Genomic DNA, 54853 nt, shown 5'->3' on the forward strand with positions numbered 1-54853 from the left:
CCTGGACCAAGACCGCCGACGAGATCCTCAAGTCCCTCGCCGACTACCTCGCCAAGATCAACCCAGTCGTCCAGGCATCACGGTAATTACTACCCTCATGATTTGTGGCGCATCACACTAGTGCTGCGACCGGGATGGTTCGCCGCGTTTGGGGCGTCCCTCCGTCTGCCCGCGGTAGGTCTGATCACTCGGCCACCGCCGCCTGCCATGTCCATGAGTTGCGGCGGGGATGGCCGTCCAGGTCGCCCCGGCCGGTGCACCAGAGGAGGACATGAGCCGGGTCACCGGGTGGGGCATCAGGGAAGAGCCGGTGGAGCACTGCCGCACAGAGCGGCGCCGGGGGCAGCCACGGCACGCCCAGCCCCTGCGTGATGTCGTGGGTGTGCAGGAGAACCTCGGCGACACCCATTGCCGCGAAACCTGACGGGTCGCAGGGACCCCAGTGCCAGGCCCGGACCTCCGGGCTGGCGGTGGCCAGTGCACTGCCGAGTAGCCCTGCGCAGGCGGTGACCACCTGGAGCACCTCGCGCGGGGAGCTGTCCGAGCGGACGGAGAGATCGAAGGGCAGGTAGGCGTCCGTAGGGCGTGCGGCGATCTGCCCGGCGTAGGCCAGCAGGTCATGGGCGATGTGGGCGGCCGTCGTCCAGCAGCTCCATTCCAGCGGACCTGCTGGTACCGACCAGTCCTCCGCGTCGTGCGGGCCGAGTACCCGCATCATCTCGGTCACGGCCTCGTTGACGTCTCGGTTGTCGATGTAGCGCATCAGGCGATGCTATGGCTGCGGTCAGGAGGGTTCATCCGTCCAGGGTCATGCTGCCGCGTTTGCGAGGGGGCGTCCGCCCCAGCGGAGTCCCTTCTCGCTGCGGATGCGGGCGCGTTCACGGCGTTGGGCGGCCAGGACGTCGGGGTGGCGGGCGTTGGCGTTGCGCCAACGGAGGTATCGGTGCAGTTCACGGGTCTGGGCGGTGTGGTTGGGGTGGTTGGAGTTGGCGAGGGTGAACTGCCGCAGCGGTCCGAAGTGCGCCTCGATGGGGTTGGCCCAGGAGGCGCTGGTCGGGGTGAAGCACAGCTCCACCTTGTTCTTCCGGGCCCATTGGCGGATCTTGGCGCCCTTGTGGGCGGAGAGGTTGTCCATGATCACGTAGATCGGGGCGCCGTCGGGGCGGGCGGCGCGGATCGACCTGAGCGCGGCCAGGCTGTTGGCGGTGCCCTTGCGGCGGCGGTTGACGCCTCAGAGGGTGTCGTCGCCGACGGAGTAGCAGCCGTGGAAGTAGGTCACGCCGTGGGTGCGGTGGTAGGTCGCCGCGACCCGGTCCGGTCGGCCCTGCTTGGCCCAGCAGGATCCGCCGGTGGGGCGGATGCCGAGCGGCCCGAACTCGTCGAACGCGAGAACGCGGTCGGGGAAGTGCTCCAGGACGTGCTCGATCCGATCGAGTTTGGCGTCGCGGTCGGGGTCGGTGGACTCCTTCCAGGTCTTGGTTCGTTGGAAGGTGACGCCGCGTCGGGCGAGCAGGCAGCGCAGGGCCTCGCGGCCGATGCGGATCACCCGGCCGTGAACCCTGCGGAGGTAGGCGGCGAGCTTGCGGATGGACCAGCGGGTGAAGGGCTGGGCGAGCTTGGTCGGGCGGGTGGTGGCCGTCTTGACGACGAAGTTCTCGTCGTCAAGACTGAGTTGGCGGGGACGGCCTCCCGCCCACTGAGGGTCCAGACAGGCCAAGCCGATCTCGTTGAAGCGGTGAACGACGTCACGCACCGTGTCCTCGTCAGCCGCCACGGCGAGGAGGCCGTGACCAACACTTCGCAGCAGACCCCGGCTCTCCCCCTCGTTCGCCGAACGCCGCGCACGACCTCCCCGGTCGGCGCGGCGTTCCGCTTCACGGATCCACTGTCGCAACAGGTCCCGACTCGGCGGGAGGTCGACCGTCGACCACGCGAGGTCTCCGGAGAGAGGCGGGGCCATTGCCGCTGCACGGGCTGCGCCAGGGCAACCATTCGGCCCCGGGGGCCGTCATTTCACGGATGTCGGGGTACGACCGCCTCGCCTCAAGGACACCGGGAGCTGGTCTCGTTGCAGCGGAAGAAGCCGTACTTGCAGCCGTACTGGTGGCGGCTGCTGTTCCGTGCGAACGGCACGGCGGCGTGGGAGGCGATGGGCCGGGGACCGCTCATCCCCGTCCCGAACGCCGCACTGACGAGGGCGCCCCTTGAGGTGTGGGCCGATGCCTTGCTGGAGGAGGCGCCGTACGAACTCGAAGACCTGCACGGCGATCTGCTCCTTGAGTGCTACGCGGAGCCCGCCGTCACGGACGGCACTCCGCCGGTGTACTCACGCCAGGTGCGGCTGCCCGGGAAGTGAGTCCGGGGTCGGTTCGGCGCGGGAAGTCGGTGGGGCCGACTTCCCATGCCGTATTCAGCGGACGGGGGCTGGGGTTGGGGTCGGAATCGGGTGGGGGTGGTGGACGGTCGGGTGACCGGCGGTGAGGGGGTAGATCCAGGCGAGGAGGGCGAGCAGGAGGGCGAACGGGAGGAGGGTGTAGGCGGTCGCGGCGCCCCAGGTCACGTCAGGACGCATCGAGGGCGACGGGGAGATCGAGTTCGGCCCAGACGGTCTTGGCGTTGGGGTGGCGGGGGATGGTGCCCCAGCGGTCGGCGAGGGCGTCGATGAGGGTGAGGCCGCGCCCTGACTGGGAGTTGGGGGCGAGGACGGCGGGCAGGGCGGGGAAACGGTCGCCCCGGCAGTCCGAGATCTCGATGCGCAGGGTGGTGCCCCGGCGCACGGTGGTGGTGAGGCAGAGGTGAAGCTCGAAGCCGCGCCCCGGAACGCGGCCATGGGTCGTCGCGTTGGCGGCGAGCTCCGCGACGATCAGGAGAGCCGAGTAGTACGGCTCTGTGTGGGACAAGTTCACCCCCCAGGTGGTCAGTTGACGCCTGGCGATGCGCCGGCAGATCGCGGCGCCCTTGGGGGTGGCGGCGAGGGTGATGGTGTGGCGGCGGGGACTGTCGAGGGGGATGTCGGTCGTCATGGAAAAAATCGTGACGGTGCGGACGTACGCTGACCATGCATCTGGGGGGTACGGAGAGTGCTTGTCCAGCTGCGGACAGCTTTTGTTCGTGTGACCGAATCACAAGCGGGGTGATCGCGGTGGGTGCAGCGCGGAACATCGAGTCAAGCGACGACGTTCGTACGGAACTGCCGGAGGACCTGGGAGAGGTGTCGGACTTCTTCCGCGCCATCGGGAAGCAGATCAAGCTGCTCCGGGAGCGGGCCGGGATGACGCAGAAGGAACTCGGCGAACGCGTCGGCTACGGGGAGCACCTGATCGGCGCGGTGGAGCGCGGAAAGCGCACCCCGCAGCCGGAGTTCCTGGTGGCGGCGGACAAAGTCCTCAACGCCGGCGGCCTGTTGGCCATCACGAAGGACGACGTGATGCGGGCGCGGGCCAAGGCGCGGCTGCGACACCCGGCCTGGTTCCGTGGGTACGCAACCCTGGAGGTCGACTCAATCGAGTCCCATGACTTCGCCACGCTCGACATCCCCGGGTTGCTCCAGACCGAGGAGCACGCCCGAGCTGTCTACGCGATGAGGCAGCCCCCCTTGTCAGAGGAGGTGATCGAGATGCGGGTCGCCGCGCGAATGGCGCGCCAGGAGGTACTGACCCGGTGGCCCCGGGGGATGTTCAGCTGGGTGATCGACGAGAGCGTACTACGCAGACCCCTGGGAGGGTGGGACGTGCATGCAGCCCAGCTCCGCCGGCTCCTGGAGGTCGGGCGGACCCGCGGCATGGTCATCCAGGTGCTGCCCCTGGACAGAGCTGAGCACGCCGGAATGGGCGGGCCGTTCATTCTGATCGCACCAAAGGGTCGGCCTCAGCACGCCTACATCGAGGTACAGACGAGCAGTAGGCTGATCGCCGACCCGGAGGAAGTCCGGATCATGAACGCGCGCTACAACATCCTCAGGGCGCAGGCCCTTGGTCCCGAGGAGTCCCTGGCCTTGATCGAGAAGATCCTGGGAGAACGATGAGCACCGAGCTGGCATGGTTCAAGAGCAGCTACAGCGGCAACGAGGGTGGCGCTTGCGTCGAGGTGGCAGAGACCCCCGGCGTCGTCCACGTGCGTGACTCCAAGGACAAGAGCGGCCCGCAGCTGGCGTTCGAGCCGGCCACGTGGCAGGCGTTCGTGGCGTTCGCCGCGACCGCCGAGGTCTGAGCACTGTCCCGACGGCCCACCGCTAGGCAGCGGTGGGCCGTCGGCGTACCGTCAGAAAGCATGGAACCCGCATGGTTCAAGAGCAGCCACAGCAGCAACGAAGACGCCGCCTGCGTCGAGATCGCCGAGACGACCGCCGCCGTCCACGTCCGTGACTCCAAGGACAAGGACGGCCCCCAGCTCACCTTCTCCCCCGCCGCCTGGCAAGCCTTCGTCGACTTCGCCCCGACCGCCGCCACCTGAAGGCCCGAGGCTGCCGTCTCCATCCGGGTCTGGAGGCCGAAGTCCTTCACGCAGCGGACGGTGACGAGCGGCGGGCATCCGGCATGACCGTCGCCTCGATGCGGGCGGGCCGCCTCCGTGGCGCCGGGACCCTTTCTTCCGTCCGTGCCGGTCAGGGGCTGGTGAAGGTCACCTCGGGGAAGTCCCGGCTGGGGCCGTTGAGCAACGGCTCGCAGGTTCCCCTGAGTTGGCGTTCGAAGAAGGCGCCGACATAGCTGGTGGTGATCGCGATCGACCGGGGGGCGTTCGGGATGGGCAGCACGCCGCTCTCGTTGACCAGGTAGTCCAGGTCGGTGAAGGTGTAGTGGTCGGCGCCGGCGACGGTGAGCCAGCGCTTCCATCCGTCCAGGTTCGGCCAACTGCTCTTCCAGGACGGCACGATGTCCGGGCCGCTCGGGTCCGCGGCCGCGATCAGCAGGACCGGGCGGCCGTCGATGCCGGTCGCGGGAACCGGTGGGGTGATGGCGCCGTCGAGGTCGACACCGGCCAGCACGCGTCGGTCCGCGCCCATGGCGGCCAGGGTCGCATCGCCGCCGACGGAGTGTCCGGCCATGCCGATCCTCGCCGGATCGATGAGCGTGGAGTACCGCCACACCGGGCGCGGACCGGTGAGCTCGGTGAGCAGGAAGGACACGTCCCGGGCGCGGCCTGCGGCGATCTGTTCCTGGGTGGCGGCGCCGGAGTTGTACTCGTCGCACGCCGTACAGGGCAGGATGCCGTCCGGAAAGCGGGTGGCCGCCGATTCGTGGGCGTGGTCGACGGTCGCCACCACGAATCCCCGGCTGCTCAGTTCCTCGGCCAGCGCGGTGAGGGTGTAGCGGGGCACCGTGAAACCGGGGGACAGCACGACGAGCGGGTAGCGGCCCCGCGCCGGTGCCGCGTCGGCCCGGGCCCAGGTACGGGTGTCGGCGAGGCGAGCCGGTTCGAGGGCCCCCGACAGACCGGCATAGGTGATCAGCGCCGACGCTTCGGCGGTGCTCATGTACGCGGCAGGCGTGCCGCTGTTGGTGCGGGCAGGGTAGTAGAGGTCGACCATCAACTGTCGCGGTCCCGACTGCGGTGCCCACGGATCGGCGCGCCGATCGTCGACGAGGTGCAGGGTGTCACGACCGACCGCGTACGACCCGGTCGGCCTCGGCAACGACAACGCACTCGTCGTCCGGGCCGTCGGCGCACTGGACGCCGCCAGCGGTGTCGCGGCGGGTGCCGCGACAGCTGGGGCCGACACGCTCAGGGGGATGATCGCCATGGCGGTGGCACAGCTGACCGCGTATCTGGTTGCCCGCCGGATTGTCTTCATGGCGGCGATTCTTTCCACTCGCGCGGGGGTGCAGCATCCGGGTGGCCCCCCGACAAGTCCCCGATTTCGGCGTCGACATTCCCTACGGGCCATCATGACGGCGTCGGAGGGCTCGAATTGTCGACGTCGATCCGATCGCCGATGCGTGGGCGGTGGCAGCCCGGGGTGAAGGAGGTGGCCGGCCGGCAGCGGCGCGGCTAGCGTGACCGCATGGATCGAGATCAACGCTCACTCCACGCCTCGTCGTTCGGCGCGGCGGCGATCGCGTACGCCGAGCACCGCCCGGACTACGCGCAGGACGCGGCGCGTTGGGCGCTCGAACCCGCTCCCGGCCCGCGCGTGCTCGACCTCGGCGCCGGAACCGGCAAGCTGACCGGCGTGCTGGCCGCGCTGGGTGCCGAGGTCATCGCGGTCGAGCCCGACCCGGCGATGCTGGCCGAGTTGCGCCGTTCGCTGCCGGAGGTCCGTGCCCTGTCGGGGAGCGCGGAGGCGATTCCGCTGCCGGACGCTTCCGTCGACGCCGTGGTCGCCGGCAACGCCATGCACTGGTTCGACATGGCCGCCGCAGGGCCCGAGATCGCCCGGGTCCTCGCCCCCGGTGGCGTCCTGGCCGGCCTGTGGAACGTGCTGGACGACCAGGTCGCCTGGGTCGACGGGCTCGCGCAGATCAGCGGGGGCGAGGCCATCGGCCCGCGTGACACGCCCGCCGGGTGGCGCGCCGAGACGACCGGCATGCACCTTCCGAAGACCGGCGCGGCCGCCCGGTTCGGCTCGCCGGAACAGGAGGAGTTCCCGCACGGGCAGCTCCGCACCGCCGACTCCCTCGTCGCGACCCTCGCGACCCGCGCGGGCATGCTCGTCATGCCCGAACAGGAGCGGGAGGCCAGGCTCGGCCGGATCCGCGCGTTCCTCGCGGACAGGCCGGAGACCGCCCACGGCGAGTTCGCCCTCCCGATGCTGACCGCCGTGCTGCGCGTCCGGCGGCTGACTCCCGCCCCGGATCCGCGAGCTTAGAGACCCGCCTCCCAGAGCGCGCGCCGCACCGTGTGCAGGGCGGTGGCGGACTGTTCCCAGCCGTGCCACCAGAACAGGCCGCCGCCGTGGCTCGCCTCGGCGGCCAGCGCCGTCAGGTGTGCCCACGGCCCGGCCGGGAGGCCGAACTGCGGTCGGGCGGCCAGGCGTTCGGCCTCCCCGGCGGCGACCGGCACCATGCCGACCACCGGCAGCGGTAGGCCGTCGAGCGCGCGGCCGGTGCCGGTGCCGGTGTCGGTGCCGGTGTCGGTGTCGGTGCCGGTGTCGGTGTCGGTGAGGATCGGGCCGCCAGGAGCGCGGCCGGTGCCGGTGAGCATCGGGTGCAGGGTGATCGGGTCGAGCAGCAGGGTCAGTTCGGCGGACGGCAGCGGTGCGGGGCCGTCGCGCCAGGTGAGGCGCTTGCCGGTGAACTCCGCGTGGCGGATCGGCTGTTCGTCGAGGGCGACGCCGTCCTCGGCCACCCGCAGCTGCGCGCCGCGGCCACCCGGCAGCTGCACCCGGTAGCAGCCGTACAGATACGGCGGCACGGCCGGTGCCGCCACGGCCTGGGCGTAGGGGACGGCGACGCCGTCCACCTCGAAGCCCGCCGGGCCGACCACGACGGCGGCCGCCGTGGGCACGCCGTCGACCGTGACGCGGACCCGCAGCGTCGGGCCGTCCCCGCCCGGGCCGACGGAGACGACCAGTTCGCGCCCGGCCTCGTCCGCCGCCCGATAGTCGCCGACCAGGTCGGCGAGCGGAGGCACGTCCGGCAGGACGTACTCGGCGAGCTGCACCGAGAACTCCGCCGCCGCCACCCGCCCGGCGGGCCACACCGCGCCGACCAGCCGGCGCCGCCCGTCCCGGCCGACCTCGGTGCGCAGTTCGCCGCCGCAGTCGTTGCCGTCCTCGACCCGCCAGCGCAGCACGCCGTGGGCGTAGCGCGGGCCGGTGATCCGCCGCCCGTTGACGTGGATCCGGTGCCGGGGCGGGTCGGTGGCGCGGCCCAGGACGTAGACGTCGAGGTCGCCGTCCGGCGTGCCGTAGAGGCCCGTCCACGGGTACAGAGCCTCGGCGAGGACAGTGTCCAGGTCCCGCCGAATGTTGCTCCCATCGACTCCAAGACCACCCCCGGGCCCGCCGTCGCGCACCGACCGGAGCAGCGCGCGCGCCTCCGACTTGCGGGTGAGCAGGGCACGCAGCCGCCGCGCCGCCTCCGGGGTCGGCCGCCGGTAGCGGCCCTTGGCGGCGGCCTGCATGGCCGCGTCCTCGCGGCGGGCCAGCAGGGCGCGTTCGGCGTCGGCGAGATCCGGCGGCGCCCAGGACGCCACCGCCGCCTCGGGCTCCCGGACGAAGCGTTCGCGCAGGGCGCCGTCCTCCCCCAGGGCGAGGACGAAGCGGGCGGCGGGCGTGTCCTCCTGCCAGTGGTAGCCGCCGGGGACGTGGAAGTCCGTGAAGCCGTCGAGGGCGGCGAGTTCGCGCGGCCCGTAGTCGTCGACCGTCCGGACCGGGCCGGTGGGCGGCCGCACGGTCTGGCCGGGCCGGATCAGGCCCAGCCGTTCGAGCATCCGCGGATCGGCCGGGGCGGCGACGGCCGGCGGGAGGTACCAGGTGGAGGCGCTGGTGACGGTCCGCTGCACGGCCCGGTCCCGGAGCCCGGCGACGGTGTGCCGGTCGGTGACGGGGGCGGTGCCCCGGTAGCGGGCGCCGATGTAGTTGACCACGGCGTGGTCCGGGCCGTAGACCTCCTCCAGCCGGTCGACCAGGACGGGCAGCCGGTGGTTGAAGAACCCGGTCCGCTGGTAGCCGAGTTCGCCGACCAGCCCGACCTGCCAGAGCACCAGGTGCAGGCCCGGGTCGATCCGCCGGCCGCGGATCAGCAGGTCCGAGGCCTCGAAGGTCTGCATGCCGGGGCTGCTCGGGTCCACGCCGAGGTCGGCGCACAGGACGTCCAGCGCGCTGATCCCCGGCCGCATCACGGCCGCGTGGCCCTCGCGGCGGGCGATCCGGACGGCGCGGTGGCTGGAGAGGACGAACACGCCCGGGTGGCCGTAGAAGACCGCCGCCACCCGCCGTCCGGCCCGGACGAAGTGCAGGATCGCCTCGGACATCTGCACGTACGTCAGATAGCGGTCCTTGGCGTCGTCGTAGAGGACGCCGAGGTCGTAGGAGTCGGGCCGCCAGGCCTTGATCCGCACCACCGTCACCGGGTCGGCGACGCAGTGGAAGACGTGGTCCGCCTCGCGCAGCAGCCGCTCGTCGGCGCGGGTGAACCCGGCCGCCTCGATGCCGGAGCCGAGCACGGTCAACTCGCCCTTGGGCGTGGCTGGTTCGGCGCGCCCGCCGTCCAGCTCGGGGCGGTCCGGCCCGGGGGCGGCGGCGATGGCCCGGGCCAGCTCCGCCCAGCGGTCCTCGTGCTCGCGGCGGGTCGGGAAGCGGTCGAAGGGGCGGCCGTACGGGCGGTTCGGGTCCATCGGGCGGCGTCAGTCGGTGTCGGCGGCGTCAGGCGATATCGACGGCGAAGTCCATCTGGACGACCTGCGGCGGGGGATCCATCAGGCCCGGGGCGTCCACCTCGAAGTCCATCTGGGTGATCTGCGGCGCGGGCTCCGTCAGGATCGGGCTGTCCAGGTCGAAGTCCGTCCGGCCGACCTGGCGGAAGGGCCGGTCCTCGGCGGTGTCGGGGCCCAGCGTGAGATCGGCGTCCACGTCGATGTCGACGACGTCGAAGGCCAGGCTGCTTGCGGTCACGGTAGGCACTCGACAGTCACTCGTCCCCTCGGAGCCACGGGCGTTGGCGACTTCATGCTACTGAACACCAGTTCGTGCCGACAGCCCTCACGGGCGCCTCCGGTGCGCCAGCCGGCCGAGGCCCTGGTCGGGCGCGGTCAGCGGTCAGCGGGCCGACGACCGGGCCGCCCCGGCCGCGCGCTGGGCCCGCTGGGCCCGCTGGGCCCGCTGAGCCCGCTGAGCCCGCTGAGCCCGCTGAGCCCGCTGAGCCCGCTGAGCGAAGACGTCCTCCCGTCGGTCGGCGGTCTGGCGCAGGACGCGCTTACGGTCCCGGCCGGACAGCCGGTCGATGTACAGCTGCCCGTTCAGGTGATCGGTCTCGTGCTGGAGACAGCGGGCGAAGTAGCCGGTCCCCTCGATGGTGACGGCGGCGCCGTACTGGTCGAAGCCGTACACCACCACCTCGGCCGGGCGGGCGAGTTCGGTGCTGGCGCCGGGGACGGAGAGGCAGCCTTCGGTGTCCTCGATCAGCCGGCGGCCGGGCTCGCGGGGCTCGATGACCGGGTTGAGCACGTGGCCGACGCGCCGGACGCCCTGGTCGTCGCGGCAGTCGTAGACGAAGAGGCTCAGGTCCACGTCCACCTGGTTGGCCGCGAGCCCGCAGCCGTCGGCGACCTGCATGGTGGCGAACATGTCCTCGATGAGGCGGGCCAGCCGTTCGCTGCCGTAGTCCTCCCCGGTCGCCGGGCGGCAGGTGCGGCGGAGGATGTCCTCTCCCACCTCGGTGATCCGCAGGACGGTCGGGCGTTCACGCGGTTCGGACATCGGCGCTCCCTCGTCGACACCGTCGACACGACGGCGAGGATGACGGCTTGTCATCGACTTTGCAAAGTAGCAGACTTTGCAAAGTGACCGAAGATGCCAGAGGCACCGAAGACACCGAAGACCTCACCGCGCCCGCCACCGGCGCCCTCCCCCAGCACCCCGTGCGCACCGCGCTCCTCGGCCTCCTCGCCGAGAAGGCCGCCCTCACCTCCACCGAGGCCGCCACCGCCACCGGGTACAGCTCCGGCCTGTGCTCCTTCCACCTCCGGCAGCTGGCCCGCCACGGCCTCATCGAGGAGGCTCCCGCCACCGACGGCCGCGCCCGCCCCTGGCGGCTCCCGCAGCAGCCCCACCAGCCCGCCACAGCCGACGAGTTCGGTGACCTCGCGCGCGGCCTGGAGGACGAGAGCTACCAACGTTGGCTCGCCCGCCGCGACACGGCCCCGGCCGACTGGCGGCAGGACGAGGCGTTCAGCACCGTCCTCTACCTGACCCCCGCCGAACTGGCCGCCGTCGGCGAGGCCGTCCGCCAGGTGCTGGCCCGCTACCGCGACCGCGAGGCCGACCCGGCCGGCCGCCCTGCCGACGCCCGCCCGGTCGCCGCCGTGGCCCGCCTCTTCCCGCTCCTCCCGGACGAGCGCTGACGAGCGCTGACGAGCAGGGCCACCTACAGACGGAGCAGGAAGTCGGCCGGACCGACTTCCTGCTCCGCGACCGTCAACTATCACGGGGAGTTCAAGGCCAGGCCGCCCGGCCGGCGGCCTGCCGCTCCCGCGCGCCTACCCGGCTCAGGCCCAGATGGAGAGGCGGGCCGTGTTCGGGGCGACATCACAGAAGTAGCTGACAGCCTCGCCCCGGGCCACGTAGGCCCGGCCCGCGGCGTCGCACGCGGCGCCGCTCGGGTACATGCCGACATAGACGTATCCGGTCGTCACGCTCGTGGATGCCTGAGCAGCCGGGGCGGCCATCAGCCCGCCCGCGGCCAGCAGTCCAGCAAGGGCCATGGTGGAAACCGCTTTGCGCATTGCCATGCCGGTGCCTTCTTCCCTCCAAGAGGAGCGCCGGAGTCCGCCCCCCGGCGCTTCGCGGTGATCCTCCTCCACTCCCGAACCCAAAGCAATGGTCAAGACCAAATGGTCGAGACCAATTTGGCAGTGCGTCAGCGGCGGCGTCCGGGCGGCGCCCGGGCGGCGTCCGGGCGAGGGAAAAACCCGCTGGCGCACCGGCCCCACCGGCCTGCAAGCTGGCCCGATGCGCGTCAACGGCCCCCTCTGCACCCGCCAGTCCCTCGCCGCCGAGCTGCGTGCCGCCGGGGTCGAACCCGGCGGCACGCTGCTCGCGCACTCCTCGCTGCGCTCCCTCGGCTGGGTCTCCGGCGGGCCGGTCACCGTCGTCCAGGCCCTGCTCGACGCCCTCGGACCGACCGGCACCCTCGTCGTCCCCACCCACACCGGGGACAACTCCGACCCCGCCGGCTGGTCCAACCCGCCGGTGCCGGAGGCCTGGTGGCCCGACATCCGGGCGTCCTGGCCCGCGTACGACCCGCAGGTGAGCCCCACCCTGGGAATGGGCGCCATCCCCGAGACCGTCCGGACCTGGCCCGGCGCCCGGCGCAGCGCCCACCCGCAGACCTCCTTCGCCGCCCTCGGCCCGGGCGCGGCCGAGACCACCGACGGACACGCCCTCGACTGCCTGCTCGGCGAGTCCAGCCCGCTCGCCCGGCTGGAGGACCGCGACGCCCAGGTCCTGCTGCTGGGCGTCGACTTCGGCTCCTGCACCTGCTTCCACCTCGCCGAATACCGCGTCCCGGGCCCGAGCGAGGACATCTCCTTCGCCGCCCTCACCCCCGAAGGCCGCCAACGGCTCACCGTCCGCGACCGGGCCATCTGCGCCGACGACTTCGCCGAACTCGGCACCGCCTTCGAGGCCGACCGCCCGAAGGCCGTCCGCCACGCCACGGTCGGCGCCGCCACCACCCGCCTCTTCCGCCTCCGCGACGCCGTCGCCTACGCGCAGCACTGGCTGCCCGAGCACCGGGCGTAGGACAGGACGTGTCCGATTTCAGGTCCGGGGCGTCTTCTCCCCGTGGACGGCGGTGTACTCGGCCGCCAACCACGGCCCGAGGTCCTCGGTGAGCACCTTGAGGACGGTCGGGTCCGCCGTCGGCGTACGGGCCACGGTCGCCGCCAGACGCATCTGCTCGGCGCGCTCCGGGTAGTAACGGGCGAACGCCCCGGCGGACTCGGTGAGATCGCTGGTCCAACCACCCCACCGCGGCATCACCAGGGTGAAGCCCGTCCGCACGATCCGGCGGGCGACAGCGCGGCTGAGCGCCCGGCGCTCGGCGGGCGTACCGGCCGAGCCCGCCCGCTCGCGCCAGCGCGGGAGGGCAAGGGCGAGATCACCGTTGGTCTCGCGGGCGAGCGTGGAGGTGGGGCGGTAGCGGGGCAGTCCGGCGGCGAGGTCGTCACCGAGCAAAGGGGTGCACAGGCAGGCCACGAACCAGCCCAGATCGTGACGTTCGAGCTCGCTCAGCAGCGTGTCGGCGCTGAACAGGAGGATTCCGACACCGTTGACCTGCGGGAAGGAGGCATCGAGCCGGGCTTCGAGCGCACCGGCATCAGCCCGGTCGGCGGCGGAGGGCTCCTGCCTCAGCGCGAGCAGGAGATCGAGATCGGAGACCTCGGGGATCGCGGTGCCGCGCGGGATGCTGCCGTAGAGGTAGGCACTGTGCAGCCGGGGTCGGTCGAAGACCTCGGCGATCAGCGTGCGGGCGGCGACGACCACGGGTGCGAACGCCCGGGGCACCCGGCCCAATGAGCCCTCCCGTGCGATGAAGCCGTCGTCGTCCAGTCCCGCGCTCGTCATGGGGGTACTCTGCCGGTTCCCGCGCCCCCCGGGCGAGCCGATTTCGGACGCCGGGCATGGCCAATCGTCAACTCTCCGGCGATTACCGGGCATCATTCCAGGCACGGACGCGAGGGGAACGGCGTTGGACCCAGGGAACACCTCGCGCCACCGTCGCCGCACTCCGACGAGCACGCTCCCCGGAACGACGAGCCGCAGGACGGGGAGCAGGGCCGCGCACCGCGCGCGGGCCCGCGGAGGGGCGGCGCCCGTATGCGGCCTGCCCTCCGGAGGATGATCCCCATGCAGCCCGACCCTCAGACCACCTCGCAGCCCACCTCGCAGCCCGCCCCGCAAGCCGCCCCGCAAGCCGCCCCGCAGGCCGTCAAGATCGGCCTCGGTCTGCCCCTCCAGGACCCCGTCCTGCTGTTCGAGTGGGCCCGGCGGGCCGACGCCGGCCCGTTCAGCACGCTGGGCCTGGCGGACCGGGTGGTGTTCGACAACCCCGAGCCGCTGGTGACGCTGGCCGCCCTGGCCGGCGCCACGTCCCGCGTCCGCCTGCAGACCGAGGTGCTGCTCGCGCCGCACCACGTCCCCGCGCTGCTCGCCAAGCAGACCGCCACCCTGGACCTGCTCTCCGGCGGGCGGTTCACGCTCGGCCTCGGCGTCGGCGGCCGGGAGGACGACTTCCTGGCCGCCGGCATCGACCCGCGCCGCCGGGGCCGGCTCCTGGACGAGCGGATGGCGGTGCTGCGCCGCCTCTGGGCCGGTGAGTCGTTCGGCGACGGGGTCGGCCCGGTCGGGCCCGCGCCGGTGACGCCGGGCGGCCCCGAGGTGCTGTTCGGCGGCTTCGCCCCGGCCGCGCTGGACCGGGTCGGCCGGTTCGGGGACGGCTTCCTCGGCGCGGGGGTGCCGCCGGAGGCGATGGCCGGGCTGTTCCAGGACGTCGAGAAGTCCTGGCAGCGGCACGGCCGCGACGGCCGGCCCCGGCTGGTCGCCCAGGCGAACGCCGTCCTCGGCTCGGCGGAGACGGTCGAGCAGGCCCGGCGCAACATCCGTGCGTACTACGAGTCCAGCGGCCGTGCCGACCGGATGGAGGAGGGCCTGCTCACCACGCCGGAGGCGATCCGGACCGCCGTGGCCGGCTTCACGGCCATCGGCGCGGACGAGGTGATGCTGTACTGCTGGTCCCCCGAGGTGGACCAGGTGGACCGCTTCGCCGAACTGCTGTTCCGGTAGCGGTCGCAGAGCCGGAGATCAGTGCGGGATGCCGGAGATCAGTGCGAGATGCCGGAGATCAGTGCGGGATGCCCGCGATCAGCTCCTGTGCGCCCTGCCGCTTGAGTGCCAGCGCCGTGGAGGTGCCGAGGTCCTCGGGGCTGAGCGCGCCGGCCCACTCGTGGGCGTCCAGCACCTGCTTGCCGTCCGGGCTGAAGACCCGGCCGCGCATCGACAGCCGGCCGTCCGGTTCGGCCTTGGCGTAGCCGGCGATCGGGCTGTTGCAGTGGCCCTGGAGGACGTGCAGGAACATCCGCTCGGCCGCCGCCTCGCGCCAGGTGTCGCGGTGGCCGAGCGCGGCGACCGCGTCGACGGTGACGACGTCGTCCTCGCGGCACTGCAGGACGAGGATGCCGGCGCCGATCGGCGGGCACATCGCGTCGAAGTCCAGGATCTCGGTGATCCGCGCCTGTTCGCCGATCCGCTCCAGCCCGGAGACGGCGAGCAGCAGCGCGTCGGCCTCCCCGGCGGCCAGCTTGGCCAGCCGGCTGTTGGCGTTGCCGCGGATCGGCACGCACACCAGGTGCGGGTGGGAGGCGGCGAGTTGGGCGACCCGGCGAACGGAGGAGGTGCCGATCCGGGTGCCGGGCGGCAGTTCGGCGAGGGTCAGGCCGCCGGGGTGGACGAGGGCGTCGCGGATGTCGTCGCGGCGCAGGTAGGCGGCGAAGACGGTGCCGGCGGGCAGCGGGCGGTCGGCGGGCACGTCCTTGAGGCAGTGCACGGCGACGTCGGCCTCCCCGGCGAGCAGCGCGGCGTCGACCTCCTTGGTGAACGCGCCCTTGCCGCCGAGCCGGGCGAGGTCGCCCATCCAGCGGTCGCCGGAGGTGGTGACCGGCACCACCTCGGTGCGCAGGCCCGGGTACAGGGCGGCGAGTTCGGCGCGGACCCGCTCGACCTGGGCGAGCGCCATGGGCGAGGAGCGGGAGACGATGCGGATCAGCTCAGCGGTGGCCATGGCGCGATGATAGGCGCTCGACCGCCGGTCCTTGACCCGGCGTCAGCCATGCGGCCGAAGGCCCGCCGGACGGCACCCGGACGGCCGGGCGACGAACCGCCCGGCCGGCCGTGCGCTGCCCGCGGGCCGACCGCGCGCCGCCCCCGCTCACTCGTTGTGCAGCACCTCGGCGATCGGCAGCCGGGCCGCCGAGCGGGCCGGGACGAGGGCGCCGAGGACGGCGATCGCGACGCCCGCCAGTGCGAGCCCGGCGAGCAACGGGGCGCCCCAGACGTCGATCATGTGCTCCGGGAAGGCCAGGATCCGGACGTTCTCGGCGATCAGCCGGTGCACCACGATCCCGACCGGGATGCCGATGACGCCGCTGAGCGCGCCCTGCCAGGCCACCGAGGTGACCGTCATCGCGACGACCTGGCGGGGCGTCATGCCGATGGACTTCAGCATGCCGATGTCCCGGCGGCGCTCGCGGATGGTGAGCAGCAGGGTGTTGAAGACGCCGAGCGAGGCGACCACCGACAACAGGACGGTGAAGACCGTGCTGAAGGTCTGGATCGCGACGACGGGCCCCACCGAACTCGCGGTGACCACCGAGGGCGTCAGGCTCGGGTCGGCGTCCGTGACCGCCTTCCGGTAGGCCGCGGTGTCGGCGCCGTCGGCGAGCCGCACGTCGTACTCGACCGTGTGCGGGTCGGGGGTGAGCTCGGCCCGGGTGGCGTCGTTGGAGGTGATCGCGTTCGCGTTGCCCTGGATCTCCTCGCCGACGATGGTGACGGCCAGCTGTCGGCCCTCCAGGGTCAGGGTGATCCGGTCGCCGAGCTTGAGCCCGCGCTGGTCGAGGAAGGCCGGCCCGGCCTGGACCTCGTCCGGCCCGGTCGCCGGGCGGCCCTTGACCACCCGCAGCCACCTGGTGGCCGCGATGTCGTCGCCGCCGTAGAAGTCCATGAAGACGGGCTGGGTGTGGCCGACCACGCCCACCCGGACCAGCCCCCGGGTGACGACCTGCGCGGCTCCGGGGGTGGCGCGCAGCATCGCCTCGGTCTGGGCCGGGGTCAGCCGCGGCTCGGTCGGGTTGCTCTGGAAGTGGCCGGTCTGCACGTTGACGTGGGTCTTGTCGTCGGCCGGGGCCATGCTCCTGGCCAGGGTGCTGCTCAGGCCGGTGGTGACCGTCACGGTCACCACGCCGAGCACGATCGCCGCCATGGTCAGCGCCGTCCGGCCCGGGCGGGCGAAGGGCTGGCCGAGGCCGAGGCTGACGGCGCGCGGCAGCCGGGTGCCGCTCAGCCGGCGCTGGACCTTCAGCCCGCGCCCGGTGCGCGGCGCGCTGCCGGCCGAGATCGCCTGGGCGGCGGAGAGCCGGTGGGCGCGCGAGGCCGGGACGAACGCGGCGGCGACGACCAGCAGCGGGACGCCGACCAGGGTGGCGGCGGGCAGCCAGCCGGCCGGCTCGATCACGGCGGTGCCGGTCGAGATGCCGCTGAAGGCGGTCTCCAGGATCGGGTACGCCCCCGCCCAGCCGGCCGCCGTCCCGAGGACCGTGCCGGCGACCGCGGGCACCGAGACCATGGTCAGGTAGACCGTGACCACCTGGCGCGGGGTGAAGCCGATCGACTTCAGCACGCCGATGTGCCGGTAGCCGGAGACCACCGCGCCGCTCACCACGTTGCCGACGATCAGCGCGGCGACGACCAGGCCGAGCACGCCGAAGACCGTCATCAGCGGGAGGTAGGCGTCGGCGCCGGCGGAGAAGGCCTGCTTGAGCACCAGGTACGACTGCGCGCTGGCGAGCGCGTCCTCGGGCAGGCCCTCGGTGGCCGCGCCGAGGGAGGCGGTCAGCTGCTGCTCGGTGTCCGCGTCGGCGAAGCGGTAGAGCATCTGGCGGCCGGTGGGGTGCAGGGCGGCCGCCTGCTCGGGGACGACCCAGCCGCCGGCGGACTGGCTCATGCTGCCGGCGAAGCCGACGATGGTGAGCTTCAGCCCGGTGGCGGTGGTGAGCGAGGTGCCGAGGAACGTCGTCGCGGCGCCGCCGCCCGGTTGCTGGATGACCACCTCGCCGGGCGCCGTGGCCCAGCGGCCGCCGAGCAGCCGCACCCGGTCCACCGGCCCGGCCGGATCGGCCCGGCCGACCAGGGTCAGCGGGCCCGGCGGGCGACCGACCCAGTCGGTGGGGATCTCCACCACGGCTTGGTCGAACGGCCCGGCGGCGGCCTCCACGCCCGGCCGGTGGGCGGTGGCGGCCAGTTGCTCCGCCGAGGCCCTGGCCGGGTCGAAGGCCGCGACGACGTGGGCGCCGCGCTCGGCGGCGAAGGCGTCGTCGAAGGGCGCCCGGGCGGCGCTGATCACCGCGAGGGCGAGCAGCACGGTCGTGGTGGAGCAGAAGACGACCAGGCCGATCACGAAGGTCTGCACCCGGCGGCGCTTCACGGCCGCCCGGGACGCCCGCCACACGGCGCCGGTCATGCGGACGCCTCCAGGGCCCGCTCGCGCGCCACCTTGCCGTCCGCGACCTCGACCAGGCGGCTGGCGCAGCGGGTGGCCAGGTCGGGGTCGTGGGTGACGATCAGCAGGGTCTGGCCGATCTGGTTGAGGTCGATCAGCAGGTCCATCACCTGCTCGCCGGAGCGGCTGTCCAGTGCGCCGGTCGGCTCGTCCGCGAGCAGCAGCGCCGGGCGGTTCATCAGGGCCCGGGCCACCGCGACCCGCTGGCGCTCGCCGCCGCTGAGTGCGGCCGGGTAGGTGTCCTTGCGGTGCGCGACGCCGAGTTCGTCCAGCAGTTCCAGGGCGCGGCGGCGCGCCTGGCGGGCCGTGGTGCCGGTCAGCTGGGCGGCCAGGGCGACGTTGTCGAGGGCGGGCAGGTCGTCGATCAGGTTGAAGAACTGGAAGATCATGCCGATGTGGCGGCGGCGGAACAGGGCCAGGCCGGTCTCGTTCAGCCGCCCGAGGTCCTGGCCGTGCACCCGGACGGTGCCGGAGGTCGGCCGGTCCAGCCCGGCGACCATGTTCAGCAGGGTGGACTTGCCGCACCCGGAGGGGCCCATCACGGCGACCGCCTCGCCCGCCCGGATCCGCAGGTCGACGCCGTCGAGCGCCTTGGCGTCGCCGAACTCCTTGTGGACCCCGGACAGCTCGACGACGGTCTGCGCGTCGTCCGGCGGGGTGGTCCCGTCGTGGTCGTTGCTCATGGTGGACGACGGTAGGCGCGGGCCCCCGGGCCCGGCGTCCCACCCGGGGTGTAGCCGGGGCGGCCGTAGTACCCGGGATGTACGCGGGCGGCACCCCCGGATGATGTCGATCATGGCCTGGACTGGGAAACTGGCGGCGTGTGGGGAACGGGGACGAACTGGGCCGCCGTAGCGGTGGCGAGTGCGGCGGTGGCGGGTACGGCGGTCGCGGCGGCCGGCTGGCTGGGCGTCGCGCTCGCCCGGGCGCGGCGGCTGCACCGGGCGGCCATCGGCGAGCGCGGCTGGCTGCTGGAACGGGAGCGGGAGAGCGCCGCCCGTACCGCCGTGGAAGCCGAACGGGCGCGCATCGCAGCCGAGTTGCACGACATCGTCAGCCACAACGTGAGTCTGATGGTGGTCCAGGCCGGGGCCGCGCGCGAGGTGATCGCCACCATGCCCGGGGAGGCGGCGGCGGCGATGGGCGCCGTCGAGGCCGCCGGGCGCGACGCGATGACCGAGCTGCGGCACCTGCTCGGACTGCTCGCCCCGGCCGCCGACGGCACCGGGGAGGAGGCGGACGGTTTCGCGCCGCAGCCCAGCCTGAGCCGCCTCGGGCCGCTGATCGACCGGTTCGCCTTCGCCGGGCTGCCGGTGGAGGTGCGGATCTCGGGCGAGCCGAGACCGCTGCCCGGCGGCGTCGACGTGACGGCGTACCGGATCATCCAGGAGGCGCTGACCAACGCGCTCAAACACGGGGACGGGGTGACGGCCGAGGTGACGGTGCGCTACGCGGACCACTACCTGCGGGTGGAAGTGCTCAACAGCGGGCCGAGCGTGCTGGCGGGCGCCCACGCCGCGCCCGCGCGGCCCGCCGATGCCGCGCCCGCGCAGCCCGCCCGGCCGGCCGACGGCGCCGGGCGCGGGCTGCTCGGCCTGCGCGAGCGCGTCGCCGTGTACGGCGGCGACCTCGACGCCCGGCGCCGGCTCGGCGGCGGCTACCGGGTCCGCGCCCGCATCCCGCTGGACCGGCCGTGACCGGGGCCGAGGCGGAGCGGGGGCCGGAGCAGCAGCCGGAGCGGGAGCGCCGCCCCCGGGTGGTGATCGCCGACGACCAGGAGCTCGTCCGCACCGGCTTCCGGATGATCCTCACCGCGCGCGGCATCGACGTGGTCGCCGAGGCCGCCGACGGCGCCGAGGCGGTGGCAGCCGCCGTCGCGCACCGGCCGGACGTCGCGCTGCTGGACATCCGGATGCCCGGCATGGACGGCCTGGAGGCCGCCCGCCGGATCCTCGCCCGGGCGCCCGGCTGCCGGGTGATCATGCTGACCACCTTCGACCTCGACCACTACGTCTACGCCGCCCTCGCCGCCGGGGCCAGCGGCTTCCTGCTGAAGGACGTCACCTCCGCCCATCTCGCCGCCGCCGTGCGCCTGGTGGACACCGGGGACGCCCTGCTCGCCCCCTCGATCACCCGGCGGCTGGTCGAACGCTTCGCGGCCGGCGCCCCGCGTCCCGCCCCCGGCACCGACGGCCCGCCGCTGCACCGAAACCTCGCCCCGCTCACCCCGCGCGAGGCGGAGGTGCTGGCGCTGCTCGGACGCGGGCTGTCCAACACCGAGTTGGCGGCCGAACTGACGCTCAGCGAGTCGACGGTGAAGACGCACGTCGCCCGGATCTTCGCCAAGCTCGACCTGCGCGACCGGGCCCAGGCGGTCGTCCTCGCGTACGAGACCGGGTTGGTCTCGCCGGGGGGAGGTTCCAATTGATGCTCAGTCAACTCCTTTGATTCGCATGACAATCAGCTATCTAACTCGTTAGAGCTAACTCCCGGTCTGATTCACATTTTTGCCAGTTCATGGGGGAACATCTCTCTGTCCGCGCCCGAACGAGAAATGACCGTTCGGGCGGCATTTCCAAGACATTTGGACAGGCCCGTGACTACCTCCGCCCCCGTGTGGGACTGCCCCTTCAACCACACCGACGGCCTGGAGTTCGACCCGCTCCTCAAGCGGCTGCTCACCGAGGCCCCGATCGCCAGGATCCGACTGCCGCACGGCGAGGGCGAGGCCTGGCTGGCCACCCGCTACGAGGACGTCCGGATCGTCACCACCGACCGGCGGTTCAGCCGCGCCGCCGGCATCGGGCGCGACCTGCCCCGGATGACGCCCGCCCCGATCGCCCAGGCCGAGGCGATCAACCTGATGGACCCGCCGGCCCACAACCGGCTGCGCCGCCTCGTCGCCCAGGGCTTCACCAACCGCCAGGTCGAGCGGATGCGCCCGGCCACCCAGCGGATCGTCGACGGCTACCTCGACGAGATGGCCGAACACGGCTCCCCCGCCGACCTGGTGCACTTCCTCTCCAGCCGGCTCCCGCTCACCACCATCTGCGAGCTGCTGGACATCCCCGAGCAGGACCGCGCCGAACTGCGCGGCCACGCCGTCGCCATGATGACGATGGGCCCCGGCAGCCGGGCCGGCCAGGAAGCCGCCAAGGCCGCGCTGCGCGGCTACTTCACCGAGCTGACCGCCGCCCGCCGCGCCCACCCCGGCGAGGACCTGATCAGCTCCCTCGCCACCGCCCGCGACGGCGACGAACTGCTGGACGACCAGGAGCTGGCCGTCATGGCGATGGTCCTGCTGGTCACCGGCCACGACACCAGCACCTACCAGCTCAGCAACATCACCTACACCCTGCTCACCCACCCCGAACAGCTCGCCAAGCTGCGCGCCCAGCCCGAACTGCTGCCGCGCGGGCTGGAGGAGCTGCTGCGCTTCATCCCGTTCCGCCAGGGCGTCGGCATCGCCCGGGTCGCCACCGAGGACGTCGAGCTGGGCGGCGCGCTGATCCGGGCCGGCGAGGCCGTCCACGTCTCCTACCTCACCGCCAACCGCGACCCGGCGATGTACGAGCGCCCCGACGAACTCGACCTCGACCGCGGCGCCCCCACCCACATGGCCTTCGGCCACGGCCAGCACCACTGCCTCGGCGCGCACCTGGCCCGGATGGAGCTCCAGGTCGCCATCGGCACCCTGCTGCGGCGATTCCCCGGCCTGCGGCTCGCCGTCCCGCCGTCCGAACTCGACTGGCACACCGGGTCGATCTGGCGCTACCCCCGCACCCTGCCGCTCGCCTGGTGACCTCCTCCCCGCGCCGCCGCCTCCGCCACGGAGCACCGCACGGCGCCCGTCCGACGCATCCGTAGGCCGCCTGCCCGGGCCGCTCGCCAGCCCGCCCGGCCAGGCCACCCAGGGGAGACCCGCACCATGGCAACACTCTGCCGCCCTGCCGTCGCCGTACCCGAGAACGTCATCACCCTCGACCAGACCCTCGACCTGGCCCGCAGCCTGCACGCCGGCCACCCGCAACTCGGCCTCGCCCTGCGGCTGATCGAGAACACCGGGGTGCGGACCAGGCACCTGGTCCAGCCGATCGAGCAGACCCTCACCCACCCGGGCTTCACCGCCCGCAACGCGGTCTACGAGCGGGAGGCCAAGCTCCGCGTCCCCGAGGTGGTCGAACGGGCTTTGGGGCACGCCGAGTTGGGCGCCCGGGACATCGACCTGATCATCTACGTGTCCTGCACCGGCTTCATGATGCCGTCGCTGACCGCCTGGCTGATCAACGCCCTGGGCTTCCGCTCCGACACCCGCCAGATGCCGATCGCCCAGCTCGGCTGCGCGGCCGGCGGCGCCGCCGTCAACCGCGCGCACGACTTCTGCCGCGCCTACCCGGGCGCCAACGTGCTGATCGTCTCCTGCGAGTTCTGCTCGCTCTGCTACCAGCCGACCGACCTCGGCGTCGGCTCGCTGCTCTCCAACGGCCTGTTCGGGGACGCCGTCGCCGCTGTGGTGATGCGCGGACACGGCGGCACCGGCGTGCACGTCGAGCGCAACGGCTCGCACCTCGTCCCGGACACCGAGAACTGGATCTCCTACGGGGTCAAGGACACCGGCTTCCACTTCCAGCTGGACAAGCGGGTGCCCGGCACCATGGAGATGCTCGCCCCGGCGCTGCGCGGCCTGGCCGTCGAACACGGCTGGGACGTCTCCGGGTTGGGCTTCTACATCGTGCACGCCGGCGGCCCGCGCATCCTCGACGACCTCTGCCACTTCCTCAACCTGGAGCCGGCCACCTTCCGGTACAGCCGCGCGACGCTGACCGAGCGCGGCAACATCGCCAGCGCCGTCGTCTTCGACGCGCTCGCCCGGCTGTTCGCCGACGGCGGCGTGGCCGACGGCACCACCGGCCTGATCGCCGGTTTCGGGCCGGGCATCACCGCCGAGATCTCGCTGGGGAGTTGGGTCGGCGAGCCGGTCGAGGCCGCCCGCCGCCGGCCGCGGGCCATCTCCACCTCGGACATCACACTCGTCCATCCGAGCGCCCCCCGGCGTTTCCCGGCCGGCACTACGATCACCGAATGACTGACACCACGCACCAGGCGGACACCGACGACAGATCCGCCGAACTCGCCACCCTCTTCCCCGCGTTGCACGCCCCGCAGTACTGGACCTGGGGCCGGTACGACGCGCTGTTCTCCACCGTGCTGCCGCCGGACGAGCTGGTGACCAACATCCACCTGGTGGGCTTCGCGGACGACAAGGTGGTCCTCTGCCGGGACGACCGGGACCACTGGTTCCTGCCCGGCGGCACCCGGGAGCAGGACGAGAGCATCGCCACCTGCCTGGCGCGCGAGCTGCGCGAGGAGGCCGGCGCCCGGCTGCTCGGCGAGCCGGACTGGCTCGGCGCGCACCGCTGCCGCACCGAGGACCCGACGCCGTACCGGCCGTGGCAGCCACACCCGGAGAAGGCGTGGCTGTGGGGCTGGGCGGAGGTCGCGGTGGACTCGACGCCGACCAACCCGGCGGACGGCGAGCAGGTGGTCGAGGTGCGGGCAGTGTCGGCGGACGAGGCGCAGCGGCTGCTGCTGGCCGGGCACGACGCCTGGTGGGGCGAGCTGATCGGGCTGGCCGTGGAGCTGCGGCGGCGGGCCGGGCGGGGCTGATCCCCCGCCCCTCCGAGCCCCCGCTCCGAGATATTCCCGCCGGGCCGGAAGACCACCGGAACGGCCGAACAGCAGAGAGCATTGTCCGTTTTGCGATGATATGACTCGGCCATGGACACCAACATGCTGGCCGTGGACTACCCGGTGCTCAACATCTTCTGGACGATGCTGGAGCTGTTCCTCTGGATCCTCTGGTTCTTCCTGCTGTTCAAGATCATCACGGACATCTTCCGCAGCCACGACCTGGGCGGCTGGGCCAAGGCCGGCTGGCTGCTCCTGGTGATCGTGCTGCCGCTGATCGGTGTACTGGCCTACGTGATCGCCCGCGGGAAGTCGATGAGCGAGCGGGACGCCGCCCAGGTCCGGCAGAGCGAGGCCGCCGTCAAGGCCTACATCCGGGAGGCGGCCGGAACCGGCACACCCGGGGGCGGCGGCAGCCACGTCGACGACCTGGCGAGACTGGCGGACCTGAAGGAGAAGGGCGCCATCTCCGAGGAGGAGTACCAGAAGGCCAAGGACAAGCTCCTGGCCTGACCCGGCCCAGCCCAGCCCGACCCGCACGGCGGCCGGGGCCGGCGGACGCGCAGACGTCCCCCGGCCCCGGCCGCGGCGATAAGCCGCTCAGCACCTCAGTACCTCAACCGCTCAGCCGCTCAGCCGCTCAGCGCCTCAACCGCTCAGCGCCGCCCGGAGCGGCGGTCACCCGAGGCGTCGCCGCCGGTCAGGCCCGCCCGGCGCAGCGCGTCCGCCATCGCGCTGTTCGCCAGCGGCGCGCCGCCGCCCGAACCGCCCGAACCGCCGGAGCCGCCGCCCTGGCCGCGCCGGTCCTGGCCGCCGCCCCGGCGCTCCTGGCGCGGCGGGCGGGCCTGCCGGTCGCCGCGCTCGCCGCCCCGGCCACGGTCGCCACCACGCTCGCCGCGCTCGCCCCGGTCACCGCGGTCGCCGCCCCGGTCGCGACCGACCTCGTCGTCCAGCCGCAGGGTCAGCCCGATGCGCTTGCGCGGCACGTCCACCGAGACGACCCGGACCTTCACGATGTCGCCCGGCTTGACCACCTCGCGCGGATCCTTGACGAAGGTCCTCGACAGCGCCGAGACGTGCACCAGCCCGTCCTGGTGGACGCCCACGTCGACGAAGGCGCCGAACGCGGCCACATTGGTGACCACGCCCTCCAGCACCATCCCGACCTCCAGGTCGCCGATCTTGTCGACGCCCTCCTTGAAGGTCGCGGTGCGGAACGCCGGGCGCGGGTCGCGGCCGGGCTTGTCCAGCTCGCCGAGGATGTCGGTGACGGTCGGGATGCCGAAGACCTCGTCGGCGAAGTCGCCCGGTCGCAGGGCCCGCAGCCGTTCGCCGTTGCCGATCAGCCCGCTCAGCTCCCCGCCGGTGGACGCCAGGATCCGGCGCACCACCGGGTACGCCTCGGGGTGCACGCTGGAGGCGTCCAGCGGGTCGTCGCCGTCGGGGATGCGCAGGAAGCCCGCGCACTGCTCGAAGGCCTTCGGGCCCAGCCGGGAGACATCCTTGAGCTGCCGGCGGGTGCGGAACGGGCCGTTGGCGTCGCGGTGGGCCACGATGTTGTCGGCGAGCGTGCCGGTGATGCCGGAGACCCGGGTCAGCAGCGGCGCCGAGGCGGTGTTGACGTCCACGCCCACGGCGTTGACGCAGTCCTCGACCACCGCGTCCAGCGAGCGGGAGAGCTTCACCTCGCTCAGGTCGTGCTGGTACTGGCCGACCCCGATCGACTTCGGGTCGATCTTGACCAGTTCGGCCAGCGGGTCCTGGAGGCGGCGGGCGATCGAGACCGCGCCGCGGATCGACACGTCCAGCTCCGGCAGCTCCTGCGAGGCGAAGGCGGAGGCCGAGTAGACCGAGGCGCCCGCCTCGCTGACCATCGCCTTGGTGAGCTTCAGCTCGGGGTGGCGCTTGAGCAGGTCCTCGGCGAGCTTGTCCGTCTCCCGGGAGGCGGTGCCGTTGCCGATCGCCACCAGGTCGACGTCGTGCTTCTTCGCCAGCGCGGCCAGCGAGGCGAGCGCGGCGTCCCACTTGTTGGCGGGCTGGTGCGGGTAGATCGTGTCGTACGCGAGGACCTTGCCGGTGGCGTCCACCACCGCGACCTTCACCCCCGTCCGGAAGCCCGGGTCCAGGCCCATGGTGGCGCGGGTGCCGGCCGGCGCGGCCAGCAGCAGATCGCGCAGGTTGGCGGCAAAGACGCGCACCGCCTCCTCCTCCGCCTCGGCCCGCAGCCGCGACCGCAGGTCGATGCCGAGCCGGACCAGGACGCGGGTGCGCCAGGCCCAACGGACGGTGTCGCCCAGCCACTTGTCGGCCGGGCGGCCGTGGTCGGCGATGCCGAAGCGGGCGGCGATCCGCCGCTCGTAGTCGTTCTCGCCGGGCAGATCGCCCTCCTCACCGTCGTACGGCGAGAGGTCGAGGTCCAGCACCTCCTCCTTCTCACCGCGCAGCATCGCCAGGATGCGGTGCGAGGGGAGCTTGGTGTACGGCTCGGCGAAGTCGAAGTAGTCGGCGAACTTGGCGCCGTCCTGCTCCTTGCCGCCACGCACGGTGGCCACCAGCCGGCCCCTGGTCCACATCCGCTCGCGCAGCGAACCGACCAGGTCGGCGTCCTCGCCGAAGCGCTCCACCAGGATCGCCCGGGCGCCCTCCAGCGCGGCGGCCGGCTCGGCGACGGACTCGTTCAGGAACCGGGCGGCCAGCGCCGCCGGATCCTGCGAGGGATCGGCGAGCAGCGTCTCGGCGAGCGGCTCCAGGCCCGCCTCGCGGGCGATCTGCGCCTTGGTGCGCCGCTTCGGCTTGAACGGCAGGTAGATGTCCTCCAGCCGGGCCTTGGAATCGGCGGCCAGCACCTGCGCGCGCAGCGCGTCGTCCAGCTTGCCCTGGGCCTCGATCGACTCCAGGACGGCCGCCCGGCGCTCCTCCAGCTCGCGCAGGTAGCGCAGCCGCTCCTCCAGGGTGCGCAGCTGGGCGTCGTCCAGGGAGCCGGTGACCTCCTTGCGGTAGCGGGCCACGAAGGGCACGGTCGCGCCGCCGTCGAGCAGCTCGACGGCGGACTTCACCTGCCCGTCGCGAACGCCCAGTTCCTCGGCGATCTTGCGCTCGATCGCCTGCTGGGCCTGCCGGGCCACCTGTTCGACTGGCGTGGTCACGAAGCCGGTCACCTTCTCCTTCAGTGCTTTCGCCGTACGCCCTGCATTCTGGCAGGTACCGGGGACAGCTCCCGGCCGCGCCCGGGGCGCCCGGGCGTGGCGCCCTCCGCCCGCGGCCCCAACCAGACTCAAGCAGTGCCCCGTTGCGCCTTCCTACGCTGACGCGCATGGACACCTCCCCCGCACTGGACGCCTCCCGCGCGCCGGACGCCGCCGCCCGGCTGAGCGAACTCGCCGCCGCCAAGTACCTGCTGTTCACCACCCACCGCAAGAACGGCACCCCCGTGCCCACCCCGGTCTGGGTGGCGCGCGACGGCGACGCGCTGGTCTTCACCACCGTCACCCGCACCGGCAAGGTCAAGCGGCTGCGCAACCGCTCCGACGTGCTGGTCGGGCCGAGCGACATCCGCGGCACCCTGCTCGGCGAGCAGGTCCCGGCCACCGCCGTCCTCGACCCCGGCCGCGCGCCCGCCTACCGGAAGCTGCTGCGCCGCAAGTACGGGCTGCTGTGCGCGATCGCACTGACCGCGAACGTACTGCGCTTCGGCAGGGGCGGGACGATCGGCGTGCGGGTCACGCTGAGCTGAGGCCGGCCGTACGCATTCCGGGAATCCGCTGAAGGGCACCGATCCGCGCTGTACGCTGCCGGGCATGTGCGCTGCCACCCGGATGCACCCCGACGGACTGGTCATCGACGCGGCCCTGGTACGGCGGTTGATCTCCGCCCAGTTCCCGGACTGGGTCGGGCTGCCGGTCACGCCGGTCCCCTCCACCGGGACGGACAACGCGATGTTCCGCCTCGGGCCCGAACTCGCCGTCCGGCTCCCCCGGGTGGAATGGGCGGCCGGGGACGTCCGCCGCGAGAAGCAGTGGCTGCCCGCGCTGGCCCCCCGACTGCCGCGGCCGATACCCGCCCCGCTCGCGGTCGGCCGGCCCGCCGCCGGCTACCCCTGGGAGTGGTCGGTGCTCCGCTGGTTCGAGGGCGCCAACCCGGTCGTCGGCGCCCTCGCCGCTCCCGGCGCGCTCGCCCGTGACCTCGCCGCCTTCGTCAACGCCCTGCGCGCCGTCAACCCGGCCGGCGGCCCGGCGGGCCACCGCAGCGTCCCGCTCGCCTCCCGCGACGGCGCCACCCGCGCGGCCATCGCCCAACTCGCCGGAGCGGTCGACACCCACGCCGCAACCGCCCTGTGGGACAAGGCGCTTCGCCTCTCCGAGTACGCCGGCCCGCCCTCCTGGATGCACGGCGACCTCACCCCCGGGAACCTCCTGCTCGACCGGTCCGGCCGGCTCGGCGCCGTCCTCGACTTCGGCCTGATGGGCGTCGGCGACCCCACCGCCGACCTGATCGTCGCCTGGAACCTGCTGCCCGCCTCGGCCCGCCCCGCCTTCCGCGCCGCACTCCACGCCGATGACGCCACGTGGGCCCGCGGCCGTGCCTGGGCCTTCTCCATCGCGCTGGTGACGATCCCCTACTACCGTCACACCAATCCGGGCCTCACCGCCAACGCCCGTCACGTCGTCCGCGAGGTGCTCGCCGACCGCAGCACCTGACCGGCCCCGCTGCCGACCGGGCCCTGATGCTGACCGCGCACCGCCGCCTGACCAGCGGGGCGGCACTCCCGTCGGCACCGTCGGCGGCCGTTGCTATGGTTCTCCCCGCCACTACGGGTAGGGGGACGACTTGGCACGCAGAAGCAGTGTGATCGACGTCAGAGTCAGCCGGCGGGTGCTGTGGGTGGGCGGCGACGCCTATCCGCTCCACAACATCGCCCGGGCCCGGCGGTTCCAGCTGCTGCCGCCCAAGCGCACGCGGGTGATCATCCGGTTCGCCCGGCAGGTGATCGGCCTGCTGGTGGCCACCGCCCTCCTCGGTTCGCTGCTCGGGCGCGGCGCGAACCAGGAGACGACCAAGAACGTGATCGGCCTGGTGGCGCTCGCGCTCTTCGCGGCCAGCCTCTACCGGCTGGTCAAGCGGCTGCAGATGCGCACGGTCTACCAGCTGATCATCGAGACCTCCAGCTCCTCGAACACGGCGGTGGTCAGCCACGACGCCCAGCAGGTCGGCAACCTGATCCAGCTGATCATGGAAGCGATCGACAACCCGCTGGCCGAGTTCGCGCTCCAGGTGGAGAACGTCCACATCGGCGACCAGATCAACCAGTACGGCGACCACAACACCGGGAAGAAGGTCAGTCTGTGAGCGGCGGCATCCACTTCGGGGACTCGGTCACCCAGCACGGCGACCACAACATCGGCATCATCAAGCACCAGGGCCCGGCCGACCCGCAGGCCGCGATGCGCGAACTCATCGCCGCCGTACGCCAGTTGCGCGAGCAGGTGCCGGCCGAGGACCGCGAGGTGCTGGACGAGTCGCTGGCGGACCTGGGCGGCGGGCAGGCCACCCCGCCCGCCACCTTGCGCCGCGCCCTGCGCAACATCTCCGGCGTCGCCGCCCTCGCCGCCGCCGGCGCCCCGGTGGTGGAGTCGATCCGCCGCATCCTGGACTCGCTGAGCTCCTGAACTCCTGAACTCCTGAGCAGCTGATGGCGGGCAGCAGGCGACATCCCACCCGGGGTAAATGTCATACCGGGTCAGAAATCTGCCCGAGTCAAGGCCTGCTGCTAGCCTGACGCCATGAGCGGACTGCGGGAACGGAAGAAGGAACGGACGCGACGGTCGATCTCCGAGGCCGCGATCGCGCTCTTCCTGGAGCACGGCTTCGACCCGGTCTCGGTGGCGGACGTCGCGGCCGCCGCCGAGGTGTCGAAGCCGACGCTGTTCAGCTACTTCTCCACCAAGGAGGACCTGGTCGTCCACCGCTTCGCCGACCACCAGGACCAGGCCGCCGGCGTGGTCCGCGGCCGGGCGGCCGGCGAAACGGTGCTGGCCGCCCTGCACCGGGACTTCCTGGACGGGCTCGCCCGGCGCGACCCCATCACCGGACTGAACGACGACCCCCGGGTCCTGGCGTTCAGCGATCTGGTGTACTCCACGCCGAGCCTGAAGGCCCGGGGCGCCGAATACCTCGCCCGCGCCGAACAGTCCCTCGCCCGGGCGTTGCACGAGGCCCCCGACCTGGCCCCGCCCCGGCGCCTCACCGCCCCCCTCCTCGCCGCCCAGGTCACCGCCACCCAGCGGGTCCTCGCCGAACACAACTGGCACCGGATCCGGGACGACGGCCGGACCACCGACGAACTCCACTTCGAGGCCACCACCAACGCCGACCGCGCCTTCGAACTCCTCACCGCCGGCTACGAAGGCGCCGGGCACCCGGGCCCCACCGGGCGCTGAGGCCCCACCCGGCGTGGAGGCCCCACCGGGCACCGGGGCCCCACTGGTTAGAGTGCCGCGCATGACAACGCGTCAGCTCACCTTCGAACGGCTGCACAACTTCCGCGACCTGGGCGGCCACCCCGCCGCCGACGGCCGGTCCGTCCGCCGGGGCCTGCTCTACCGCTCCGACTCGCTCGGCAAGCTCACCTCGCCCGCCGACCTCGACCGGCTCCAGGCCCTCGGCGTGCGCACCGTGATCGACCTCCGCTACCCCTGGGAGATCGCCGCCAAGGGCCGGGTGCCCGACTACGAAGGGCTCGTCTACCACAACCTCTCGATCGAGCACCGCACCTACGACCAGGCCGAGATCGACCCGGACGTCGACCCCTGGCGCTACCTCGCCGACCGCTTCGCCGAGGTCACCGAGGACGGGGTGGAGGAGATCCGCGAGGCCCTGGAGGTGATCGCCGCCGCCGAGGAGCCCGTGGTCTTCCACTGCGCCTCCGGCAAGGACCGCACCGGGCTCATCGCCGCCCTGGTCCTCACCCTGCTCGGCGTCTCCGAGGACAACGTCGCCGCCGACTTCGCCCTCACCGAGCTGGCCACTCCGCACCTCGTCGCCGAATGGCACGCCGCCCACCCGGGCCGCACCCTCCGCTGGCCCGGCTACGGACGCGCCCCCGAGACGGTCATCCGCCTCGCCCTCGCCGACCTGACCGCCCGCCACGGCTCGGTCGAGGGCTACGCCACCGGCACCCTCGGCTTCTCCCCCGCCCGGACAGCCGCCCTCCGCTCCCGCCTGCTCACGACCTGACCTCGCCCGACGGACCGTCAACGGCCAAGAAGGTGAAGGGAGTTCACTCGAACATAGGTTGACCTAAACATGTCATGTCGCGTTGCCCCCGCCTCCGCCGCGCTGCCAGGATCGGGCCACTGCCCAGACGAACCAACGGGAGAAAACCATGAGGATGCGTTCCGTTCTGCCCGTCGCCCTGCTGGCCGCGGCCGGCCTGTTCGCCGGCGTCAACACCGCCTCGGCGGCGGGGTACCCCGGCTACCAGTGCTTCAAGACCGCAGACCGCGTCGAGTACTGCAGCGACGCCAAGGTCAAGAACCACGCCGCGGGCACCAACTGGATCAAGACCTGCCCGGCCGACGTCGTGGCGCACATGGGCAAGCCGTACATCGCGGCGAAGCGCCCCGACGCCGCGCACAGCTGTTAGCACCAGGCACCGAGCCGTCCGCGGACGGCACCGGGCCCGTCCGGCAGACACCTGCCGGGCGGGCCCGGTCGTCGCGGCGGGCGGCCGCTAGCGGCGGCGCGGGCCGCCCGGACGGCCGCCGCTGCGCGGCTTGCGGGGGCCGCGCGCGCCGGTGGCGGCGGCCACCGGGGCGGAGGCCACCGGGGCGGGGGCCGTGGCGGGCCAGTGGGTGGGCCGGGTGAGGGTGCCCGGCAGGCGGGTGGTGGCGTCGCCGCGGGCCGCGTTCAGCTGGGCCTGGGTGAGGAAGAGGGCCTCGGTGAGGTCGGCGCCGGAGAGGTCGGCGTCGCGCAGATCGGCGCCGACGAGGTCGGCGAGGCGCAGATCGGCGCCGCTGAGGTCGGCGGCGACGAGCAGGGCGCCGCGCAGGTTGGCCCCGCGCAGGTCGGCGCCGCGCAGACGGGCGCCGAAGAGGTCGGCGCCGCGGTGTTCACGGCGGCGGGGGACGGCGGCGCGGACGAGTTCGCTGGCGCGCAGCAGCAGGTCGCTGACCCGCTGCCGGTGGGCGGGGACGTCGACGGCGAGGATCTCCTCGGGGGTGCCGCCGGCGAGCCGGTCGGTCTCCTCCAGGGCCTGCCGCAGGTCGGCGTGGACCGGGCGGGCGGGGGCGTAGCCGAGCGCCTCGGTGAGGTACCAGAGCAGTTCGTGGAGCTGGCGCACCACCGGGAAGACGTCGTACATGGGCTTGGCGTCGGCCGGCGCCTCGCGCCAGCTGCGGCCGCCGAAGGTGACCTGGGAGACGCGCTGCCCGGCGCCGAAGCAGTCGTAGACGGTGCAGCCCTGGAAGCCCCGGTCGCGGAGGCGTTCGTGGATGCCGCAGGTGAAGTCGGTCTGCAGGTTGCGGCACGCGCTGCCGGCGGCCTTGTCGACGGCGAAGTCCGTGCCGGCGCCGAAGGGCAGGGCGACGCAGCAGAGGCCGAAGCAGCTGGTGCAGTCGGAGCGCAGCTCGGTCGGCTGAGCCGCCGTGGGGTGCTGCGGCGGCTCGGTCTCGCGCACGTCGCGTGGTCCTTCCAGCGTGGGCACCGGCCGTCCGGTGCGTCGAACTGCCAAGCCTACTGGGCACTGGCCACACCCGCCCCACCATCGGTAAGGTGTCAACTGGCAGTGCACCTATTACGAGGTGCGCGCCCATCGCATATGGCATACGGGGGTAGGAGTGCAGGACCCGAGCATCAACGAACTCGTCCGGATGTGGATCGCCGGCTGGAGCGTCTCGCGCGGCGCGGCCGAAGCGGTGGACGAGCCCTGGGGCTGGACGATCGACGTCGGCGTGGTCGGCCACGTCGCCCGGCACGTGCTGCCCGAGCCGGCCGAGCCCGACGTCCGCAAGATCGCCGAGGCCACCACCGCACCGGGCACCTGGCTGAAGCTGTTCATCGAGGACGCCGTCGCCCGGCCCTGGCTGGGCCCGCAGTGGCGGCTCGACCAGCCGGGGTACCTGATGACCCTCCCGCTGAGCGCCGAGCGGCCCGAGGTGCCGGCCGGCTACACGGTGACCACCTGGACCCGGGGCGGGACCGTCCGGACCCTGGTCCGCACCGAGGCCGGACACCTCGCCGCACGCGGCCAGGCGGGCCTGGCCGGCCCCGTGGCCGTCCCGGACCAGATCCTGACCGCGCCCGAGCACCGGCGCCGGGGCCTGGGCGCCCTGGTGATGCGGACCCTCCAGAGCGCCGGGCACGAGGCGGGCGCCGACACCGCCGTCCTGGTCGGCACCCCGGACGGCCGGGCGCTCTACACCTCGCTCGGCTGGACCACCCGCTCCTCGATGGCGAGCCTGGTCTACGAGCCCGCGGCCGTGCCCGCCGCCGGGTCCGCCACCGAACCCGGAGCCGAGTCCGGAGCCAAGTAGGGCAGCAGCTCGGCCCGCTTCGGCGGCCGGCCGTCGCCGGAGGAGCGCCCGGTGAGCCGGCGGCCGATCCACGGCCCCAGGTGGCCACCCAGCCAACGGGCGTCGGCGCGCAGCCGCTCGGCCCGGCCGGGCGGGGCGGCGGGCGGCAGCGGGGCGCGCCAGTCGAAGGCGGCGGGGCGGCCGAGCGCCTCCAACACCCCTTCGGCGACCCGGCGGTGGCCCTCGGGCGACAGGTGCAGGCGGTCCTCGCCCCAGAGCCGGCGGTCGTCGAAGCAGGGGGCGGCGAACAGGTCGACGACGGCGACGCCCTCGTCCTGCCCGAGCTCGTGTACGAAGGCCTTCATCCGCAGGATGGCCGGGAGCAGCCGGGCGCTGCCCGCCATCCTGCGGGTCGGGTCGGTGCTGGTGAACAGCACCACGGTGGCGCCGGTGGCGCGCAGTTCCTCGGCGCAGCGGCCGAGCAGCCGCTCGACCCGGGCGATGTCGCAGCCGGGGCGCAGCGCGTCGTTGAGGCCGCCGACGAGGGTCACCAGATCGGCGCCCATCGCGGTGGCGGCGGGGAGCTGCTCGTCGTGGATCTGGCCGATGAGCTTGCCGCGGACGGCGAGGTTCGCGTAGCGGAACCCGCCGTCGCCGCCGTCAGCGCCGGCCTCAGCGGCGAGCGCGTCGGCGACCCGGTCGGCCCAGCCCCGGTAGTGGCCGTCGGGCAGCAGGTCGTCGCACATGCCCTCGGTGAAGGAGTCCCCGACGGCGACGTAACTGCGGTAGGTGGTGGGCACGGGCGGTCTCCGCTCTCCTCCGATGGCTCCGTGGCCCGACGATGCTACGCGCGGCCGGTCCGGGCACCGGCATCGGACCCCGGCACCGGCACCTAACCCGCGACGGGCGCCCCGTCGTCCGCCGTGCGGGGGGTGAACCAGTGCTCGCGGACGGCGTCGGTGGGCCGCTGCTCGCCGAGGGCGGGCAGGCCCCACTCCCCCAGCGCCTCGATCACCGGGCGCAGTTCGCGGCCGCGTTCGGTGAGCTCGTAGACCGTGGCGTTGGCGGGCCGTTCGAGCCGGCGGCGCAGGGCCAGGCCGTCGCCCTCCAGCTGCTTGAGCCGGGCGGCGAGGATGTCGGTGGAGACGCCGGGCAGGTCGGCGTGCAGATCGGTGTAGCGGCGCGGGCCGCCGAGGAGTTCACGGACGATCAGGAGGCTCCAGCGCTCCCCCACCGCGTCCAGGGCGCGGGCGACGGCGCAGTACTGGTCGTAGCTTCGGCGTGACATGCGGATCAGCATAGCCAAAAGGTTGGACTTTCCAAGTGCCAACTTGGTAGAACAAAGCATCAGCAACGATGCGGTGGTGACGGTCGGGAGGCCGCAAGTGGAGTTTCGGCAGTCCAGCAAGCTGAACAACGTGTGCTACGAGATCCGCGGCCCGGTGGTCGACCAGGCCAACGCCCTGGAGGAGGCCGGGCACAGCGTGCTGCGGCTGAACACCGGCAACCCGGCCCCGTTCGGCTTCGAGGCGCCCGAGGAGATCATCCAGGACATCATCCGCAACCTGCCCAAGGCGCACGGCTACAGCGACTCGCGCGGCATCCTGCCCGCCCGCCGCGCGGTGGTGCAGTACTACCAGCAGCGCGGCGTGACCGGAGTCGGCGTCAACGACGTCTACCTCGGCAACGGCGCCTCCGAGCTGATCCAGATGGCCGTCACCGCGCTCGTCGACGACGGCGACGAGGTGCTCGTCCCGATGCCGGACTACCCGCTGTGGACGGCCGTGGTCCGGCTGGCTGGCGGCAAGGCCGTGCACTACCTGTGCGACGAGCAGGCCGACTGGTACCCGGACCTCGACGACATCGCCGCCAAGATCACCGCCCGCACCAAGGCCATCGTCGTCATCAACCCCAACAACCCCACAGGCGCGGTCTACCCGAAGGAACTGCTGGAGGGCATCCTCGACCTGGCCCGCCGCCACCAGCTGATGGTCCTGGCCGACGAGATCTACGACAAGATCCTCTACGACGACACCGAGCACCACTGCCTCGCCGCCCTCGCCGACGACGTCCTCACCCTCACCTTCAACGGCCTCTCCAAGGCCTACCGGGTGGCCGGCTTCCGCAGCGGCTGGCTGGTCGTCTCCGGGCCCAAGCAGCACGCCGCCGACTACCTGGAGGGCCTGACCATGCTCTCCGGCATGCGGCTGTGCCCCAACGTGCCCGCCCAGTTCGCCGTCCAGGCCGCGCTCGGCGGCCACCAGTCCATCAACGACCTGGTGCTGCCCGGCGGCCGGCTCACCGAACAGCGCGACGTCGCCTTCAGGGCCCTCAACGAGATCCCCGGCGTCAGCTGCGTCAAGCCCAAGGGCGCCCTGTACGCCTTCGCCCGGCTCGACCCGGCGGTGCACCGGATCGTCGACGACGAGCAGTTCGTGCTGGACCTGCTGCTCCGCGAGAAGATCCACGTCGTCCAGGGCACCGGCTTCAACTGGCCCCGCCCGGACCACTTCCGCTTCGTCACCCTGCCCCGCGCCGACGACCTGGAGACGGCCATCAACCGCATCGGGCGCTTCCTCGCGACGTACCGCCAGTCCTGACGCCTAGGCTTGCCGGTCATGACCGTCCTGCGTTCCGTCGCCCTGTTCGTCGTCGCCGCCCTCGCCGAGATCGGCGGCTGCTGGCTGATCTGGCAGAGCGTGCGCGAGCAGCGGCCGTGGTGGCTGGCCGGGCTGGGGGTGGTGGTGCTCGGCGGGTACGGCTTCGTCGCGGCGCTCCAGCCGGACAGCCACTTCGGCCGGGTGCTGGCCGCGTACGGCGGGGTGTTCGTCGCCGGGTCGCTGCTCTGGGGCGTGGTCGTGGACGGCTTCCGGCCGACCCGCTACGACGTGGTGGGCGCGCTGGTCTGCCTGGCCGGGGTCGCGGTGATCATGTACGGGCCCCGGCGCTGAGCGCACTGGGCCCTCCACGCACGGGGTTCTCCACGCACGGGGCCCCGGCGTCGAGGTGCGGACTCCTCGACGCCGGGGCCCGGCGAGCCGGTTCGGGGACTACCAGCCCCAGCCGCCGCCCTGACCGTCGTCGTCGTGGTCCGAGTCCCAGCCCTCGCCGACCTTGCGCAGGATCGTGTAGTTGTCGATCTGCGTGCCGTCCTCGGCCAGCGCGGTCACCTTCATGGACGACTTCTGGCCCAGGTGGGCCGGGGTGACGTCGACCTTGATGAAGGAGTAGCCGGTGTAGCGCACCCGCGACCACTGGATGGTCTCGGGGACCTTCACCTTGCCCTTCCCCCAGTAGTAGGTCTTCACCTCGTCCTGGTGGTTCTCGTGCCCCTCGTAGGTGTCCGGCACGTCGAACTTGTACAGGCTGCGGCCGGCCGCGCCCGCGGTCACGTAGACGACGCCGTCCTTCGCCGGCTCGATGGTGGCGCCGCTCGGCACCTGCTTCGAGACCTTGTTGCCGAGGATCGCGTCGGTGCGCTCGTAGATGTGGTTGTGGCCGTTGATGACCAGGTCCACCCGGAACTTCTCGAACAGCGGCACCCAGGCCTCGCGGACGCCGCCCTCGGAGGCGTGCGCGACGGTGGTGGAGAAGGCGCAGTGGTGGAAGAAGACCACGACGAAGTCGATCGTCTCGTCGTTGCGCAGGTCCTTGAGGGTGCGCTCCAGCCACTTGGTCTGCTTGTTCGCCGAGATCCCCAGGTTGGCCGGGATCTCGTAGGAGACGTCGTTGGCGTCGAGCGAGATGACGCCGACGTTCTTGTAGCGGAAGGTGTAGACGCCGGGGACCTTGCGCGGGTCCGGGCCGTTGTCCGGGAGGAAGAAGCGGGTGTTCTCGCCGCCGTACCCGTTGGGCGAGTACCAGGCCTCGATGTCGTGGTTGCCGTAGGCGACCATCCACGGCACGGTCGCCGCGACCGTCTCGGTCTGGACCAGGAAGTCGTCCCAGGTCCTGGCGTTGTACACGGACTTGTCGGGGTCCGTGCCGGAGCCCGCCGGGTCGGCGTAGCAGATGTCGCCGGCGTGCAGGTGGAAGGACGGCTTCTGGGCCAGGATGACGTGGTCGTTGCCGGCCGCGTGCGAGCTGACGCCCTGGTCGCCGAAGGCGGTGAAGGTGAACGGCTCGTAGACCTTGCCCCAGCGGTGGTCGCGGGAGGGCGCGGTGCGGAAGGTGTGCAGGGTGGAGATCTGCTGCTGCGAGGCCGGGTCGAAGCCCTCGTGGCCGACACCGTAGTAGTAGGTGGTGTCGGGGTGCAGGTCCTCCAGCGCCACGTGCAGGTAGTACTGGTCCACCGGCTGGCTGTTCGGGCTCAGCGCCGGGGTGTGCAGGGTGCGGACCTCGGCCTGGAGCTTGTGGCTGAGCTCCCACGGGGTCTTGCCGAAGCGCAGGAACGGCTTCTTGACCGGCGCCGGGACCTGCCAGGAGATGCGGAACTGGGTGTCGGGCTCGGGGCCGAACTGGAGGTGGCGCCCGATCGGCGCGACCAGCGAACCGTCGACGCCGGCCGTCGTGGCACCGGTCAGCAGCTGCGGGCTCGCCGGCGCGGCGAAGGCCGTTCCACTGCCCAGCGCGCCGCCGACGGCGACGGCACCGACGGTCACGGCGCCGGCGCGCAGCATCCGGCGGCGGGAGAAGCGGGCCCGCAGGTACTCGTGCTGCTCGGCCGTGCTCATGCGGTCGGCGAGCTTGGCCGGTACGCCCATGTGAGGGATATCCATGCGCGGGACTCTTCCAGCGGCGCGTTGACCGCACACGGACGCGGGGTGAACGGGCCGCAGCGCGCCGCCCATTCGAACACCAATGTTCGACCATGATCAGGTAAAGAAACGCGCCCGCACCGGGCCGACCCCGGATCATGGCCCCCGCCGGCGGCACGGCCTGAGCCACCGTCGGCGCCGCCGCGGACGGGGCGCTCAGCCGGAGGGCTCGTCCCAGGTGGAGGGGGACCGGTTGCCGGTGCCGTCGCAGGTGCGGCAGATCTCGTCCCGGTAGGCGTGCTTGGCGCCGGTCGCGTCCACCCGGTAGCGGACGTACACCCCGGTGCCGTCGCAGAGGAAGCAGTTGCCGCCCCCGCCGCCCACCTCGGTGGTCCCGGTGCCCTGACAGGTCCGGCAACTGAGACCGGCGGTCCGGCCGGTGCCCGCGCAGATGCGGCAGACCGTCGTCATCGTCGTCCTCCCTGGGCGGAACCGCTGGCAGCCACCGGTCATGCTAGTGGGACCGCCGAGGGCGGCGTCCAGCGGATCCTGCTCGGCCGCCGGATCGGCCAACCCCGCTGCGTCCCAACCGTGATGAGGACGGATCGGCTCCACAGTCCGCTACTCCGCCAGGCCCTCGCGGACCCGGCGGGACACCGAGATCAGCTGGAGGTCGAGCAGTCCGGGCGGGTCGGCCAGCCCGGGGCCGCCCGCGTGCACCCAGGCGGCTATCTCGTCGATCATGTCGTCCGCCAGCACGAAGCCCAGCCAGACCGGACGCCCGCCCGCCGCCCGCCCCTCCCCGGAGGGGCCGACCACCACCACGTTGGACTGGGTGCACACGTCCAGGCACTTGACCGCGCGGACCCGGCCCGCCGTACCCACCGCGGCCCGCAGCCGCTCGTACTGCCCGGCGTGGTCCACCCCCGGGTGCTTGGCCTCGGTGCCGCAGCAGCAGCCCCGGCAGACGGTGACGGTCACCGGGGAGGCGGCCGCCTGCTTGCGGTCCCGGTCTCGGCGGCTCATCGGCTCTGGAACTCCTCCTGGTCACGGGGCACGCTGCACGCGCAGCCTACCTGGCATGCCAAGAACCACTGCCGGGTGCCGGGGTTCGACGGCGGTCCGTAGGATGCCCCCATGGGACACGCGACCACCGAGAAAGCCGTACCGCGGATGCGTCTGGACGCCTCCAACGCGGCCAAGGTCGCGACCACCCTCCAGGCGCTGGCCACCCCGTCCCGGCTGCTGATCCTCGCCGAACTGCGCGAGGGCCCGCGCGCGGCGACCGAACTCGCCGACGCCGTGGGCATGGAGCAGTCCGCCTGCTCCCACCAGCTGCGGCTGCTGCGCAACCTCGGCCTGGTCGTCGGCGAGCGCCGGGGCCGCTCGGTGGTCTACTCCCTGCACGACGACCACGTCGCCGCCCTCCTCGACCAGGCCGTGTACCACGTCGAGCACCTGCGGCTGGGCCTCACCGACGAGCGCTGAGGCCGAACGCACCGACCTCCACCACCGCCCCCTACGCCGTCGCCTCCGCCGCCGCGCGGCCGGCGGTGCGGCCGGAGAAGAGGCAGCCGCCGAGGAAGGTGCCCTCCAGGGAGCGGTAGCCGTGGACGCCGCCGCCGCCGAAGCCGGCGGCCTCGCCGGCGGCGTAGACGCCCGGGAGGGGTTCGCCGTCGGGGCGCAGGACGCGCGCGGAGAGGTCGGTCTCCAGCCCGCCGAGGGACTTGCGGGTGAGGATGTTGAGCCGGACGGCGATCAGCGGGGCGGCGCCGGGGTCGAGGATGCGGTGCGGCGGGGCCACCCGGATCAGCTTGTCGCCGAGGTAGCGGCGGGCGCCGTGGACGGCGGTGACCTGGAGGTCCTTGGCGAAGGGGTTGGCGAACTGCCGGTCGCGGGCCTCGACGGTGCGGCGCAGTTCGGCGGGGTCGATCAGCGCCTCGCGGGTCCTGGCGTTCATGCCGCGGGCGAGGTCGGCGAGGTTGCTCGCGACGACGAAGTCGGGCCCGTGCCGCAGGTGGCTCCGGACCGGACCGGGGGCGCCGGGCAGGGCGCGGCCGAGGACGCCGCGCACGGACTTCCCGGTCAGGTCCGGGTTCTGCTCGGAGCCGGAGAGGGTGAACTCCTTCTCGATGATGCGCTGGTTGAGCACGAACCAGGTGTGCCCGTAGCCGGTGGACATGATGTGGTCGAGCGTGCCGAGGGTGTCGAAGCCGGGGAAGAGCGGGACGGGCAGCCGGTTGCCGCGCGCGTCCAGCCAGAGCGAGGACGGGCCGGGCAGGATGCGGATGCCGTGCCGGGCCCAGATCGGGTCCCAGTTCTCGATGCCCTCGGTGTAGTGCCACATCCGGTCGCCGTTGATGAGGCTGGCGCCGGCGTCGCCGGCGATGCCGAGCATCAGCCCGTCGACGTGGGCGGGGACGCCGGAGAGCAGCTTGGCGGGCGGGGTGCCGAGCCGGGCGGGCCAGGCCTTGCGGACGAGGTCGTGGTTGCCGCCGATGCCGCCGGAGGTCACGATCACGGCCTGGGCGCGCAGTTCGAACCGTCCGGCGGCCTCGCGCGAGCTGGCCTCGCCGCGGGCCGCCGGACTGGGCACCAGCACCTCGCCGGTGACGGTGTCGGTGACGCCCGCGGTGGCGGCCAGGCCGGTGACCCGGTGCCGGAAGCGCAGGTCGACCAGCCCGCGGGCGGCGGCGGCGCGGACCCGGCGGACGAAGGGCTCCAGCAGTCCGGGCCCGGTGCCCCAGGTGATGTGGAAGCGGGGCACCGAGTTGCCCGGGCCGTCGGCGAGGAGGCCGCCGCGCTCGGCCCAGCCGACGACGGGGAAGAACCGGACGCCCAGGCCGTGCAGCCAGGAGCGCTTCTCGCCGGCCGCGAAGTCGACGTAGGCCTCGGCCCAGCGGCGCGGCCAGGCGTCCTCGGGCCGGTCGAAGCCGGCGGTGCCGAACCAGTCCTGACGGGCCAGGGCGTGCGAGTCGCGGATCCGCATCCGGCGCTGCTCGGGCGAGTCGACCAGGAAGAGGCCGCCGAAGGACCAGTGCGCCTGGCCGCCGAGCGAGGCCGCGGGCTCCTGGTCGAGCAGGATCACCTTCCGTCCGGCGTCGGCGAGTTCGGCGGTGGCGGCGAGTCCGGCGAGTCCTGCTCCGATGACGATGACGTCGGCGTCTAGGGCCATGCGCAGTCCTCCGTCGCGGCGAGCGGGACGGCGCGCGCGGGGTGGGCGCCGTCGCTGTGCGCCCGATACTGCGGCCTGCGGTGACGTCCGGTCAACCGGCCGGTAACAACCGACTGCGGCAATTCCGCTCCACACCGTTTCGGAAATGTCCTCGATACACGGCGGAGCGAAATGCGAAATGCGATCTGACGGAATTTCGGAAATTTCCGCGCACGGCATGGACGTCCACGAAACCAACAAGTAACTTACCTGCGAGTAGCCGCGGCCCGGCACGACCCCCACCCGTCGTTTCTCTCCCCCCAGGAGGAACCGTGCTCCCCCCTGCCCGGAAACCCCGACGCCTGCGCAGCTCCACCGCACTCGCCACCGTCGCACTGGGCGCCGCCCTCGCGCTCACCTCCACCAGCGCCCAGGCCGCCACCCCGGCGCCCAAGCACCTCGTGGCGCTCGGCGACTCCTACGCCGCCGGCGCGGGCGTGCCCGGCCAGTCGGCCGGCCTGTGTCTGCGCTCCGACCGCAACTACGGCCACCTGGTCGCCGCCGCCCTCAAGGCCGGCGCGTACACCGACGTCACCTGCGCCGCCGCCAAGGTCAAGGCCATGACGCAGCCGCAGTACGACGCCTTCATCCGGGTCAACGACCCGCAGCTGGACGCGGTGACCCCCGACACCGACCTGGTCACCCTCGGCATCGGCGGCAACGACCTCGCGGCCAGCGACCTCGGCCTCGGCGAACTCGTCGCCACCTGCATCGCCGGCGCGGTCGTCAACCCGCTCGGCACGCCCTGCAAGGACGTCTACCACCACGGCTACTGGGACTGGCGCAGCTGGTCCTGGCAGTACGGCGACGACGACCTGGCCGAGCGGATCACCGGCAGCATCGCGCCGCAGGTCGCCGACACGCTGCGGCGCATCCACGCCAAGGCGCCGCGGGCCCGGGTGCTGCTGGTCGGCTACCCGTCCGTGCTGCCCGCCGACGGCCGCTCGTGCATCCTGCGCCAGCCCGTGACCCCGGGCGACGTCGAGTACATGCACGGCGTGCTCGACAAGCTGAACGCCGCGCTCAGGAGCACCGCGGCGGCCGGCGGCGCGACGTACGTCGACACCGCCACGCCCACCGCCGGGCACGACGTGTGCTCGGACGACCGCTGGATCGAGGGCGCGCTGCCCGGCTCGCCCGCCGTGCCGTTCCACCCGAACGCCACCGGCGAGAAGGTGATGGCGGACGCGGTGCTCGCCGCGCTGCGGTAGGCCCCGGAACGCCGAGGGGGCGGCGACCGGACTCCGGTCACCGCCCCCTCCGCCCCATCGCTACTCCGACTTGGCGGCCGCGGCGGCCAGGCCGGCCGACCACTTCTCCTCGACCTTGCCGAACTTCCAGTAGGCGATCGCCCCGACCCAGGTCAGCACGAACAGGCCGACGATCGCGTAGCCGACGAAGTTGAGGTCCAGCCCGCCGATCCAGGCGATCGGGCCACTGGTGATGTCCAGCTTCTCGCCGAGCAGGCCGATCAGCTCGACCAGGCCGATCACCAGCGCGACCAGCACCGACAGGCCGGTGACGGTCAGGTTGTAGTAGATCTTGCGGACCGGCTTGGAGAAGGCCCACTCGTAGGCGAAGTTCATGAACGAGCCATCGATGGTGTCCAGCAGGCTCATCCCGGCCGCGAACAGGATCGGCAGCGTGAGCAGCGCGTACCAGGGCAGCGAGAACGCGGCCGCGCCGCCGGCCAGCACCAGCAGCGACACCTCGGTCGCGGTGTCGAAGCCGAGGCCGAACAGCAGGCCGACCGGGTACATGTGCCAGGGCTTGGTGACGGCCCTGGTCACCCGGCCGAGGATGCGGTTCATCAGCCCGCGCCGCTCCAACTGGCGCTCCAGCTCGGCCTCGTCGTACTCGCCCACGCGCATCCGGCGGAACACCTTGAGGATGCCGTTGAAGGCGCCCAGGTTGATCAGGCCGAGGAGCAGCAGGAACGTCCCGGAGACGGTGGTGCCGATCAGGCCGGTCATCGTGTGCAGGGTCGAGTCGTCCGCCTCCACCTGGTCGGCGAGCGAGCGGATACCGAAGGCGAGCAGCGCGCAGAGGCCGAAGACGATCGAGGAGTGCCCGAGCGAGAACCAGAAGCCGACCGACAGGGGCCGCTTGCCCTGGCCCATCAGCTTGCGGGTGGTGTTGTCGATCGCCGCGATGTGGTCGGCGTCGAAGGCGTGCCGCATCCCGAGGGTGTAGGCGGTCAGGCCCATGCCCGCGCCGAACACCTGGCCGCCGACGTCGTAGTGCTCGGGCGCGACCAGCGCGAGCAGGGTGAACCAGCCGACGACGTGCAGCACGAGGATGAAACCGCCCATCCCGGCCAGGCGCATCCACTCCTCCCGGGTGAGCCGGTCACGCCATCTGACGGGCGAGGCACCTGCGGCGGGGCTGGACATCCTGTGGTCCTTTCGGGTGGTCCGGGCGAAGCTGGGCCATCTTTCCCCCCTCGGGGAAGCAGTTGCAAGTCATGTGCAAATGCCGGACCGCGGCGAACAGGGGCACGCGGGCGCGGACGGGGGGCGTACGGCGGCGGGCACACGCCCGCTCGCGCCGGGCTCCACCCGGCCGCGCCGACCGGCGGACCGCGACCGCCGCGCAGCCTTCGTCAGGAAATCGGACGATTCCTCCCCTAGGGTCGAGATGCCGACACCCGCGGCGCGCTCCCCGTACGCGCCGCGGGCCCTCCGGCGCTCACCGGCCCGGGATCCGATGGGAGCGGCCATGCCGTCCTACCCCTTCCGCACCACCCGCGAGGACGTCCGCATCCCGCTGCCCGACGGCACCCGGCTGGCCGCCCGGCTGTGGCGCCCGGTCAGCGACGAACCCGTCCCCGCCGTGCTGGAGTACTCCGCCGGCCGGCTCACCGACCGCACCGCCGCCGAGGACGCCCGCCGCCACCCCTGGTACGCCGGCCACGGCTACGGCGCCGTCCGCGTCGACACCCGCGGCCACGGCAACTCCGACGGCCTGCCCGGCGAACCCGGCGGCGGCCAGGAGCTCGACGACGGCGCCGCCGTCCTCGACTGGCTCGCCCGCCGCCCCTGGTGCAGCGGCCGGGTCGGCCTGCTCGGCGTCGGCGCCGCCGGCACCACCGCCCTGCTGCTCGCGGCCCGTGCCCCCGACACCGTCGGCGCCGTGGTCACCGTCTGCCCCGAAGGCGGCCACCGCCTCGGCGGCGCCCTGCTCGCCGCCGACCTGCACACCCGGCTCACCGCCCTGGTCGCCGACGCCGCCCTCCCGCCCGACCCCCGGCACGTCGGCGACGCCTGGCGCACCGACTGGCTGGCCCGCCTCGAATCCCTGGACCCGCCCGTCGACGCCTGGCTCGCCGCCGGCGAGACCACCGTCCCCGTCCCCGCCCCCACCTTCGCCGTCGCCGGCTGGGGCGACCCGTCCTGCTCCTTCGTGCTGCGCCTGCTCGCCACCTCCCCCACCGCCCGCGCCCTGCTCGGCCCCTGGCCGCACGGCCTGCCCGAGGACACCCTCCCCGAGACCCTGCGCTGGTGGGACCACTGGCTGCGCGACCTCGACACCGGCGCCCTGGCGGAGCCCGCCCTGCGCAGCTGGATCGGCACCCGCTGGACCGGCGAGGAGACCTGGCCCTCCCCCGACGTCCGGGAGATCCACTACGGCCTCGACGGCCCGCTGCGCACCGCCGGCACCGCCTCCGACGACCGCCACGTCCGCGTCCGCTCCCCGCAGCACACCGGCCTCAACGCCGGCGCCTACGTCCCGCTCGGCCGCCCCGCCGACCAGCCGCCCGACCAGCGCGAGGAGGACGGCCGCTCGGTCTGCTTCGACTCCCACCCGCTGCCCGAACCGGTCGAAGTGCTCGGCACCCCGACCGTACGGCTGCGCCTGCGCGAGGGCGGCCCGCCCGCCCAGATCACCGCCCGGCTCTGCGCCGTCGGCCCGGACGGCACCTCCACGCTGCTCACCCGGGGCGTCCTGGTCGCCACCGGCCCCGACGCGGACGTCGAGCTCGCCGCCTGCGCCGGCACCCTCCCGGCCGGGCATCGGCTGCGGCTCGCCCTCTCCTCGGTCTACTGGCCGTGGGTGTGGCCCACCCCGGACGACGCCGGCTACGCGCTCGACCCGTCCCGCTCCGCCCTCACCCTGCCCACCCGGCACCTCGCCGCCGACGTCGGCGCCGCCCCCGTCGCCTTCGAGGCCCCCGCCCTGCCCGAGCCGCTCGACATCCACCGCACCGAGCCGCTGACCGCCCGGCCCGAGCACGTCACCGTGCACGACATCGGCCGCCGGGAATGGCGCGCCGAACTCTCCCCCGCCACCGACGGCAGCCGCACCCACCCCGACGGCCTGGTCCGCGACGAGCACACCGTCACCGCCTACCGGGTGCTCACCGACGCCCCGCTCAGCGCGCAGGCCCGCACCGACCACACCGTGCGCCTCGAACGCCCCGACATCGGCTGGGACGTCACCGTCCAGACCCGCACCCAACTGCGCTGCGACGCCGGGCACTTCCTCAGCATCGTGCAGCTGCGCGCGCTGGAGGCCGGTTCGGTGGTGTTCGCCCGGGAATGGCAGCACCGCGTGCCGCGCTGGATTCCGCAGGGCGATTCCAAGTAATCCTTATACCTTTGCTTTCAATTCCCTTATTGCTTTATAAATGGCGGCATGAAGACCCTCGGCCTGATCGGCGGCATGAGCTGGGAATCCACCGCCGAGTACTACCGCCTCCTCAACGAACTCACCCGCGACCGCCTCGGCGGCCTGCACTCCGCGCCGCTCGTGCTGTACTCGGTCGACTTCGCCGCCATCGAACGGCTCCAGGCCGACGGACGCTGGACCGAGGCCGGCGAGATCCTGGCCGGCGCGGCGCGGTCCCTGGAGGCGGCCGGCGCCGAACTGCTGCTGATCTGCACCAACACCATGCACAAGGTCGCCGACCAGGTCGCGGCCGCGACCCCCGTCCCGCTGCTGCACCTCGCCGACGCCACCGCGGACGCCGTCCGGGCCGCCGGACTGCACCGGATCGGGCTGCTCGGCACGGCCTTCACCATGGAACAGGACTTCTACCGCGGCCGGCTGGCCGCCCACGGCCTCGACGTCCTCGTCCCCGGCCCCGACAGCCGCGCCCTGGTCCACCGGGTGATCTACCAGGAGCTGTGCCTCGGCCTGGTCCGCGAGGAGTCCCGCGCGGCGTACCGCCGGGTGATCGACGAACTGGTGGCCGCCGGCGCCCAGGGGGTCATCCTCGGCTGCACCGAGATCGAACTGCTCGTCCGCCCCGAGGACAGTCCCGTCCCCACCTTCCCCACCACCCGCCTGCACGCCGAAGCCGCCGTCACCGCCGCCCTGGCCCCGTGACGGCCCGGCGGGTCGGGGGCCCTCCCGCCGGGTCGACGGAGGCCGCGCCCTAGGCGGCCAGGGCCTCGACGGGGGCGACGGCCACCAGCTCCTCGGCGGCGCGGGCGACCTCCAGGTCGAGCGTGATGAACGCGTCGGCCTGAAGCCGGGTCAGCGCGATGTACTCGGCGTCGAGGGTGTCGGGCCAGCCGAGGCGCTCGGCGATCCCCCAGGCGGTGGACTGCAGGACGCGGTCCCCGAGGAGCCGGATCCTCAACGCGCGCAGGTAGTCCAGCCGGCGGTCGGCCTCCGCCCTGGTCAGCCCGCCCTGGCGGACGGCCTGGTAGAGGAGCGACAGCACCTGCGAGCGGAGCAGCGTCGGGGCCAGCAGCCGGTGCTCCTGCGGGATGACGGCCCGCTCGCCGGCCAGGCGCAGCGCCACGGCCGGCGCGATCACGTACTTGGTCACGGGCGCTCGCCTCCAGGAAGGGCCTCGCGCGACCTTGCCGCGCCTTCCGCAGGGTAGGCCCTCCCGGTCAGAGCCGGTCGTAGATGGCGACCAACTGCCGGAGCACGTCGGTCGCGGCGTCCAGGGCGGGGGCGTCGTGGTGCGCCAGTGCGGTGTCGAGCGCCTGCGCCAGGGTGGTCTGGCGTTCGTCGTGGCGGCGCCGGCCCGCGTCGGTGAGGGCGACCAGGACGGACCGCTTGTCGCCCGGGGGGCGTTCCCGGGTGACGTAGCCGGCGGTGGCGAGGTTGTTGACCAGCTGGGTGGTGGCGGCGCTGGTGGTCTCGGTGGCGGCGGCGAGCTGGCCGATCGACAGCGGGCCCGTCTCGGCCAGGACGCGCAGGGCCCGGGCGTGGGTGAGGGAGAGCGCGCCGGGGGTGCGGGTGGCGCGTCCGCGCAGTCGGGAGTCGGCGGCGCTGAGGCTGTAGGCGGCGCGGGCGAGCCGGTCGAGGGCCTGCTCGCGGGCGGGGGTGGGTTGGGGCTGCGACATGGGGGCGGCCTCCGTGGCTCGTATCGACGGTCGGGTTGACAACAGAATATCCTAAGTACTTAATAGATAAGTACTTAGCGACTCGGCGGCACAGCCACCGAGCCCCCTATCGACACGGAGGACACCCGTCATGACCGTTCGTTCGACCGGACAGAACTGGGCCCTGGACATCGCCCTCGCCCAGGGCGGCTTCGACGCCCTGCACCCCCAGGCCAAGGGCACCCTGGAGCAGCTCGGCCACGACCACACCGACTTCGACAAGGTCTTCGCGCTGGTGCAGAGCGGCGTGATGCTGCCCAAGGCCTGGGCCACCATCGCCGGGCAGGCCGAGGAGCGCGCCGCCCACCACGAGCGCGGCGGCTTCGCCCAGACCGCCGCCGACCTCTACGTGCGCGCCTCGGTGATGTGGGGCCGCGCGCAGTACTCGATCTTCGACGCCGCCGACCCGCGCAAGCTCGCCTTCCGCGAGCACGCCAACCACTGCGTGGAGCGCCTGGGCGCGCTGCGTGACAACCGGGTGCGCCGCGTCGTCCTCGACTTCGAGGGCAAGCAGATCTTCGCCCTGCTGCACCTGCCGGCCGGTGAGGTCCGCAACGCCCCCGCGGTGATCCTCGGCCCGGGGATGGACATGATCAAGGAGGACTACATCCACGCGGCGGAGCGGTACTACACCTCGCGCGGCATCGTGGCCCTGTCCATCGAGGGTCCGGGCCAGGGCGAGAGCCGGGCCAACGGGCTGACCGTCGACCTCACCAACTACGAGCGCGCGATCAGCCGCTACATCGACCACCTGGCCTCGCTGCCCGAGGTCGACGCGGCCCGCATCGGCATGTTCGGCATCTCGATGAGCGGCTACTGGGGCTCGCGCGCCGCCGCCACCGACCGCCGCCTCGCCGCGCTGGCCGCCTTCGAGGCCGTCACCGGCGACTTCACCACCATCTTCGAGCGCGCCCAGCCGACCTTCAAGAACAACTACATGTACATGGCCGGCTACACCGACGAGGACGCCTTCGACACCGAGTTGGTCGCCCGGATGCCGCTGGGCGACCTGGTCCGGGAGATCGCCTGCCCGGTCGTCTACGGCATCGGCGAGTTCGACGAACTCACCGTGCTGGAGCAGGCCCTGGCCAACTACGAGCGCATCCGCGCGCCCAAGGAGATGCGCGTCTACGAGAACGAGTTCCACCCGCTGGGCGGCACCGCCGCCGAGGTCTTCCGCTTCGGCGCCGAATGGGTCGAACGCGCCCTGAACGGCGAGCTCGCCGAGCCCGGCCGCGACGTCCGGCACTACGTCCACAGCGACGGCCGCACCACCGACGGCACCGCCAACCCCACCTGGTGGCTCGGCACCACCCCGGCCGTGATCGCCGACGCCCGCCGGGCGTGACACCGGGCGGCCTCCGGCGCGCACGGTCCGGCCCCGGGGTGTGGGAGCCCCGGGGCCGGACGGTGTGCTGGTGGTGCGTCAGCCGGTCTGGATGGAGGTGTCGTCGATCACGAAGCTCGTCTGCAGCGAGGCGTCCTCGGTGCCGGTGAACTTCAGGGTGACCGTCTGGCCCGCGTAGGACGAGAGGTCGAAGGTCCGCTGCTGGTAACCCGCCGCGGCGTCCGCGTTGGAGTACGTCTTCAGCGTGGTCCCGTTCACCGACACGGCCAGCTTGTCGTACGCGGTGCTGCCCGACTCAGCGGTGTCGATGTGCAGCCAGAAGCTCAGCGTCGCCTTGCAGCCCGCCGGGATCGTCACCGTCTGCGCCAGCGTGTCGGTGTGCGAGGAACCGTAGCCGTTCAGCCACGACTTCCACGAACCACCGTGCGCCGCCTGCGAGGAGCTGTTGTCCACCACGCCGGAGCTGGTCGTCCACGGCGCCGCCGAGCCCGTCTCGAAGCCCGCGTTGCCCAGCAGCTGCGCCGGCGTGCAGGTGCCGCCACCGCCACCGGTCACCGTCCACGTGAAGCTCGCCGTACCCGACTTGCCCGCCGAGTCCTTCACCGTCACCGTCACGTTCGACGAACCCGCCGTGGTGGCCGTACCGGTGATCGCACCCGTCGACGCGTTGATCGCCAGCCCGGCCGGCAGACCCGTCGCGCTGTACGACAGCGGCGCGGTACCACCGGAAGCGTTGATCTGGAGGTTCACCGCACCGCCGACCGCGGTCGACTGGTCACCGGGGCTGCTGACGGAGACGGCGCCGCTGCCGGCCGGCTTGGTGAGCAGGCAGCCGGCCACGTTGAGGTCGATGACCCGGCCGTTGCCGAGGCAGGTGGTGAACCAGTAGGTCTCCTCACCGTAGCTCTGGCCCTTGGTGGCCGTGGTGGTGCCGTCCGCGGCGACCTCGCACGGGTTGTCCAGGGTGCACATCTCACCGTTGTCGTTGCCGGTGTTGTTGATGCCGATGATCCGCCCGCTGGCGGAGTCGATGATCGGCGAACCGGAGGTGCCGTGCGTGGTGTTGCAGCCGGAGCTGTAGCGCAGCGAGTCGTGCCAGGTCCACTGGTCCTCGCGCAGGGTGGGCACGAACCCGTTGACGGAGCAGTTCCACACCTGCTTCCAGTACGAGGAGGGTATGTACATCGCGGCGCCGTCGGTCGGGTGCGTGTCGTTGACGGTCAGCGCGGTGGCGCCGTACTTGGAGCTGATCGAGCCGTAGGTGTCGGTGAGTTGGTAGAGCGCGACATCGGTGCCGGTCATGGTCGCGTAGACGACCTTGTCGGCCTGGACGGTGCCGAGGCTGTTGCCGGCGCCGTCCAGCAGGGTGCCGCTGCGGCTCGCGCTCGCGTTCTGGATGACCTGGCCGGCCGTGGGCATGGTCGGCAGGCAGTGGCCGTTGGTGAGCATCAGGGCCCGGTCGCCGGCCACCGATGTGGGGTAACGCACCAGCGAGGCCGAGCAGTTGCTCAGCGCGATGGTGGAGGTCAGGTCGCTGGCCTGGACGGCGTGCGCGGGGACGGCGGCGAGGGTCAGCCCGCCCGCGACGACGGCGCCGACGCCGGCCATCGCGGCAAGTCTCTTGAACATGGCTCTCCTTGTGGGGGATCGCGGGGTGTACGACTGGTCGTCGAGGCCCGCGCCGCACGAAAGTGCCATGGTCACTTCAAGTGGTCAACCGTATTGGCCGAACTCGCCGACGGCAATCGGCCGTTGCGGCCCGGGGCGGCAACCATCCGCCCCGGTATGCCCGTTAAGGGCGGGCGCGATGGCACCCCACGGCACCGGCCGTGCCCGCCCGCCGGAGCGTCATGTCCACCCGTCGGCCCGCCCGCTCCGGCTGCGGCTACGGCTGCGGGAAGGAGTCCGCTCCCACCTCGTCGGTCTTGGCGTTGCCGCCGACCGTCGGCTGGAGGGTGATCGACCAGGACGTCGCGGTGCGCCCGGTCTCGAACGCCAGCGTGTCCTGGAACTTGGTGAACCGGCAGCTCTGCGTGAACGCCTTCGCGTCGGAGTCCCAGTCCACCCCGCCCGCGAAGTACACCTCGTACGTGCCGTCCTCGACGCCCTCGATACTGGCCTTCTGCCCCTTGGTCACGTACACCGAGTGCACCGACTTGCCGTTCAGCGCGAGCGAGACGACCGCGTCCCCCCTGCCGCCGTTGTCGACCTTGAACACGCCCTGGCCGCGCAGCCGCCCCTCGCGCACCAGGGTGCCGTTGTCCAGCGAACGGGACTGCTGCTTCGGGGTCTGCGGGACGGCGAAGGTCGTCGGGTAGCCGGCCGCCGCCATCTTGGCCAGGGCCGCCGACACCGCCGCCAGGCCCTCCGAGGCGCCCAGCTCGGCCTGCGCGGAACCCACCGCGCAGACGCCCCTGCTCTTGATGTCGCCGCGGACCTTCGTCGCGTCGGCGGCCAGCGAGGTCAGCGCCGCCACCAGCTCGGTCCGCGCCGTGGTGACCGCGGCCGGCTCGTCCGCCAGGCCCAGGCTCCGCCCGGCCGTCCGCGCGCTGGTGGCGATGCCGCCGAGCACGCCGTCGAGGTCGCCCAGGGTCTTGGCCCCGGCCACCTGGCCGAGCGCGGTGTTCACCGGGTCGATGTTCGTGCCGAGCACCGGGCCGTACGGCGGCGGCGTCGGGGTGGGGGTCGGCGTCCGCGTCGGCGCGGGCGGGGCCGGGGCCGCGCCGGTGGACGGCCCGCCCGCGGCACTCCCCCCGCCGCCCCCGGTGCCGCTGGAGCAGGCCGCGAGCAGCAGTACCGTGCCGACGGCCAGACCGGCCTTGGTGATGGACTTCATGAATCCCGCCCCCGTGACGCCCCGCGCACACAGCGTGCACGTGTCCGCCGCCATGCTGGCGGGCCCGCCCTGCGCGGTCAACCGGATTCCGAGGGCGCGCGGAGGGCGCGCAGGGGGCGCCCGGGGGCGCTGATCGAGGTCAACTACGATCGGGGCGTGCTCAGCCTCACCGGACTCCCCCTCCAGATCGTCGCCTCGCTCGTCGCGATCCTCGTCTTCGGCGCCACCATGTGGCTCTGGCCGCGCTTCGGCGGGAAGGGCTGGAAGTCCTGGACGGGCCGGCTCGGCGCCTTCCTCGCCACCCAGATCGCCGTGCTGGTCGCCATGGGCCTGATCGCCAACGGCTACTTCGGCTTCTACAGCTCCTGGAGCGACCTGCTCGGCACCGACGGCAAGCCGGGCACGGTCGTCGACCACACGCCGAACGCCTCCGTGGCCGTCACCGGCGAGCAGAAGTTCTACTCGGCCCAGGGCTCGGACCGGGAGCGCTCCGGGCTGATCCAGCAGGTCGCCGTCAAAGGAGCCTCGACCGGCCTGAGCACCGAGGCGTTCGTCTACCTGCCCCCGCAGTACTTCCAGCCGGACTACGCGCAGCAGCGGTTCCCGATGGCCCTGGTGCTCACCGGCTACCCGGGCACCCCGGAGAAGCTGATCTCGCTGATGCAGTACCCGGCCTCCACCCTCACCGCGATCGAGCAGAAGAAGCTGCCGCCGACCGTCCTGGTGATGATGCGCCCCACGGTCGTCGGAAACCGGGACACCGAGTGCGTCGACGTGCCGGGCGGCCCCCAGGCGGAGACCTTCTTCACCACCGACCTGCCCAAGGCGCTCGCCACCACCTACCGGCTCGGCACCGACCCGGCGAGCCGCGCCGTGATCGGCAACTCGACCGGCGGCTACTGCGCGCTCAAGTTCGCGATGCGCAAGCCCGACTCCTACCGCGCGGCGGTCGCGCTCTCCGGCTACTACAGCGCGGCGCACGACGAGACCACCGGCGACCTCTTCGGCGGCAACGACCAGCTGAAGCAGCAGAACGACCTGCTGTGGCGGCTGAAGAACCAGCCGGCCGCCCCCGTCTCCCTGCTGCTCACCACCAGCTACGACGAGAACAACTACGCCGACACCCAGGCCATGGTCGGCGCCTTCAAGGCCCCCACCAAGCTGTCCACCATCACCCTGGACACCGGCGGCCACAACTTCCACACCTGGACCCGGGAGATCCCCCCGGCCCTGGAGTGGCTCGGCCAGCACCTCACCATGCCGAAGGCCGCCTGACCGCGCCGAAGGCCGCCTGACCGATCCCCCGGCGGCCCGCCCGATCACCCGATCACCCGAACGCCCCGCAGATCACACCCGTCTCACAGCGTCGTCTCACGCTCCTCTCAGCCACACCACGCACGGTATGGCGCATGACCACGACCAGCTACTCCACTCCGGCCGGCGAACCGTGGCCCGAGGCCGCGGACTTCCCGCCGCCGGAGGTGCCGCAGCCGGACCCCGCCCGGCCGGACCCGGCGCCGCTCTTCCCCGAGCAGCCCCTGCCGCCCACCGGCCCCAAGGGCCCCGCCTCCTGGTCCGGCCGGCTGCGCACCCTCCCCGCCCGCGCCTGGCGCGGCCGCGCGGACGACCCGCGCTGGGTGCGCCCGGCCCTGCTGGCACTGCTGGCCGCGACCGTCGTCCTCTACCTCTGGGGCCTGAGCGCCTCCGGCTGGGCCAACGCCTTCTACTCGGCCGCCGTCCAGGCCGGCAGCCAGAGCTGGAAGGCCTTCTTCTTCGGCTCCTCCGACGCCGGGAACTTCATCACCGTCGACAAGCCTCCGATGTCGCTGTGGCCGATGGCCCTCTCGGTGCGGGTCTTCGGCCTGTCCTCCTGGTCCGTGCTCGCCCCGCAGGCCCTGATGGGCGCCGCCACCGTCGGCGTCGTGTACGCGACGGTGCGCCGGCGCTTCTCCCCGCTCGGCGGCCTGCTCGCCGGGGCCGCCCTGGCGCTCACCCCGGTCGCGGCGCTGATGTTCCGCTTCAACAACCCCGACGCGCTGCTGGCCCTGCTGCTCACCCTGGCCGCGTACGGGCTGGTACGGGCCATCGAGGCGGCGGGCACCCGGTGGCTGGTGTTCACCGGGGCGATGTTCGGCCTGGCCTTCCTCACCAAGACCCTGCAAGCCTTCCTCGTGCTGCCCGCCTTCGCGCTGGTCTACCTGGTCGTCGCGCCCACCGGCCTATGGCGGCGGGTGCGGCAGCTGCTGCTCGCGGGCGCGGCCATGGTGGTCGCGGGCGGCTGGTGGGTCGCGGTGGTCGAGCTGCTGCCGGCCTCGGCCCGCCCGTACGTCGGCGGCTCGCAGGACGACAGCTTCCTCTCCCTCACCTTCGGCTACAACGGCCTCGGCCGGATCAACGGCGACGAGACCGGCAGCGTCGGCGGCGGCGGGCGGCTCCCGGCCGGGCTCGACCTGCCGGCCGGGGCGATGCGCGGCGGCCGCGGCTGGGGCCAGAGCGGCCTCACCCGGCTGTTCGGGAGCGACATCGGCGGACAGATCGCCTGGCTGCTGCCGGCCGCGCTGATCCTGCTGGTCGCCGCCCTGTGGGCGACCCGCCGCTACGCCCGCACCGACACCGCCCGCGCGGCGTTCCTGGTCTGGGGCGGCGCGATGCTGTCCACCGCGCTGGTGTTCAGCTTCATGTCCGGGATCTTCCACCAGTACTACACGGTGGCGCTCGCCCCGGCCGTCGCGGCGCTGGTCGGCATGGGCGTGGACGGCCTGTGGCGGGCCCGGCACCGGCTTCCGTGGGCGCTGGTGCTGGCCGGCACCCTCGCGGTGACGGCGGTGTGGGCGTTCGTCCTGCTCGGGCGGAGCGCGGAGTTCCTGCCCTGGCTGCGCTGGGCGGTGCTGGTCGGCGGGCTGGTGGCGGCGGCCACGCTGGTCGCCGGACAGCTGGCCGGGCGGGCCGACGGGCGGCTCGGGGCCCGGATCGCCTCGGTCGCCGGCCTGCTCGGCCTGGCGGCGGCGCTCGGCGGGCCGGCCGCGTACGCGGTGGACACCGTCGGCACGGCGCACAGCGGCTCCATCGTGACGGCCGGGCCGGCCGTCCAGGGCGCCTCCGGCCCGGGCGGCGGCGGACGGCACGGCGGGCAGGGCTTCCCGGGCAACGGGCGGGCGTTCCAGCCCGGCCAGAACGGCGGCGGGCAGAACGGCGGCTGGCAGAACGGCGGCGCACCCGGCTTCCCCGGCGGGGGCGGCGGGCAGAACGGCGGCCGGCCGGGCACCCAGGGCGGGGGCAACGGGTTC

54 protein-coding genes and 4 pseudogenes (1 of these 58 cut by a window edge) are annotated in these 54853 nt (G+C 73.0%); 31 read left to right on the forward strand and 27 right to left on the reverse strand.

Annotated elements, in window-relative coordinates:
• Window positions 1-184 precede the first annotated feature (184 nt).
• Window positions 185-763 carry a maleylpyruvate isomerase N-terminal domain-containing protein gene (locus AB0P03_RS20995; RefSeq protein WP_363630196.1) on the reverse strand — a complete coding sequence of 193 codons (579 nt, stop codon included), beginning with the start codon at window positions 761-763 and terminating at the stop codon, window positions 185-187.
• 45 nt (window positions 764-808) lie between these two features.
• Window positions 809-1807, reverse strand: a pseudogene (locus tag AB0P03_RS21000) (IS630 family transposase).
• Between the two features lie 261 nt (window positions 1808-2068).
• Here AB0P03_RS21000 and AB0P03_RS21005 point away from each other — a divergent pair.
• Entirely contained in the window at window positions 2069-2356 is a 288-nt protein-coding gene (locus AB0P03_RS21005; RefSeq protein ID WP_363630198.1) for a hypothetical protein, read from the forward strand.
• Window positions 2357-2410: 54 nt separating this feature from the next.
• Here AB0P03_RS21005 and AB0P03_RS21010 read toward each other — a convergent pair whose 3' ends face one another.
• Together AB0P03_RS21010 and AB0P03_RS21015 are read right to left on the reverse strand one after the other, a co-directional pair.
• The gene (locus tag AB0P03_RS21010) at window positions 2411-2572 is read right to left on the reverse strand and encodes a hypothetical protein (protein ID WP_363583978.1); all 162 of its coding nucleotides are present in this window, start codon (window positions 2570-2572) and stop codon (window positions 2411-2413) included.
• On the reverse strand, window positions 2562-3023 hold the full coding sequence (locus AB0P03_RS21015; protein WP_363583979.1) for an ATP-binding protein: 462 nt from the start codon (window positions 3021-3023) through the stop codon (window positions 2562-2564). The genes AB0P03_RS21010 and AB0P03_RS21015 overlap by 11 nt, the downstream gene beginning before the upstream one ends.
• A gap of 110 nt (window positions 3024-3133) precedes the next feature.
• Here AB0P03_RS21015 and AB0P03_RS21020 point away from each other — a divergent pair, with 110 nt between their 5' ends.
• The 3 genes from AB0P03_RS21020 to AB0P03_RS21030 are packed head-to-tail and all read left to right on the forward strand — an operon-like array spanning window position 3134 to window position 4452.
• Entirely contained in the window at window positions 3134-4024 is an 891-nt protein-coding gene (locus tag AB0P03_RS21020; RefSeq protein ID WP_363583981.1) for a helix-turn-helix transcriptional regulator, read from the forward strand.
• The gene (locus AB0P03_RS21025; protein ID WP_363583983.1) at window positions 4021-4209 is read left to right on the forward strand and encodes a DUF397 domain-containing protein; all 189 of its coding nucleotides are present in this window, start codon (window positions 4021-4023) and stop codon (window positions 4207-4209) included. Before AB0P03_RS21020 ends, AB0P03_RS21025 begins: the two co-directional genes overlap by 4 nt.
• A gap of 60 nt (window positions 4210-4269) precedes the next feature.
• Window positions 4270-4452: a DUF397 domain-containing protein gene (locus AB0P03_RS21030; RefSeq protein WP_363630200.1), complete on the forward strand. Its 183-nt coding sequence runs from the start codon at window positions 4270-4272 to the stop codon at window positions 4450-4452.
• Between the two features lie 151 nt (window positions 4453-4603).
• Here the strand turns inward: AB0P03_RS21030 and AB0P03_RS21035 are convergent, their stop codons facing one another.
• Entirely contained in the window at window positions 4604-5638 is a 1035-nt protein-coding gene (locus AB0P03_RS21035; RefSeq protein ID WP_363630202.1) for an alpha/beta hydrolase, read from the reverse strand.
• 363 nt (window positions 5639-6001) lie between these two features.
• Here AB0P03_RS21035 and AB0P03_RS21040 point away from each other — a divergent pair, with 363 nt between their 5' ends.
• Window positions 6002-6805 carry a methyltransferase domain-containing protein gene (locus tag AB0P03_RS21040; protein WP_363630204.1) on the forward strand — a complete coding sequence of 268 codons (804 nt, stop codon included), beginning with the start codon at window positions 6002-6004 and terminating at the stop codon, window positions 6803-6805.
• Here the strand turns inward: AB0P03_RS21040 and AB0P03_RS21045 are convergent.
• From AB0P03_RS21045 to def, 3 genes are all read right to left on the reverse strand, one after another.
• Window positions 6802-9276 (reverse strand): SAM-dependent methyltransferase, encoded by a 2475-nt coding sequence (locus tag AB0P03_RS21045; RefSeq protein WP_363630206.1) that lies wholly within the window; start codon window positions 9274-9276, stop codon window positions 6802-6804. The two genes, AB0P03_RS21040 and AB0P03_RS21045, sit on opposite strands and share 4 nt — an antisense overlap.
• 28 nt (window positions 9277-9304) lie before the next feature.
• The gene (locus AB0P03_RS21050) at window positions 9305-9553 is read right to left on the reverse strand and encodes a hypothetical protein (protein ID WP_363583994.1); all 249 of its coding nucleotides are present in this window, start codon (window positions 9551-9553) and stop codon (window positions 9305-9307) included.
• 144 nt (window positions 9554-9697) lie between these two features.
• On the reverse strand, window positions 9698-10357 hold the full coding sequence (gene def, locus AB0P03_RS21055) for a peptide deformylase (protein ID WP_363630207.1): 660 nt from the start codon (window positions 10355-10357) through the stop codon (window positions 9698-9700).
• 161 nt (window positions 10358-10518) lie between these two features.
• Here def and AB0P03_RS21060 point away from each other — a divergent pair, with 161 nt between their 5' ends.
• Complete coding sequence (locus tag AB0P03_RS21060) at window positions 10519-11001, forward strand: winged helix-turn-helix domain-containing protein (protein ID WP_363630299.1); 483 nt, start codon at window positions 10519-10521, stop codon at window positions 10999-11001.
• A 144-nt stretch (window positions 11002-11145) separates the two neighbouring features.
• On the opposite strand, the gene AB0P03_RS21065 is transcribed toward AB0P03_RS21060, so the two are convergent.
• Window positions 11146-11388, reverse strand: coding sequence for a hypothetical protein (locus tag AB0P03_RS21065; protein WP_363584000.1), 243 nt, complete (start codon window positions 11386-11388; stop codon window positions 11146-11148).
• A 220-nt stretch (window positions 11389-11608) separates the two neighbouring features.
• Between AB0P03_RS21065 and AB0P03_RS21070 the strand changes: the two genes are divergently transcribed.
• Window positions 11609-12400 (forward strand): AAC(3) family N-acetyltransferase, encoded by a 792-nt coding sequence (locus AB0P03_RS21070; protein ID WP_363630208.1) that lies wholly within the window; start codon window positions 11609-11611, stop codon window positions 12398-12400.
• 18 nt (window positions 12401-12418) lie between these two features.
• Here AB0P03_RS21070 and AB0P03_RS21075 read toward each other — a convergent pair whose 3' ends face one another.
• Window positions 12419-13225, reverse strand: a complete 807-nt coding sequence (locus AB0P03_RS21075; protein WP_363630209.1) for a nucleotidyltransferase domain-containing protein — start codon at window positions 13223-13225, stop codon at window positions 12419-12421.
• 282 nt (window positions 13226-13507) lie between these two features.
• On the opposite strand from AB0P03_RS21075, the gene AB0P03_RS21080 reads away from it, so the two are divergent.
• On the forward strand, window positions 13508-14443 hold the full coding sequence (locus AB0P03_RS21080) for an LLM class flavin-dependent oxidoreductase (protein WP_363630211.1): 936 nt from the start codon (window positions 13508-13510) through the stop codon (window positions 14441-14443).
• A 58-nt stretch (window positions 14444-14501) separates the two neighbouring features.
• On the opposite strand, the gene hemC is transcribed toward AB0P03_RS21080, so the two are convergent.
• The 3 genes from hemC to AB0P03_RS21095 all read right to left on the reverse strand — a co-directional run bounded on the left by hemC (window position 14502) and on the right by AB0P03_RS21095 (window position 18616).
• Window positions 14502-15437, reverse strand: a complete 936-nt coding sequence (hemC, locus tag AB0P03_RS21085; protein WP_363630212.1) for a hydroxymethylbilane synthase — start codon at window positions 15435-15437, stop codon at window positions 14502-14504.
• Between the two features lie 147 nt (window positions 15438-15584).
• Window positions 15585-17894, reverse strand: a complete 2310-nt coding sequence (locus tag AB0P03_RS21090; RefSeq protein WP_363630213.1) for an FtsX-like permease family protein — start codon at window positions 17892-17894, stop codon at window positions 15585-15587.
• Window positions 17891-18616: an ABC transporter ATP-binding protein gene (locus AB0P03_RS21095; RefSeq protein WP_363630214.1), complete on the reverse strand. Its 726-nt coding sequence runs from the start codon at window positions 18614-18616 to the stop codon at window positions 17891-17893. Before AB0P03_RS21095 ends, AB0P03_RS21090 begins: the two co-directional genes overlap by 4 nt.
• Before the next feature lie 138 nt (window positions 18617-18754).
• Between AB0P03_RS21095 and AB0P03_RS21100 the strand changes: the two genes are divergently transcribed.
• The 6 genes from AB0P03_RS21100 to AB0P03_RS21125 all read left to right on the forward strand — a co-directional run bounded on the left by AB0P03_RS21100 (window position 18755) and on the right by AB0P03_RS21125 (window position 24134).
• Complete coding sequence (locus tag AB0P03_RS21100) at window positions 18755-19630, forward strand: histidine kinase (RefSeq protein WP_363619046.1); 876 nt, start codon at window positions 18755-18757, stop codon at window positions 19628-19630.
• On the forward strand, window positions 19627-20361 hold the full coding sequence (locus AB0P03_RS21105) for a response regulator transcription factor (RefSeq protein WP_363584015.1): 735 nt from the start codon (window positions 19627-19629) through the stop codon (window positions 20359-20361). The genes AB0P03_RS21100 and AB0P03_RS21105 overlap by 4 nt, the downstream gene beginning before the upstream one ends.
• Window positions 20362-20487: 126 nt before the next feature.
• Window positions 20488-21735: a cytochrome P450 gene (locus tag AB0P03_RS21110; protein ID WP_363584017.1), complete on the forward strand. Its 1248-nt coding sequence runs from the start codon at window positions 20488-20490 to the stop codon at window positions 21733-21735.
• A gap of 126 nt (window positions 21736-21861) precedes the next feature.
• Window positions 21862-23019, forward strand: coding sequence for a type III polyketide synthase (locus AB0P03_RS21115; RefSeq protein WP_363584019.1), 1158 nt, complete (start codon window positions 21862-21864; stop codon window positions 23017-23019).
• A complete protein-coding gene (locus tag AB0P03_RS21120; RefSeq protein ID WP_363584021.1) occupies window positions 23016-23600 on the forward strand; it encodes an NUDIX hydrolase in 585 nt (194 codons plus the stop codon). The genes AB0P03_RS21115 and AB0P03_RS21120 overlap by 4 nt, the downstream gene beginning before the upstream one ends.
• A 111-nt stretch (window positions 23601-23711) precedes the next feature.
• Window positions 23712-24134 carry an SHOCT domain-containing protein gene (locus tag AB0P03_RS21125; RefSeq protein ID WP_079135502.1) on the forward strand — a complete coding sequence of 141 codons (423 nt, stop codon included), beginning with the start codon at window positions 23712-23714 and terminating at the stop codon, window positions 24132-24134.
• Between the two features lie 143 nt (window positions 24135-24277).
• Here AB0P03_RS21125 and AB0P03_RS21130 read toward each other — a convergent pair whose 3' ends face one another.
• Window positions 24278-26767, reverse strand: coding sequence for a Tex family protein (locus tag AB0P03_RS21130; RefSeq protein ID WP_363630215.1), 2490 nt, complete (start codon window positions 26765-26767; stop codon window positions 24278-24280).
• A 167-nt stretch (window positions 26768-26934) separates the two neighbouring features.
• Between AB0P03_RS21130 and AB0P03_RS21135 the strand changes: the two genes are divergently transcribed.
• The 7 genes from AB0P03_RS21135 to AB0P03_RS21165 all read left to right on the forward strand — a co-directional run bounded on the left by AB0P03_RS21135 (window position 26935) and on the right by AB0P03_RS21165 (window position 31263).
• Complete coding sequence (locus tag AB0P03_RS21135; RefSeq protein WP_363584025.1) at window positions 26935-27354, forward strand: PPOX class F420-dependent oxidoreductase; 420 nt, start codon at window positions 26935-26937, stop codon at window positions 27352-27354.
• A 64-nt stretch (window positions 27355-27418) separates the two neighbouring features.
• Complete coding sequence (locus tag AB0P03_RS21140) at window positions 27419-28318, forward strand: aminoglycoside phosphotransferase family protein (RefSeq protein WP_363630216.1); 900 nt, start codon at window positions 27419-27421, stop codon at window positions 28316-28318.
• A gap of 148 nt (window positions 28319-28466) precedes the next feature.
• Window positions 28467-28967, forward strand: a complete 501-nt coding sequence (locus tag AB0P03_RS21145) for a DUF6232 family protein (protein ID WP_363584029.1) — start codon at window positions 28467-28469, stop codon at window positions 28965-28967.
• Window positions 28964-29287, forward strand: coding sequence for a hypothetical protein (locus AB0P03_RS21150; RefSeq protein ID WP_363619038.1), 324 nt, complete (start codon window positions 28964-28966; stop codon window positions 29285-29287). Before AB0P03_RS21145 ends, AB0P03_RS21150 begins: the two co-directional genes overlap by 4 nt.
• A 114-nt stretch (window positions 29288-29401) precedes the next feature.
• A complete protein-coding gene (locus tag AB0P03_RS21155; protein ID WP_363630217.1) occupies window positions 29402-30058 on the forward strand; it encodes a TetR family transcriptional regulator in 657 nt (218 codons plus the stop codon).
• Between the two features lie 61 nt (window positions 30059-30119).
• Window positions 30120-30854 carry a tyrosine-protein phosphatase gene (locus AB0P03_RS21160; RefSeq protein WP_363630219.1) on the forward strand — a complete coding sequence of 245 codons (735 nt, stop codon included), beginning with the start codon at window positions 30120-30122 and terminating at the stop codon, window positions 30852-30854.
• A 148-nt stretch (window positions 30855-31002) separates the two neighbouring features.
• Window positions 31003-31263, forward strand: a complete 261-nt coding sequence (locus AB0P03_RS21165; RefSeq protein ID WP_363584037.1) for a hypothetical protein — start codon at window positions 31003-31005, stop codon at window positions 31261-31263.
• 87 nt (window positions 31264-31350) lie between these two features.
• Here AB0P03_RS21165 and AB0P03_RS21170 read toward each other — a convergent pair whose 3' ends face one another.
• The gene (locus AB0P03_RS21170; RefSeq protein ID WP_363630220.1) at window positions 31351-32295 is read right to left on the reverse strand and encodes a pentapeptide repeat-containing protein; all 945 of its coding nucleotides are present in this window, start codon (window positions 32293-32295) and stop codon (window positions 31351-31353) included.
• Between the two features lie 160 nt (window positions 32296-32455).
• Between AB0P03_RS21170 and AB0P03_RS21175 the strand changes: the two genes are divergently transcribed.
• Window positions 32456-33151, forward strand: coding sequence for a GNAT family N-acetyltransferase (locus tag AB0P03_RS21175; protein WP_363630222.1), 696 nt, complete (start codon window positions 32456-32458; stop codon window positions 33149-33151).
• On the opposite strand, the gene AB0P03_RS21180 is transcribed toward AB0P03_RS21175, so the two are convergent.
• Window positions 33082-33930, reverse strand: coding sequence for an SGNH/GDSL hydrolase family protein (locus tag AB0P03_RS21180; RefSeq protein WP_363630223.1), 849 nt, complete (start codon window positions 33928-33930; stop codon window positions 33082-33084). The genes AB0P03_RS21175 and AB0P03_RS21180 overlap by 70 nt on opposite strands.
• 134 nt (window positions 33931-34064) lie before the next feature.
• Window positions 34065-34418 (reverse strand): annotated as a pseudogene (locus tag AB0P03_RS21185) (helix-turn-helix domain-containing protein); the annotation flags it as partial.
• A 97-nt stretch (window positions 34419-34515) separates the two neighbouring features.
• Between AB0P03_RS21185 and AB0P03_RS21190 the strand changes: the two are divergent.
• Together AB0P03_RS21190 and AB0P03_RS21195 are read left to right on the forward strand one after the other, a co-directional pair.
• Window positions 34516-35730, forward strand: coding sequence for a pyridoxal phosphate-dependent aminotransferase (locus AB0P03_RS21190; RefSeq protein ID WP_350886403.1), 1215 nt, complete (start codon window positions 34516-34518; stop codon window positions 35728-35730).
• Between the two features lie 18 nt (window positions 35731-35748).
• Window positions 35749-36081: a YnfA family protein gene (locus tag AB0P03_RS21195; RefSeq protein ID WP_063347058.1), complete on the forward strand. Its 333-nt coding sequence runs from the start codon at window positions 35749-35751 to the stop codon at window positions 36079-36081.
• A 99-nt stretch (window positions 36082-36180) separates the two neighbouring features.
• Here the strand turns inward: AB0P03_RS21195 and AB0P03_RS21200 are convergent, their stop codons facing one another.
• The 3 genes from AB0P03_RS21200 to AB0P03_RS21210 all read right to left on the reverse strand — a co-directional run bounded on the left by AB0P03_RS21200 (window position 36181) and on the right by AB0P03_RS21210 (window position 38853).
• Window positions 36181-37848, reverse strand: coding sequence for a metallophosphoesterase family protein (locus AB0P03_RS21200; protein ID WP_363371094.1), 1668 nt, complete (start codon window positions 37846-37848; stop codon window positions 36181-36183).
• Window positions 37849-38043: 195 nt separating this feature from the next.
• Window positions 38044-38298, reverse strand: a complete 255-nt coding sequence (locus AB0P03_RS21205; protein ID WP_063347060.1) for a hypothetical protein — start codon at window positions 38296-38298, stop codon at window positions 38044-38046.
• A gap of 150 nt (window positions 38299-38448) precedes the next feature.
• Window positions 38449-38853, reverse strand: coding sequence for a (2Fe-2S) ferredoxin domain-containing protein (locus tag AB0P03_RS21210; RefSeq protein WP_350886398.1), 405 nt, complete (start codon window positions 38851-38853; stop codon window positions 38449-38451).
• Window positions 38854-38964: 111 nt separating this feature from the next.
• Here AB0P03_RS21210 and AB0P03_RS21215 point away from each other — a divergent pair, with 111 nt between their 5' ends.
• Entirely contained in the window at window positions 38965-39315 is a 351-nt protein-coding gene (locus AB0P03_RS21215) for a metalloregulator ArsR/SmtB family transcription factor (RefSeq protein ID WP_063347062.1), read from the forward strand.
• A gap of 31 nt (window positions 39316-39346) precedes the next feature.
• Here the strand turns inward: AB0P03_RS21215 and AB0P03_RS21220 are convergent, their stop codons facing one another.
• On the reverse strand, window positions 39347-41002 hold the full coding sequence (locus AB0P03_RS21220) for an FAD-binding dehydrogenase (RefSeq protein WP_363584046.1): 1656 nt from the start codon (window positions 41000-41002) through the stop codon (window positions 39347-39349).
• Between the two features lie 311 nt (window positions 41003-41313).
• Between AB0P03_RS21220 and AB0P03_RS21225 the strand changes: the two genes are divergently transcribed.
• The gene (locus AB0P03_RS21225; RefSeq protein WP_363584048.1) at window positions 41314-42252 is read left to right on the forward strand and encodes an SGNH/GDSL hydrolase family protein; all 939 of its coding nucleotides are present in this window, start codon (window positions 41314-41316) and stop codon (window positions 42250-42252) included.
• A 60-nt stretch (window positions 42253-42312) separates the two neighbouring features.
• Here the strand turns inward: AB0P03_RS21225 and AB0P03_RS21230 are convergent, their stop codons facing one another.
• On the reverse strand, window positions 42313-43434 hold the full coding sequence (locus AB0P03_RS21230; protein ID WP_363584050.1) for a HoxN/HupN/NixA family nickel/cobalt transporter: 1122 nt from the start codon (window positions 43432-43434) through the stop codon (window positions 42313-42315).
• A 325-nt stretch (window positions 43435-43759) separates the two neighbouring features.
• Between AB0P03_RS21230 and AB0P03_RS21235 the strand changes: the two genes are divergently transcribed.
• Together AB0P03_RS21235 and AB0P03_RS21240 are read left to right on the forward strand one after the other, a co-directional pair.
• Window positions 43760-45628 (forward strand): CocE/NonD family hydrolase, encoded by a 1869-nt coding sequence (locus AB0P03_RS21235; protein WP_363630224.1) that lies wholly within the window; start codon window positions 43760-43762, stop codon window positions 45626-45628.
• A gap of 48 nt (window positions 45629-45676) precedes the next feature.
• Complete coding sequence (locus AB0P03_RS21240; protein WP_363584054.1) at window positions 45677-46369, forward strand: aspartate/glutamate racemase family protein; 693 nt, start codon at window positions 45677-45679, stop codon at window positions 46367-46369.
• A 49-nt stretch (window positions 46370-46418) separates the two neighbouring features.
• On the opposite strand, the gene AB0P03_RS21245 is transcribed toward AB0P03_RS21240, so the two are convergent.
• Together AB0P03_RS21245 and AB0P03_RS21250 are read right to left on the reverse strand one after the other, a co-directional pair.
• Entirely contained in the window at window positions 46419-46817 is a 399-nt protein-coding gene (locus tag AB0P03_RS21245) for a type II toxin-antitoxin system VapC family toxin (RefSeq protein WP_363630226.1), read from the reverse strand.
• A gap of 67 nt (window positions 46818-46884) precedes the next feature.
• Window positions 46885-47343 carry a MarR family transcriptional regulator gene (locus tag AB0P03_RS21250; protein ID WP_363630228.1) on the reverse strand — a complete coding sequence of 153 codons (459 nt, stop codon included), beginning with the start codon at window positions 47341-47343 and terminating at the stop codon, window positions 46885-46887.
• A 130-nt stretch (window positions 47344-47473) separates the two neighbouring features.
• Between AB0P03_RS21250 and AB0P03_RS21255 the strand changes: the two genes are divergently transcribed.
• Entirely contained in the window at window positions 47474-48730 is a 1257-nt protein-coding gene (locus tag AB0P03_RS21255; RefSeq protein WP_363619023.1) for an alpha/beta hydrolase, read from the forward strand.
• 78 nt (window positions 48731-48808) lie between these two features.
• On the opposite strand, the pseudogene AB0P03_RS21260 reads toward AB0P03_RS21255, so the two are convergent.
• The 3 genes and pseudogenes from AB0P03_RS21260 to AB0P03_RS21270 all read right to left on the reverse strand — a co-directional run.
• Window positions 48809-49528, reverse strand: a pseudogene (locus tag AB0P03_RS21260) (putative Ig domain-containing protein); the annotation flags it as partial.
• Window positions 49529-49741: 213 nt separating this feature from the next.
• Window positions 49742-50428 (reverse strand): annotated as a pseudogene (locus tag AB0P03_RS21265) (serine protease); the annotation flags it as partial.
• A gap of 187 nt (window positions 50429-50615) precedes the next feature.
• Window positions 50616-51566 (reverse strand): hypothetical protein, encoded by a 951-nt coding sequence (locus AB0P03_RS21270; RefSeq protein WP_363584064.1) that lies wholly within the window; start codon window positions 51564-51566, stop codon window positions 50616-50618.
• A 156-nt stretch (window positions 51567-51722) separates the two neighbouring features.
• On the opposite strand from AB0P03_RS21270, the gene AB0P03_RS21275 reads away from it, so the two are divergent.
• Window positions 51723-52841, forward strand: coding sequence for an alpha/beta hydrolase-fold protein (locus AB0P03_RS21275; protein ID WP_363584066.1), 1119 nt, complete (start codon window positions 51723-51725; stop codon window positions 52839-52841).
• A 134-nt stretch (window positions 52842-52975) separates the two neighbouring features.
• On the forward strand, window positions 52976-54853 hold the 5' portion of the coding sequence (locus AB0P03_RS21280; protein ID WP_363630230.1) for a glycosyltransferase family 39 protein. The gene runs 639 nt beyond the window's last position; 1878 of the gene's 2517 nt are visible here — the first part of the coding sequence; the start codon lies at window positions 52976-52978; its stop codon lies beyond the right edge, outside the window.

It is taken from the genome of Kitasatospora sp. NPDC088779 (assembly GCF_040685395.1).
GTDB lineage: Bacteria > Actinomycetota > Actinomycetes > Streptomycetales > Streptomycetaceae > Kitasatospora.

What these genes read in the sequence shown, in the direction of transcription:
- AB0P03_RS20995 (WP_363630196.1), bottom strand. Translation starts at nt 763, where the DNA reads ATGCGCTACATCGACAACCGAGACGTCAACGAGGCCGTGACCGAGATG.
- AB0P03_RS21010 (WP_363583978.1), bottom strand. Translation starts at nt 2,572, where the DNA reads ATGCGTCCTGACGTGACCTGGGGCGCCGCGACCGCCTACACCCTCCTC.
- AB0P03_RS21015 (WP_363583979.1), bottom strand. Translation starts at nt 3,023, where the DNA reads ATGACGACCGACATCCCCCTCGACAGTCCCCGCCGCCACACCATCACC.
- AB0P03_RS21025 (WP_363583983.1), top strand. Translation starts at nt 4,021, where the DNA reads ATGAGCACCGAGCTGGCATGGTTCAAGAGCAGCTACAGCGGCAACGAG.
- AB0P03_RS21030 (WP_363630200.1), top strand. Translation starts at nt 4,270, where the DNA reads ATGGAACCCGCATGGTTCAAGAGCAGCCACAGCAGCAACGAAGACGCC.
- AB0P03_RS21040 (WP_363630204.1), top strand. Translation starts at nt 6,002, where the DNA reads ATGGATCGAGATCAACGCTCACTCCACGCCTCGTCGTTCGGCGCGGCG.
- AB0P03_RS21045 (WP_363630206.1), bottom strand. Translation starts at nt 9,276, where the DNA reads ATGGACCCGAACCGCCCGTACGGCCGCCCCTTCGACCGCTTCCCGACC.
- def (WP_363630207.1), bottom strand. Translation starts at nt 10,357, where the DNA reads ATGTCCGAACCGCGTGAACGCCCGACCGTCCTGCGGATCACCGAGGTG.
- AB0P03_RS21065 (WP_363584000.1), bottom strand. Translation starts at nt 11,388, where the DNA reads ATGGCAATGCGCAAAGCGGTTTCCACCATGGCCCTTGCTGGACTGCTG.
- AB0P03_RS21070 (WP_363630208.1), top strand. Translation starts at nt 11,609, where the DNA reads ATGCGCGTCAACGGCCCCCTCTGCACCCGCCAGTCCCTCGCCGCCGAG.
- AB0P03_RS21075 (WP_363630209.1), bottom strand. Translation starts at nt 13,225, where the DNA reads ATGACGAGCGCGGGACTGGACGACGACGGCTTCATCGCACGGGAGGGC.
- AB0P03_RS21080 (WP_363630211.1), top strand. Translation starts at nt 13,508, where the DNA reads ATGCAGCCCGACCCTCAGACCACCTCGCAGCCCACCTCGCAGCCCGCC.
- hemC (WP_363630212.1), bottom strand. Translation starts at nt 15,437, where the DNA reads ATGGCCACCGCTGAGCTGATCCGCATCGTCTCCCGCTCCTCGCCCATG.
- AB0P03_RS21090 (WP_363630213.1), bottom strand. Translation starts at nt 17,894, where the DNA reads ATGACCGGCGCCGTGTGGCGGGCGTCCCGGGCGGCCGTGAAGCGCCGC.
- AB0P03_RS21095 (WP_363630214.1), bottom strand. Translation starts at nt 18,616, where the DNA reads ATGAGCAACGACCACGACGGGACCACCCCGCCGGACGACGCGCAGACC.
- AB0P03_RS21110 (WP_363584017.1), top strand. Translation starts at nt 20,488, where the DNA reads ATGACCGTTCGGGCGGCATTTCCAAGACATTTGGACAGGCCCGTGACT.
- AB0P03_RS21115 (WP_363584019.1), top strand. Translation starts at nt 21,862, where the DNA reads ATGGCAACACTCTGCCGCCCTGCCGTCGCCGTACCCGAGAACGTCATC.
- AB0P03_RS21120 (WP_363584021.1), top strand. Translation starts at nt 23,016, where the DNA reads ATGACTGACACCACGCACCAGGCGGACACCGACGACAGATCCGCCGAA.
- AB0P03_RS21125 (WP_079135502.1), top strand. Translation starts at nt 23,712, where the DNA reads ATGGACACCAACATGCTGGCCGTGGACTACCCGGTGCTCAACATCTTC.
- AB0P03_RS21135 (WP_363584025.1), top strand. Translation starts at nt 26,935, where the DNA reads ATGGACACCTCCCCCGCACTGGACGCCTCCCGCGCGCCGGACGCCGCC.
- AB0P03_RS21140 (WP_363630216.1), top strand. Translation starts at nt 27,419, where the DNA reads ATGTGCGCTGCCACCCGGATGCACCCCGACGGACTGGTCATCGACGCG.
- AB0P03_RS21155 (WP_363630217.1), top strand. Translation starts at nt 29,402, where the DNA reads ATGAGCGGACTGCGGGAACGGAAGAAGGAACGGACGCGACGGTCGATC.
- AB0P03_RS21160 (WP_363630219.1), top strand. Translation starts at nt 30,120, where the DNA reads ATGACAACGCGTCAGCTCACCTTCGAACGGCTGCACAACTTCCGCGAC.
- AB0P03_RS21165 (WP_363584037.1), top strand. Translation starts at nt 31,003, where the DNA reads ATGAGGATGCGTTCCGTTCTGCCCGTCGCCCTGCTGGCCGCGGCCGGC.
- AB0P03_RS21195 (WP_063347058.1), top strand. Translation starts at nt 35,749, where the DNA reads ATGACCGTCCTGCGTTCCGTCGCCCTGTTCGTCGTCGCCGCCCTCGCC.
- AB0P03_RS21200 (WP_363371094.1), bottom strand. Translation starts at nt 37,848, where the DNA reads ATGGATATCCCTCACATGGGCGTACCGGCCAAGCTCGCCGACCGCATG.
- AB0P03_RS21205 (WP_063347060.1), bottom strand. Translation starts at nt 38,298, where the DNA reads ATGACGACGGTCTGCCGCATCTGCGCGGGCACCGGCCGGACCGCCGGT.
- AB0P03_RS21210 (WP_350886398.1), bottom strand. Translation starts at nt 38,853, where the DNA reads ATGAGCCGCCGAGACCGGGACCGCAAGCAGGCGGCCGCCTCCCCGGTG.
- AB0P03_RS21215 (WP_063347062.1), top strand. Translation starts at nt 38,965, where the DNA reads ATGGGACACGCGACCACCGAGAAAGCCGTACCGCGGATGCGTCTGGAC.
- AB0P03_RS21220 (WP_363584046.1), bottom strand. Translation starts at nt 41,002, where the DNA reads ATGGCCCTAGACGCCGACGTCATCGTCATCGGAGCAGGACTCGCCGGA.
- AB0P03_RS21230 (WP_363584050.1), bottom strand. Translation starts at nt 43,434, where the DNA reads ATGTCCAGCCCCGCCGCAGGTGCCTCGCCCGTCAGATGGCGTGACCGG.
- AB0P03_RS21235 (WP_363630224.1), top strand. Translation starts at nt 43,760, where the DNA reads ATGCCGTCCTACCCCTTCCGCACCACCCGCGAGGACGTCCGCATCCCG.
- AB0P03_RS21240 (WP_363584054.1), top strand. Translation starts at nt 45,677, where the DNA reads ATGAAGACCCTCGGCCTGATCGGCGGCATGAGCTGGGAATCCACCGCC.
- AB0P03_RS21250 (WP_363630228.1), bottom strand. Translation starts at nt 47,343, where the DNA reads ATGTCGCAGCCCCAACCCACCCCCGCCCGCGAGCAGGCCCTCGACCGG.
- AB0P03_RS21255 (WP_363619023.1), top strand. Translation starts at nt 47,474, where the DNA reads ATGACCGTTCGTTCGACCGGACAGAACTGGGCCCTGGACATCGCCCTC.
- AB0P03_RS21270 (WP_363584064.1), bottom strand. Translation starts at nt 51,566, where the DNA reads ATGAAGTCCATCACCAAGGCCGGTCTGGCCGTCGGCACGGTACTGCTG.